At 73.0% G+C, this 55421-nt stretch carries 50 protein-coding genes, 1 tRNA gene and 2 pseudogenes (1 of these 53 running past the window's edge); 29 read left to right on the forward strand and 24 right to left on the reverse strand.

Annotated elements, in window-relative coordinates:
• A pseudogene (locus BLW78_RS24615) lies at nt 1-373 on the reverse strand (porin family protein); the annotation flags it as partial.
• A gap of 503 nt (nt 374-876) precedes the next feature.
• On the opposite strand from BLW78_RS24615, the gene BLW78_RS24620 reads away from it, so the two are divergent.
• Nucleotides 877-2397, forward strand: coding sequence for a glucosamine inositolphosphorylceramide transferase family protein (locus BLW78_RS24620; RefSeq protein ID WP_020096540.1), 1521 nt, complete (start codon nt 877-879; stop codon nt 2395-2397).
• Nucleotides 2398-2481: 84 nt separating this feature from the next.
• Entirely contained in the window at nt 2482-2643 is a 162-nt protein-coding gene (locus BLW78_RS24625) for a YqaE/Pmp3 family membrane protein (RefSeq protein ID WP_020096541.1), read from the forward strand.
• 705 nt (nt 2644-3348) lie between these two features.
• Here the strand turns inward: BLW78_RS24625 and BLW78_RS24630 are convergent.
• Nucleotides 3349-3957 (reverse strand): glutathione S-transferase family protein, encoded by a 609-nt coding sequence (locus BLW78_RS24630; protein ID WP_091682660.1) that lies wholly within the window; start codon nt 3955-3957, stop codon nt 3349-3351.
• A gap of 96 nt (nt 3958-4053) precedes the next feature.
• Here BLW78_RS24630 and BLW78_RS24635 point away from each other — a divergent pair, with 96 nt between their 5' ends.
• Nucleotides 4054-4773, forward strand: a complete 720-nt coding sequence (locus tag BLW78_RS24635) for a helix-turn-helix transcriptional regulator (RefSeq protein ID WP_091682662.1) — start codon at nt 4054-4056, stop codon at nt 4771-4773.
• 30 nt (nt 4774-4803) lie between these two features.
• Here BLW78_RS24635 and BLW78_RS24640 read toward each other — a convergent pair.
• Nucleotides 4804-4880 (reverse strand) — tRNA-Arg (locus BLW78_RS24640).
• 235 nt (nt 4881-5115) lie between these two features.
• On the opposite strand from BLW78_RS24640, the gene BLW78_RS24645 reads away from it, so the two are divergent.
• On the forward strand, nt 5116-7305 hold the full coding sequence (locus BLW78_RS24645; protein WP_170855231.1) for an FUSC family protein: 2190 nt from the start codon (nt 5116-5118) through the stop codon (nt 7303-7305).
• Between the two features lie 14 nt (nt 7306-7319).
• Here BLW78_RS24645 and BLW78_RS24650 read toward each other — a convergent pair whose 3' ends face one another.
• Complete coding sequence (locus BLW78_RS24650; protein WP_020094261.1) at nt 7320-7550, reverse strand: hypothetical protein; 231 nt, start codon at nt 7548-7550, stop codon at nt 7320-7322.
• Nucleotides 7551-7845: 295 nt separating this feature from the next.
• Here BLW78_RS24650 and pth point away from each other — a divergent pair, with 295 nt between their 5' ends.
• The 3 genes from pth to BLW78_RS24665 all read left to right on the forward strand — a co-directional run bounded on the left by pth (nt 7846) and on the right by BLW78_RS24665 (nt 10922).
• A complete protein-coding gene (gene pth / locus BLW78_RS24655) occupies nt 7846-8454 on the forward strand; it encodes an aminoacyl-tRNA hydrolase (RefSeq protein WP_091682753.1) in 609 nt (202 codons plus the stop codon).
• A gap of 230 nt (nt 8455-8684) precedes the next feature.
• Nucleotides 8685-9782, forward strand: coding sequence for a redox-regulated ATPase YchF (gene ychF, locus BLW78_RS24660; RefSeq protein ID WP_020094263.1), 1098 nt, complete (start codon nt 8685-8687; stop codon nt 9780-9782).
• A gap of 150 nt (nt 9783-9932) precedes the next feature.
• Nucleotides 9933-10922 carry a MaoC/PaaZ C-terminal domain-containing protein gene (locus tag BLW78_RS24665; protein ID WP_091682666.1) on the forward strand — a complete coding sequence of 330 codons (990 nt, stop codon included), beginning with the start codon at nt 9933-9935 and terminating at the stop codon, nt 10920-10922.
• 7 nt (nt 10923-10929) lie between these two features.
• Here the strand turns inward: BLW78_RS24665 and BLW78_RS24670 are convergent, their stop codons facing one another.
• Nucleotides 10930-11625: a class I SAM-dependent methyltransferase gene (locus BLW78_RS24670; RefSeq protein ID WP_091682754.1), complete on the reverse strand. Its 696-nt coding sequence runs from the start codon at nt 11623-11625 to the stop codon at nt 10930-10932.
• 234 nt (nt 11626-11859) lie between these two features.
• Complete coding sequence (mtnA, locus tag BLW78_RS24675) at nt 11860-12963, reverse strand: S-methyl-5-thioribose-1-phosphate isomerase (RefSeq protein WP_091682668.1); 1104 nt, start codon at nt 12961-12963, stop codon at nt 11860-11862.
• Between the two features lie 167 nt (nt 12964-13130).
• Here mtnA and BLW78_RS24680 point away from each other — a divergent pair, with 167 nt between their 5' ends.
• The 6 genes from BLW78_RS24680 to BLW78_RS24705 all read left to right on the forward strand — a co-directional run bounded on the left by BLW78_RS24680 (nt 13131) and on the right by BLW78_RS24705 (nt 18746).
• The gene (locus tag BLW78_RS24680) at nt 13131-15782 is read left to right on the forward strand and encodes a DNA translocase FtsK (RefSeq protein ID WP_091682670.1); all 2652 of its coding nucleotides are present in this window, start codon (nt 13131-13133) and stop codon (nt 15780-15782) included.
• Between the two features lie 481 nt (nt 15783-16263).
• Complete coding sequence (locus BLW78_RS24685) at nt 16264-16746, forward strand: Hsp20 family protein (RefSeq protein WP_091682671.1); 483 nt, start codon at nt 16264-16266, stop codon at nt 16744-16746.
• Nucleotides 16747-16925: 179 nt separating this feature from the next.
• The gene (locus BLW78_RS24690; RefSeq protein ID WP_091682673.1) at nt 16926-17444 is read left to right on the forward strand and encodes an Hsp20/alpha crystallin family protein; all 519 of its coding nucleotides are present in this window, start codon (nt 16926-16928) and stop codon (nt 17442-17444) included.
• 131 nt (nt 17445-17575) lie between these two features.
• Nucleotides 17576-18004, forward strand: a complete 429-nt coding sequence (locus tag BLW78_RS24695; RefSeq protein WP_091682675.1) for a hypothetical protein — start codon at nt 17576-17578, stop codon at nt 18002-18004.
• Between the two features lie 16 nt (nt 18005-18020).
• Entirely contained in the window at nt 18021-18365 is a 345-nt protein-coding gene (locus tag BLW78_RS24700; RefSeq protein ID WP_091682676.1) for a hypothetical protein, read from the forward strand.
• A 24-nt stretch (nt 18366-18389) separates the two neighbouring features.
• Nucleotides 18390-18746, forward strand: a complete 357-nt coding sequence (locus BLW78_RS24705) for a hypothetical protein (RefSeq protein WP_244527044.1) — start codon at nt 18390-18392, stop codon at nt 18744-18746.
• A gap of 25 nt (nt 18747-18771) precedes the next feature.
• Here the strand turns inward: BLW78_RS24705 and BLW78_RS24710 are convergent, their stop codons facing one another.
• The 3 genes from BLW78_RS24710 to BLW78_RS24720 form a co-directional block, all read right to left on the reverse strand.
• A complete protein-coding gene (locus tag BLW78_RS24710; protein ID WP_091682679.1) occupies nt 18772-19812 on the reverse strand; it encodes an aldose epimerase family protein in 1041 nt (346 codons plus the stop codon).
• 4 nt (nt 19813-19816) lie between these two features.
• A complete protein-coding gene (locus BLW78_RS24715; RefSeq protein WP_091682680.1) occupies nt 19817-21073 on the reverse strand; it encodes a thermonuclease family protein in 1257 nt (418 codons plus the stop codon).
• Nucleotides 21074-21319: 246 nt separating this feature from the next.
• Nucleotides 21320-22165 carry a hypothetical protein gene (locus BLW78_RS24720; protein ID WP_026605104.1) on the reverse strand — a complete coding sequence of 282 codons (846 nt, stop codon included), beginning with the start codon at nt 22163-22165 and terminating at the stop codon, nt 21320-21322.
• A 302-nt stretch (nt 22166-22467) separates the two neighbouring features.
• Between BLW78_RS24720 and BLW78_RS24725 the strand changes: the two genes are divergently transcribed.
• Genes BLW78_RS24725 through BLW78_RS24735 form a run of 3 tightly spaced genes read left to right on the forward strand, consistent with a single transcriptional unit; the run spans nt 22468 to nt 24986 of the window.
• A complete protein-coding gene (locus tag BLW78_RS24725; protein WP_091682682.1) occupies nt 22468-23421 on the forward strand; it encodes a lipid kinase in 954 nt (317 codons plus the stop codon).
• Nucleotides 23418-24188, forward strand: coding sequence for a TerC family protein (locus tag BLW78_RS24730; RefSeq protein WP_020094277.1), 771 nt, complete (start codon nt 23418-23420; stop codon nt 24186-24188). The genes BLW78_RS24725 and BLW78_RS24730 overlap by 4 nt, the downstream gene beginning before the upstream one ends.
• A gap of 15 nt (nt 24189-24203) precedes the next feature.
• Complete coding sequence (locus BLW78_RS24735; RefSeq protein WP_091682684.1) at nt 24204-24986, forward strand: ABC transporter substrate-binding protein; 783 nt, start codon at nt 24204-24206, stop codon at nt 24984-24986.
• 372 nt (nt 24987-25358) lie between these two features.
• Here the strand turns inward: BLW78_RS24735 and leuS are convergent, their stop codons facing one another.
• A complete protein-coding gene (leuS, locus tag BLW78_RS24740; protein WP_091682685.1) occupies nt 25359-27944 on the reverse strand; it encodes a leucine--tRNA ligase in 2586 nt (861 codons plus the stop codon).
• A 268-nt stretch (nt 27945-28212) separates the two neighbouring features.
• On the opposite strand from leuS, the gene BLW78_RS24745 reads away from it, so the two are divergent.
• Complete coding sequence (locus BLW78_RS24745; RefSeq protein WP_170855234.1) at nt 28213-28920, forward strand: YggS family pyridoxal phosphate-dependent enzyme; 708 nt, start codon at nt 28213-28215, stop codon at nt 28918-28920.
• Nucleotides 28921-28953: 33 nt separating this feature from the next.
• Here the strand turns inward: BLW78_RS24745 and BLW78_RS24750 are convergent, their stop codons facing one another.
• A complete protein-coding gene (locus BLW78_RS24750; protein ID WP_091682689.1) occupies nt 28954-29511 on the reverse strand; it encodes a L,D-transpeptidase family protein in 558 nt (185 codons plus the stop codon).
• A 377-nt stretch (nt 29512-29888) separates the two neighbouring features.
• Here BLW78_RS24750 and BLW78_RS24755 point away from each other — a divergent pair, with 377 nt between their 5' ends.
• The 9 genes and pseudogenes from BLW78_RS24755 to holA all read left to right on the forward strand — a co-directional run bounded on the left by BLW78_RS24755 (nt 29889) and on the right by holA (nt 39158).
• On the forward strand, nt 29889-30575 hold the full coding sequence (locus BLW78_RS24755) for a response regulator transcription factor (RefSeq protein WP_020094282.1): 687 nt from the start codon (nt 29889-29891) through the stop codon (nt 30573-30575).
• Nucleotides 30576-30640: 65 nt separating this feature from the next.
• Nucleotides 30641-31132: a cyclic nucleotide-binding domain-containing protein gene (locus BLW78_RS24760; protein ID WP_091682691.1), complete on the forward strand. Its 492-nt coding sequence runs from the start codon at nt 30641-30643 to the stop codon at nt 31130-31132.
• Nucleotides 31133-31168: 36 nt separating this feature from the next.
• Nucleotides 31169-32044, forward strand: coding sequence for a 2,3,4,5-tetrahydropyridine-2,6-dicarboxylate N-succinyltransferase (gene dapD / locus BLW78_RS24765; RefSeq protein WP_091682692.1), 876 nt, complete (start codon nt 31169-31171; stop codon nt 32042-32044).
• Nucleotides 32045-32070: 26 nt separating this feature from the next.
• Nucleotides 32071-32925, forward strand: a complete 855-nt coding sequence (locus BLW78_RS24770) for an alpha/beta fold hydrolase (protein WP_091682694.1) — start codon at nt 32071-32073, stop codon at nt 32923-32925.
• A 161-nt stretch (nt 32926-33086) separates the two neighbouring features.
• Nucleotides 33087-33974, forward strand: a complete 888-nt coding sequence (locus tag BLW78_RS24775; RefSeq protein ID WP_091682695.1) for an acid phosphatase — start codon at nt 33087-33089, stop codon at nt 33972-33974.
• A gap of 130 nt (nt 33975-34104) precedes the next feature.
• Nucleotides 34105-36333 (forward strand): annotated as a pseudogene (locus tag BLW78_RS24780) (TonB-dependent siderophore receptor).
• Between the two features lie 107 nt (nt 36334-36440).
• Nucleotides 36441-37400 (forward strand): AEC family transporter, encoded by a 960-nt coding sequence (locus BLW78_RS24785; protein ID WP_020094289.1) that lies wholly within the window; start codon nt 36441-36443, stop codon nt 37398-37400.
• A 168-nt stretch (nt 37401-37568) separates the two neighbouring features.
• A complete protein-coding gene (lptE, locus tag BLW78_RS24790) occupies nt 37569-38114 on the forward strand; it encodes an LPS assembly lipoprotein LptE (RefSeq protein ID WP_056533523.1) in 546 nt (181 codons plus the stop codon).
• Nucleotides 38115-38120: 6 nt separating this feature from the next.
• The gene (gene holA / locus BLW78_RS24795; RefSeq protein ID WP_091682697.1) at nt 38121-39158 is read left to right on the forward strand and encodes a DNA polymerase III subunit delta; all 1038 of its coding nucleotides are present in this window, start codon (nt 38121-38123) and stop codon (nt 39156-39158) included.
• Between the two features lie 555 nt (nt 39159-39713).
• Here the strand turns inward: holA and BLW78_RS24800 are convergent.
• The 4 genes from BLW78_RS24800 to mnmG form a co-directional block, all read right to left on the reverse strand.
• Entirely contained in the window at nt 39714-40607 is an 894-nt protein-coding gene (locus BLW78_RS24800; protein ID WP_091682756.1) for a ParB/RepB/Spo0J family partition protein, read from the reverse strand.
• A gap of 61 nt (nt 40608-40668) precedes the next feature.
• Nucleotides 40669-41526, reverse strand: a complete 858-nt coding sequence (locus BLW78_RS24805; RefSeq protein WP_020094293.1) for a ParA family protein — start codon at nt 41524-41526, stop codon at nt 40669-40671.
• Nucleotides 41523-42158 (reverse strand): 16S rRNA (guanine(527)-N(7))-methyltransferase RsmG, encoded by a 636-nt coding sequence (gene rsmG, locus BLW78_RS24810; RefSeq protein ID WP_091682698.1) that lies wholly within the window; start codon nt 42156-42158, stop codon nt 41523-41525. The genes BLW78_RS24805 and rsmG overlap by 4 nt, the downstream gene beginning before the upstream one ends.
• Nucleotides 42155-44056, reverse strand: coding sequence for a tRNA uridine-5-carboxymethylaminomethyl(34) synthesis enzyme MnmG (mnmG, locus tag BLW78_RS24815; protein WP_091682700.1), 1902 nt, complete (start codon nt 44054-44056; stop codon nt 42155-42157). The genes rsmG and mnmG overlap by 4 nt, the downstream gene beginning before the upstream one ends.
• A 406-nt stretch (nt 44057-44462) precedes the next feature.
• On the opposite strand from mnmG, the gene BLW78_RS31515 reads away from it, so the two are divergent.
• Nucleotides 44463-44612, forward strand: coding sequence for a hypothetical protein (locus tag BLW78_RS31515; protein ID WP_020094296.1), 150 nt, complete (start codon nt 44463-44465; stop codon nt 44610-44612).
• Between the two features lie 134 nt (nt 44613-44746).
• On the opposite strand, the gene BLW78_RS24820 is transcribed toward BLW78_RS31515, so the two are convergent.
• Both BLW78_RS24820 and BLW78_RS24825 read right to left on the reverse strand, forming a co-directional pair.
• On the reverse strand, nt 44747-44968 hold the full coding sequence (locus tag BLW78_RS24820; RefSeq protein ID WP_026605107.1) for a heavy-metal-associated domain-containing protein: 222 nt from the start codon (nt 44966-44968) through the stop codon (nt 44747-44749).
• Between the two features lie 68 nt (nt 44969-45036).
• Nucleotides 45037-45909, reverse strand: a complete 873-nt coding sequence (locus BLW78_RS24825) for a MipA/OmpV family protein (protein WP_244527045.1) — start codon at nt 45907-45909, stop codon at nt 45037-45039.
• Between the two features lie 240 nt (nt 45910-46149).
• On the opposite strand from BLW78_RS24825, the gene BLW78_RS24830 reads away from it, so the two are divergent.
• Nucleotides 46150-47697 (forward strand): EAL domain-containing protein, encoded by a 1548-nt coding sequence (locus BLW78_RS24830; RefSeq protein ID WP_091682704.1) that lies wholly within the window; start codon nt 46150-46152, stop codon nt 47695-47697.
• A gap of 52 nt (nt 47698-47749) precedes the next feature.
• Here BLW78_RS24830 and BLW78_RS24835 read toward each other — a convergent pair whose 3' ends face one another.
• The 5 genes from BLW78_RS24835 to bla all read right to left on the reverse strand — a co-directional run bounded on the left by BLW78_RS24835 (nt 47750) and on the right by bla (nt 51957).
• Nucleotides 47750-49036, reverse strand: coding sequence for an OprO/OprP family phosphate-selective porin (locus tag BLW78_RS24835; RefSeq protein WP_091682706.1), 1287 nt, complete (start codon nt 49034-49036; stop codon nt 47750-47752).
• Between the two features lie 117 nt (nt 49037-49153).
• Nucleotides 49154-50002, reverse strand: coding sequence for a pantoate--beta-alanine ligase (gene panC / locus BLW78_RS24840; RefSeq protein ID WP_056533511.1), 849 nt, complete (start codon nt 50000-50002; stop codon nt 49154-49156).
• A gap of 96 nt (nt 50003-50098) precedes the next feature.
• Complete coding sequence (locus BLW78_RS24845; RefSeq protein ID WP_091682708.1) at nt 50099-50455, reverse strand: hypothetical protein; 357 nt, start codon at nt 50453-50455, stop codon at nt 50099-50101.
• A 78-nt stretch (nt 50456-50533) separates the two neighbouring features.
• Nucleotides 50534-51043: an aminoacyl-tRNA deacylase gene (locus BLW78_RS24850; protein WP_091682710.1), complete on the reverse strand. Its 510-nt coding sequence runs from the start codon at nt 51041-51043 to the stop codon at nt 50534-50536.
• A gap of 11 nt (nt 51044-51054) precedes the next feature.
• On the reverse strand, nt 51055-51957 hold the full coding sequence (gene bla, locus BLW78_RS24855) for a class A beta-lactamase (RefSeq protein WP_091682711.1): 903 nt from the start codon (nt 51955-51957) through the stop codon (nt 51055-51057).
• A 122-nt stretch (nt 51958-52079) separates the two neighbouring features.
• On the opposite strand from bla, the gene mnmE reads away from it, so the two are divergent.
• A complete protein-coding gene (gene mnmE, locus BLW78_RS24860) occupies nt 52080-53405 on the forward strand; it encodes a tRNA uridine-5-carboxymethylaminomethyl(34) synthesis GTPase MnmE (RefSeq protein ID WP_091682713.1) in 1326 nt (441 codons plus the stop codon).
• A 50-nt stretch (nt 53406-53455) separates the two neighbouring features.
• Here mnmE and BLW78_RS24865 read toward each other — a convergent pair whose 3' ends face one another.
• Both BLW78_RS24865 and BLW78_RS24870 read right to left on the reverse strand, forming a co-directional pair.
• Entirely contained in the window at nt 53456-53935 is a 480-nt protein-coding gene (locus BLW78_RS24865; protein ID WP_091682714.1) for a hypothetical protein, read from the reverse strand.
• Between the two features lie 118 nt (nt 53936-54053).
• Nucleotides 54054-55421: the 3' portion of an ABC-F family ATP-binding cassette domain-containing protein gene (locus tag BLW78_RS24870; protein ID WP_091682716.1), read on the reverse strand. Its footprint extends 255 nt past the window's final position; only the last 1368 of its 1623 coding nucleotides appear in the window; the start codon falls outside the window, past its right edge; the stop codon is at nt 54054-54056.

The raw sequence follows: 55421 nt of genomic DNA on the forward strand, positions 1-55421 counted from the left end.
TGTTCCGGTTACGGCCGAAGTCGAGGTACTGGGCGTCGGCCTCGACACCGATCACGAGGCCGGAGCCGGGGGTGATCTGCCAGTTGTAGCCGATCTGGCCACCGCCGGAGAAGCCGTCCTGGCTGCGGTTGCGGAAGGAGGCGACGGTGCCGGGGGCGGCGTAGGGGAAGGGGACGGCGAAGGTGTTGCCGGTGTTGCGGTCGCTGGCGTCGAAGGCGTAGCCGGCGTTGATACCGAAGTAGGCGCCGGTCCAGGTGAAGACCGGGACGGGGGTGAACACCGGCGGCGGGGCGGCGCGGCGCGGCAGGTCGGCGGCCGAGGCGGCGGCGGTGAGGGACGTGAAGGCGGCCAGCGAGGCCAGGAGCTTGGTCATGTCGGTTCCCCGAATGTGTGATCTGGCGGTGTGGCTACCGATCACCGGGGGAAATGGCTGTAGTTTTGAGGTCACACCGCCTGTCGAAGGCCCGAAATGCCAGAGTAGAGCATCCTTCAAGACGCGACGAAGCGCGGAAATACAGCGCGCATTACGCGGGTGAGCGCGACAATAACGCGGCAGCGTTTTGGTTGCATCGACATGTCGGGTTGGCACCGGGTGTGACGGGCACGCCACACCCGGTGCCGGTCGGCCGCCGGCCGGCGCGGCGGCGATCCCGATCGCTCCCGCGGGATCCCGACACCGGCCTGGGCGACCCGGCAAGGTGCCGGAACGCCCCCGCCGCCGCGAGACAGGTTTTCATCCCGCGGATCCCGATCGAGGGTCCGATCACCCGCGCGTCCCGGGCCTCGATCCGAAGTTATGACTCCTGTTACCAACGGGAAAATAGATGGACTCGACAGTCGTCGTCGCGACGACCGCGCGATGGGAACCGGGGCGCCATGCATGTGAGAGTTCGCCTCGACGGCGCGAACCCGCGGCGCTGGCACGTCGCGCTGCTGGACCGGCTGTCCGGCCTGCCGGGTATCGCGGCGGTGAGCGTCGACGCCGCGCCCGGTCCGGACGGGTGGCCGGCACAGGCCGACCTGCTGTTCCGCCTGGAAGCCCTGATCTTCCGGCTGGCGCCGAACGGGTCGCGGCCCGTGCCGCCCGCCGATCTCGCGGCCTGGACCCGTCCCGGGACCCCGGACCTCGTGCTCGACCTGTGCGGCGACGCGGCCGCCTCCTGCCCGGTCTGGCGCGTGGCCTACGACGGCGGCCTCGGCGAGACCGGCCTGCTCGCGAGCCTGCTCGCCGGCCGGGTCCCGCATCTCGACCTCCTCGAAGGCGGCACCGTCGTCGCCGCGGGTCGCCTCGGCTCGGACTACCGAGGTTCCATCGCCGTCTCGTTCGAGGATGCCCTGTCGCGCACGGCGACACTCGTCGCCGCCGCCCTGCGGGCCCGGTCGGACGGCCGCGCCTTCGCGGCGACGCCCGCCGCGGCCGCGGCCGCGCCCGCCCGTCCGGCGCGGATCCTGGCGTCCCGGCCGGCGCGGCTCGTCGCCCGGAGCCTCGTCGGCCGCCTGTACAGGCTGTGCTACCACGCCCCACACTGGCGCACCGGGTGGCGGACCCTCCGCGGGCCGGACCTCGTCGCGCTGGGCCGCCATCCCGCGGAGGGCTGGCAGGTGCTGCCCGACGACGGGCGGCGCTTCTACGCCGACCCGTTCCCCCTCGCGGTCGACGGGACGACCCACGTCTTCGTGGAGGAGTTTCCGCACGCGACCGGCAAGGCGATCATCTCGGCGGTCCGCTTCGGGCCGGACGGGCCCGAGGGGCCGCCCGTCCCGGTGCTGGAGGAGCCGCACCACCTCTCCTACCCGTTCGTGTTCGCGCGCGCGGGCTCCGTCTGGATGGTGCCGGAGAGTTCCGCGGCCGGCACGGTCGATCTCTACCGGGCGACCCGCTATCCGGGCGGCTGGGTGAAAGAGGCGACGCTCCTCTCCGGCGTGGTCGCGAGCGACGCAACGCTCCTCGAGCACGGCGGCCGCTGGTGGATGTTCGCCACCGTCCGGGACGCGCCCGTCGGCGCCCCGCCCGGATCGGGCTGCCACCACGACGCGCTGTATCTCTGGTCCGCGCCCGACTTCCGGGGGCCGTACGCGCCGCATCCGGCCAATCCCGTGCTGGTCGACCCGTCCTTCGCCCGGCCCGCGGGCCGGATCGTCGCGCGCGACGGGGTCCTGATCCGGCCGGTCCAGGATTGCGCCCACGGTTACGGACGCGCCCTGTCGCTGGCGCGCATCGACCGGCTCGACCCGGAGGGGTTCGCCCAGACCATCCTCGACCGGATCGAGCCCGGCCCGGCCTGGCCCGGCAGCTGCCTCCACACGCTCAACACGGGCGGCGGGATCGAGTGCATCGACGGCTCCAGTCGGGCCTCGCGTCTCAGGGCGTATCTGAGCGCGCGGTCCGACGCCTAGGCCGGGCCGCGGCGGAAGCTCGGCCGTCCGGAACCAGCCGCCGCGATCCGTGTTCGCTCACGAACGCGGAGACCCGTTGCCCCCATGATCATGATCCTCATCTGCTTTCTCGCGCCGTGGCTCGCCATGTTCCTGCGCGGAAAGGTGTTTCAGGGCATCCTCTGCATCATCCTCCACCTGACGATCATCGGATGGATCCCGGCGACGATCTGGGCGCTCGTCGTCACCCGCAAGGAAACGGCCTGACCAGGGCGGCCTGACCGGGGCGGAGCGGCCGGGATCGGCGGCTCCGCCGCGCGGTCCGAACCCCGCATACGGGAACGGCGGGGCTCTCGCCCCGCCGCTCACACCGTCCGTTCGGGCAGTCCGTCGCCCGGGCGGCCCCGAGGGCCGCCGCGGCTCAGAAGCCCATCAGCACCCCGGCCGAGCCGGTCACCGTCATCGCGAGGCCGCCCAGGAAGGCGCCGATCATCGCGTAGGAGAAGCCCTTCAGGACCATGTCGTGCACTCCTTTCATCAAGCGGCGGGTCCTCAGCCGGACCCGGTCGGTTCGTCTGCAACGATGATGCCGGATCGGCCGAGCGCGTGCGGTGCGAAGAGTCACGCTGCACCGCGGAACCGTTCGGCGCGCGTTCAGGCGGCGACGGTGGGCGAGACGGCCGCCGGGGCCGTCTCGCTCACGCGAAATGGGCCGGCAGGCTGAGGGCCTGCGCGTAGGTCACGAGGGCGACCGCGCCGGCGATCAGGGTTGCGGCCAGGGCGATGCGGTTGGTCCAGGTCATCGTCGTCTCCATCGGGTTCGCGACTGTGTTCGCGGTGTGATTCCGATGTACGCCCAAGCTTTCGGGCCCGGCGTGTCCCGGAACACCTGCGGTCGCCGGAGCCGCTCGGAATCGCCGCGCGCGGGCCGCTTCCGGCCACCCGGGAATCGCGAGCGGCGCCCCGTCGGCGCTAGGCAGATTGCGGCCCCGACGCGCCGTCCTTCGCCGCGGCGCGCAGGGCGGCCGGGCGCGCCCGGCAGCGGTCCAGATAGGCATCGAGGGCCGCGCTCGCCGGGAAGGCCGCGCGGCCGAAGCCCAGGGCGCTGCCGATCAGGATGTCGGCGCCGGAGAACCGCGCGCCCATCACGTAGGGGCCGCGCGCCAGGGCGGCTTCCAGGCGGTCGACCACCGCCGCGTGGTTCCGGCGCTTCTGCGGCGATCCCGCGAGCTCACCCGTCAGGCCGGCGAACAGCGCGGGCTCGAACTCGGCGACGTACCAGGCCATCCACGTCAGGTACGCGCCGCGCTCGGGGGCGCCCACCGCCGGCGCCAGCCCGGCTTCGGGGAACGTCTCCGCCAGGTAGAGTACGATGGCCTGGGACTCGGTGACCAGACCGCCCGCGTGCAGGACGGCCGGGACGTGCTTGTCGGGATGCGGGTTGGCGGCGTCCGGCACGCCCTCGCCCGTCATCGGCCGGAAGATCGAGACCGGCGCGATGGTGTAGGGAACCCTCATCTCCTCCAAGAGCCAGACGATGCGCGAGGAGCGCGATTGCGGGGCGTGGTACAGGGTGATCATGGCGCGGTTCCTGTCAGCACGGCGCGCGGGATGGCCGTGGCGGGAGGACTTGTAGGGACGCCCTGCTGACAGCATTCTGTCAGCAGGAGTCGGTGGATGCGGCGCGCGGACAGGCTGTTTCAGATCATCCAGATCCTGCGCCGCTCGCCGCGCCCGGTGACGGCCGCCGAGATCGCCCGGGAGCTGGAGGTCTCGGTCCGCACGGTCTATCGCGACGTCGCCGACCTCGTCGGCCAGCGCGTGCCGATCCAGGGCGAGGCCGGGCTCGGCTACGTGCTCGGCGAGGCGTTCGACATGCCGCCGCTGATGCTGACGCCCGACGAGATCGAGGCGGCCGTCCTCGGCGCGCAGTGGGTCGCGGGACGGGGCGAGCCGGTCCTCGCCAAGGCGGCGCGCGATCTCATCGCCAAGATCACCGCCGTGGTCCCCGAGCGCCTGCGCCCGCTCATCGCCGATCCGTCGATCGGCACGCCGACGGCGTTCGCGCAGGCCGCGGACGGGATCGACGTCGCCCGCGCGCGGACCTGGATCCGCGAGGGCCGCAAGATCCGCATCCAGTACCGCGACGTCCGCGGCGATCCGAGCCGGCGCGTGATCTGGCCGGTGATCGTCGGGTTCTTCGATCAGGCCCGGATGGTGGCCGGCTGGTGCGAGCTGCGCGGGGCGTTCCGGCACTTCCGCACGGACCGGATCACGGACGCCGAGTTCCTGGAGGAGCGGCACGGCCTCCGGCCCGCCGTCCTGCGGGCGCGCTGGAAGCGGAGCCTGCCGGACCGGCAGGAGGCGGCGAACCCCGCCGCGCCGGCCGCGCCGTAGGGCCTGATGACAGGGCCACGCGGAATGACCTGGCGACCCCGGTAGGGCTCGAACCTACGACCTGCCGCTTAGAAGGCGGCTGCTCTATCCAGCTGAGCTACGGAGTCGGGGCCAGGCGGCCCCAGAAGCCACGGGCTCGCCCGAGGGTCAAGCGCGCGGGGCGAGGACCGGCGCGGCGTCCCGGATCGGGCCGAGGATGGAGAGACTGCCCCGCGGCGATGCGCCGGACGCGCCTTAGCGATCCGGCGCCGGGAGCGGGCCGGGGTTGCGCGTCGCCGCGGATCCGGTCAGGCCGGAGCGCGGTTCATGCCGGGGCGCCGCGCCCCCGTCGGGAGACCGAGCTTGACCGCGCCGAGTCCCACAGCCTCGCCCCCCGGACATGTCCGGCGCCGCCGCCTCGCCGCCGGCCGGGGCAGCCTGAGCCGGCCGGGCGGCGATCTGCGGCGCCTGCCCACAGGCCTCGACCTCCGGAACGTGCGGCTCGTGGAGGGCGTGCGCGCCGCCTTCGCGTTCGGCGTCGTCATCCTCCTCAACATCTGGATCCAGTGGTCGCCGCTGCTGACCATGGCGCTCGCCGCCAACCTCGCCTGCTTCTGCGACAACGGCGGCCCGATGCGGGCGCGCCTGCGCGTCCTCACCGCCTTCTCGTTCCTCGGCGGCCTGCTCTGGGCCGGCCTCGGCCTGATCCAGCCCCTCGGCCTGCCGGTGGTCGTCCCGGTCGCCTGCGCGCTGATCTTCGCCTGCTCGTACGCGCGCGTCTGGAGCGTGCAGGCCCAGTCGGCCGGCAACGTGCTCGTGGTGGTGCTGTGCATCGCCCTCGACCGGCCGCTCGACGTCGCGCAGGCGGCCGTCACCGCGGCGATGTTCGCGGCCGGCGGTCTCTGGGCGACCTTCCTGGCCCTGGTCATCTGGCGGCTGCACCCGTACCGACCGGCCCACCGGGCGGTGGCGGAGGTCTGGCACAACCTCGCCCGGCTCTGCGGCGACCTCGAGCGGCTCGTCGCCCTGCCGGAGCCCGACACGGCCGCCTTCGACGGCCACGCGCGGGGCCACCGCCGCGGCGTGCGGGCGAGCATCGAGACCGCGCGGACCATGATCCTCGATCTCGCCCGCTCCCGCGAGCGGGTCTCGGACCGCACCGCCCAGGCCCTGCTGCGCCTGGAGAGCGCCGAGCAGATCTTCGCCGCGCTGATCGCCGTGGGCGAGTTGATCGACAGCCGGCCCGACGCGCGCCGCCGGGCGCTCGCCAAGGTCTTCCTGCGGCGCCTGCGCCCCCTGCTGGTGACCATCGCCCGGGCGATCCGCGACGACGTCAACCTCGACCTCGGCCGCCTGGAGCACTCCATCGCCCGGGTGGCCGACGGCCTGTCGGAGGACCCGACCCTGGCCCGCCTCGCCGACCGGATCGCCGGGCGCGTGCGGCTCGGCGCCAAGCTGTCGACGCCGGAGGGCTACCGGCCCGGCGGCACGATCACGGAGGGCGGCAGCCTCGACCGCTGGACCCGCTACGTCGGGCCGCTGGCGCAGAACTTCACCCTGGCCTCGCCCAACCTGCGGCACGCCCTGCGGGCGAGCGCGGTCGCGGCGCCGGCGCTCGCCGCCACCCTGACCTACGCGGGCGCCTTCACGCACTGGCTGGTGATGACCGTGGTGCTCACCATGCAGCCCTTCTACGCGGCGACGTGGCAGCGGGCCCTGGAGCGGATCGGCGGCACGGTGCTGGGCGGCCTCGTGGGGGCCGTGCTCGCCTACTACGCCACGAGCCCGCTGGCGGAGGCCGGGCTCATCCTCGTGCTCAGCATCGTCGGCTTCGCGGCGCGCCAGATCTCGTACGGGTTCTTCGTCACCTGCCTGACGCCCCTCGTGGTGCTGCTCGTCGAGTTGCTGGAGCCTGGCCACAGCTCCTGGGAGATCGTCGCCATGCGGGGCGGCTTCACGGTGCTGGGCGGCGTGATCGCGGTGGCGAGCTGCCTCGTGCTCTGGCCGATCTGGGAGCCCGATCAGGTCCGGCAGGAGCTGCGCCGGGCGCTGAAGGCCCAGGCCGGGCTCGCCGAGGCGGTGCTCCGCGCGCCGCCCGGCGAGGGTCGCGAGGCCGCGATCGCGGCGCAGAGCCGCGAGGCCGGCCTCGCCCTCAACGATCTGGAGGCGGTGCTCTCCCGCGCCCTGCAGCAGCCCCGGGCCGGCAGCCACCCGGAGGTGGAATCCGCCCTGGTGGCCGACGCGACCCTGCGCCGGATCAGCGCCCGGCTGATCGTCCTGCGGCACGCCCCGGAGGCGGCCGCCCCGGAGGCGGAGCCGTGGCGGGCCTGGATCACCGCGACGCTGGCGGCCCTGGGCGCCGACAGGCCCGTGCCCGAGCGGCCGGCGCTGGATCGCGGACAGTCGCTCGTGCGCCTCGTCAGTCAGGTCGATCTTCTGGTCGGGACCCTGCGGCCCGGGGAGATCCGGGCCGCGACGGGGGTCGATGGCGGGGCCCCGGCTTCGAGCGACGGGACCGCGGCGCGGGCCGGTCAGCCCGTCCTGCCGTCCTGACGGACGGCCCCCCGTCAGAACCGCGGCAGGGCGTTGGCCGGGCCGCCGGCATGCGGGCCGCTGTAGCGGTAGGCGGCCGGCCGGGCCGGGCCGGCGGCGTCCCGGTACAGGACGGGAGCGTTGCCGACCCAGCCCGAATAGGCCGAGGCCGGGTAGGGCGAGTGCTTCGAGTCCAGGCCCTGCGCGAGGGCGGGCGTGGCGACCGCGGCGACCAGGGCGGCGGCGGCGAGCATGCGAACGGTCATGATGATCTCCGAGTGTCTTCGTATGACTTCAGCGGGAAGTCATCCGGTCAACCGTGTCGAGTGAGGAAGATCGTCGTCGCGATGCGCTGGGCGGCGGTCTTGATCGCTCCGGCTTTGCTTGGCCGAATGTGACCTCTCAACGGAGATACTCTGCCCCGGGTTCGACCGCCGCCGTGCGCTGGCGCACGGGGAGACGCGGCGCGGGCCGGAAGGCGCGCGACGGGTCCAGGCACGGCCGGGGATGCGTCCCGCGCCGAAGCGTGGCACAGACCGCGGCCTGAGAGGGATGCAGACCATGCGGCTGATCGTCGGCCTCGGAAACCCGGGCGCGCGCTACGCGGGCAACCGCCACAATATCGGCTTCCTCGCCGTCGACGCGATCGCCCGACAGCACCGGGCGAGCCCGTTCCGCCACCGGTTCCAGGGCGAGGCCGCCGAGGTGGTGCTGGGCACCGAGCGGGCGATCCTGCTGAAGCCCTCGACCTTCATGAACGAGTCCGGCCGCGCGGTCTCGGAGGCGCAGCGCTTCTACAAGATCCCGCTGGCCGACGTGATCGTGCTGCACGACGAGCTCGACCTCGCGCCCGCCAAGCTCCGGGTGAAGCTCGGCGGCGGCAATGCCGGCCATAACGGCCTGCGCTCGATCACCGCGCAGTGCGGCAACGATTACCGCCGGGTGCGGCTCGGCATCGGCCATCCCGGCGACAAGGCGCTGGTCCATGCCTACGTGCTCAACGATTTCGGCAAGGCCGAGCTGCCCTGGGTCGAGGATCTCTGCCGGGCGGTGGCCGACCACGCCGCCCTGCTCGCCGCCGGCGAGGACGCGAGCTTCCAGAACAAGGTCCACCTCGCCATGGCCGGCCGCGGCTGGGACGACGTGAAGACGCTGGGCGCCAGAAATTGACACGCCCACACGGGGACGGGATATCGGGGCGGGCGAGAGGGTCCGATGAAGGCGGTGCGCGTCGCGCCCGGCTGTCGGCGGTTCGATTGCCTCCCGGCCGCCGCGGCCCGGCGCGTCGGTGTCGCGCGCGCTCGACCGAGGACGGGGCGCGCGGCGTCGTGTTCGCGGGCCCGATTCTCATCAACCCATTCCGCGCGTCGCCCGACGACGCGCTGCGACGGAACTGACCCATGGGCTTCAAATGCGGCATCGTCGGCCTGCCGAACGTCGGCAAGTCGACCCTCTTCAACGCGCTGACGCAGACGGCGGCCGCCCAGGCGGCGAACTACCCGTTCTGCACCATCGAGCCGAATGTCGGCGAGGTGGCGGTGCCGGATCCGCGGCTGAATGACCTCGCCCGGATCGCCTCCTCGAAGGAGATCATCCCGACGCGGCTGACCTTCGTGGACATCGCCGGCCTCGTGCGCGGCGCCTCCAAGGGCGAGGGCCTGGGCAACCAGTTCCTGGCCAATATCCGCGAGGTCGACGCCATCGCCCACGTGGTCCGCTGCTTCACGGACGGCGACGTCACCCACGTGGAGGGCAAGGTCGATCCGGCCGCCGACATCGAGACCATCGAGACCGAGCTGATGCTCGCCGACCTCGACAGCCTGGAGCGCCGCGCCCAGGCGCTGGAGAAGAAGGCCAAGGGCGCCGACAAGGAGGCCAAGGAGACCCTCGACCTCGTCAACCGCGCCCTGCCGCTGCTGCGCGACGGCAAGCCCGCCCGCCTCGTGGAGCGCAAGCCCGACGAGGAGAAGCTGTTCCAGTCGCTCGGCCTGATGACGGCCAAGCCCGTCCTCTACGTCTGCAACGTCGACGAGGGCGACGCCGACAAGGGCAACGCCTACTCGGACGCGGTCTTCGCCCGCGCCAAGGCGGAGGGCGCCGTGGCGGTGGTGGTCTCGGCCAAGATCGAGAGCGAGATCGCCGTGATGCCGGAGGCCGACCAGGCCGAGTTCCTGGAGGCGGTGGGCCTCGCCGAGCCGGGCCTGAACCGGGTGATCCGCGCCGGCTACGACCTGCTCGGCCTCGTCACCTACTTCACGGTCGGCCCCAAGGAGGCCCGCGCCTGGACGATCACCAAGGGCACCCGAGCGCCGGGCGCGGCCGGGGTGATCCACTCGGATTTCGAGAAGGGCTTCATCCGGGCCGAGACCATCGCGTTCAAGGACTACACGGCGCTCAACGGCGAGGCCGGGGCCCGGGACGCCGGCAAGCTCCGGCTGGAGGGCAAGGATTACGTGGTGCAGGACGGCGACGTGCTGCACTTCCGCTTCGCCAACTGAGGTCGGCCTCACCCCGTCATCGCGCGCGCAGCGACGCGACCCGGGGCAGCGCGACCCCGGTGAGCGCGGCGCCGCCTGGATCGCTTCGCTCCGCTCGCAAAGACGGCGATCCCGATCGCCTGCCCCACTGATCAACGTGACGAGCCCGCCATGCCCGATCCCGCCCTGGAAGACTTCTCCGTCGGCGACGTGATCGTCGGGGAGCCGCTGACGGTGACCCGCGACGCCATCGTGGGCTTCGCGAAGGATTTCGACTTTCAGCCCTTTCACCTCGACGAGGCGGCGGCGGAGACGACCTTCGCGGGCCGGCTGATCGGCTCGGGCTGGCACACGGCGGCCCTGGGCATGCGCGTGCTCCAGCAGGGGCCGTTCCGGGGCGGCTCGTCGCTGGGCGCGCCCGGCATCGACGAGCTGCGGTGGCTCGCGCCGGTCCTGCCGGGGGACGCGCTGACGCTGACCTTCCGGGTCGCGGGCCTGCGCGACTCGGCCTCGAAGCCGGGCCTCGGCTTCCTGACCGCCGAGGTCGCCCTCGCCAACCAGCGCGGCGAGACGGTCCTGACCCAGCGCTTCACCTTCATGCTGGCCCGCCGCGGCACCGATCCCCTGCCCCCGCGTCCCGTGGAGACCGGCGTGCCGGGGCCGGTCACCGAGCCGGAGGATGCCGAGATCCTGCCGTTCCTGCGGGACGCCGAGATCGGCGCCGTGCGGGAGCTCGGCGCCTACCCGTTCAGCGCCGAGGCGATCGTGGCCTTCGCGCGGGCCTACGACCCGCAGGCCTTCCACCTCGACCACGACGCGGCCAAGCGCAGCCATTTCGGCGGCCTCTGCGCCTCCGGCTGGCACACGACCGCCGCCTACATGAACCGGATGCTCACGACCCGCGCCCGGGACGCCGCCTACACGGCCACCCGCGGGCCGGTCCCGGAGGCGGGCCCCTCCCCCGGGTTCAAGAACCTGCGCTGGCTGAAGCCGGTCTACGCGGGCGACACGGTCCGGTTCAGCGCCAAGCTCACCGACAAGCGTGCCTCGGCGTCGCGGCCGGGCTGGGGCTTGGCCTTCGCGCGCAACACCGGGGTGAACCAGCGCGGCGAGGCGGTCTTCGCCTTCGACAGCGCGGTCTTCCACCAGTGGGAGCCGTGAGCGGGCCTCAGGCCGGCGCCTTGCCGAGCACCGCGAGGGACTGACCCAGATACACGCCCGACGGCCACGGCGCCGCCGTGCCGTCGAGGAACGTCACGCTGTCGAAGCCGATATGGTCAGCCCAGGTCTGCCAGACGCTGCGCTCGATGAACGTGTTGAGGTGCGGCACCGTGCTGGTGCGCTGCTCGCCGACCGTCTTGGTGAAGACGCCCCAGTGCGAGGCCATGCTGAACTCGAGGAACGAGGCCACGACGCGGCCCCCGGGCCTGAGGGCGCGGTGCATCTCCTCCAGGTAGATGTAGCACTCCGTGTGCAGGAGATGCGTGAACACGCTGAAGGCCGAGACGAGGTCGACGCTGCCGTCGGCGACCGGCAGCGACAGCGCCGTGTTCCGGGCGAAGCGGTAGTCCCTGGGACAGCGGCGCTTCGCGTAGTCCAGCAGGTCCTGGACGACGTCGAGGCCCAGATACGCGACGCTCGCGGTGCGGGCGAGATGCACCGCCAGGCGCCCGGAGCCGCACCCGAAATCGACCACCGACTGGCCGTCCCGGAGCCCGAAATGCTGGAGGATCTCGCACTCGATCGCGCCGATGCGGTCGTAGTCGCCGCCCACCGCCACGCTCATCGCCTCGTCCAGGGGCAAGTCGCGCATCAGTTGGCGGACGTACGCCTCGTAATCCTCGACGAAATGAAATTTCGCCATCGCGGCCACCTCGAAGGTGTCGAGATCGGACTGGGATGATCAGTCCATCCGCTGTCGAGATTTGTTCTTCCCCACGACGCTCCGGCATCCGTTCTGCCGAACACCGTCGAGCCGCGAAAGCGGCCGCGCGGATACGGGGCGCGAATTGCTCCCGAGGCTGCCTTTTCGGTCACACCGCGTTCGGGAAGACCCGGATACTGCGCCGGGCGGCCGCGGCTGCGGGAGAATCCGGCCTCACGCCGCCCGGCGGCGCTCCGGGTAGAGCCCGTACAGGCCCTCGCGGCTCGCCGCGCAGATGCCGCGCTCGGTGATGATCCCGGTCACGAGGCGCGACGGCGTTACGTCGAAGGCGGGGTTGGCCACCGGGCTGCCGGGGGAGACGACCTCGATCGTGGCGAAGCCGCCGTCGGGCAGCCGGCCGGTCATGTGGGTGACCTCGCGCCCGTCGCGCTCCTCGATCGGGATCTCCTTCACCCCGTCGTCGAGGGTCCAGTCGATGGTCGAGAACGGCAGGGCGGCGTAGAAAGGCACGCCGTTGTCGTGGGCCGCCAGCGCCTTCAGGTAGGTGCCGATCTTGTTGCAGACGTCGCCGCTCGCCGTGGTCCGGTCCGAGCCGACGATGCAGAGATCGACGCCGCCGTGCTGCATGAGGTGGCCGCCGGCATTGTCGGCGATGACCGTGTGCGGCACGCCGTGGCCGTTCAGCTCGAAGGCCGTGAGCGCGGCGCCCTGGCTGCGCGGCCGGGTCTCGTCGACCAGGACGTGGACCGGCACGCCCCGCTCGTGGGCGGCGTAGATCGGCGCGAGAGCCGTGCCCCAGTCCACCGTCGCCAGCCAGCCGGCATTGCAGTGGGTCAGGACCGTGACCGGCCGGTCGCCGCCCCTTGCCGCGTGGAGGTCGGCGATGATCTGGCCGCCGTGGGCGCCGATCGAGCGGCAGCTCGCCACGTCCTCCTCGGCGATGCGGCCGGCCTCCGCGAAGGCGCGGGCGAAGCGCTCGTCCGGCGCGACCTGGCGCAGGTTGGTGGAGACCCGGTCCAGTGCCCAGCGCAGGTTGATCGCTGTCGGCCGCGTCGCCGCGAGGGTCGCCACCGCCCGGTCGATCCCGTCGTGGGACGCGTCGGCGCGCATGGCGAGCGCCAGCCCGTAGGCGGCCGTGACGCCGATCAGCGGCGCGCCCCGCACGATCATCGTGCGGATCGCCACCGCGGCGTCCTCCAGCGTGGCGAGGCGCTTCACCTCGAACGCGAAGGGCAGGCGGGTCTGGTCGATCACCTGGACGCTGAGGCCGTCCGGGTCCGGGAAGATCGTGCGGTAGGGCTGGCCGTCGATGTTCATGGCCGCTCCTGTGCCACAGCGGGGCGGATTTTGCACCCGTGGGCGCGGACGGCGACAGCCTGGGGATGCGCGGCCGGGCGCCGGTGAGCCTTCCTCAACCTTAGCAGGTCGTTAAGGGGGTCGTGCCTAGCCTCGGGGGTAAGTCCCCGTCCTGCGTCCGGTCCCGCATGCGCTCGCTTCGCCGTCCCGCATCGCCCTACGAGACTTTCGTCGACAGCGTTCGCCCCTTCCTGGGCAAGCGCCTGACGGAGCTCGGCGGCTTCGTGCTGTTCACCGGCGCGGTCGCGCTGACCGTGGCTCTGGCCACGTGGTCGATCGACGACCCGAGCCTCAACCACGCCACCGACCACGCCGCCCACAACGTCCTCGGCCAGCCGGGCGCCGTCGTGGCCGACCTCGCCATGCAGATCCTCGGCCTGGGTTCCCTGGCCTTCGTGCTGCCGCCGGTGCTCTGGGGCATCCGGCTGATGCGGGAGCGCAACCTGCCCGAGGGCGGGCTGCGCATCGCCCTCTGGATCATCGGCTTCTGCGCCGCGAGCGCGGTGGCGAGCGCGCTCCCGCCGACGACCCGCTGGCCCCTGCCCACCGGCCTCGGCGGCGTGGCCGGCGACGGCCTGCTGTCGATGGCGCGGGTGATCGTCGGCGCGGTCTCGTCGGCGGCGGCCCACCTCGTCGGCTTCGGCTACGCCGCCGTGGCGATCCTAAGCCTGACCGGCGCCTGCCGGTTCGGCGCCGTCGAGGAGGACAGCCTGCACGACGATCCCTACCCCGTCCGGCGCGCGCCGGCGCGGGGCCGGGATTCGGGCCGCGACGAGCGCGAGGATTCCGACGAGCCGAGCCTCGGCCTCGTGGGTGTCGGCGCCCTGGCGCAGGGGCTGATGGGCCTGCGCGGCGCCGCGGCCGACCGGATCGCCGCGTGGCGTGCCGGCCGGGCCGAGCCGATCGACGGCGCGTCGCCCGCCCTCGCGGCCCGCCGCGCCTTCACGGACGCCGATCTCCCCTGGGCCGAGCACCTGCCCGAAGGCCGGCAGGCCGGCGCGAGCCGGCGCGAGCCCGTCTTCGACGCGTCCGAGGACGCCCCCGCGGCGCCGGGCCGCCGCGCCGCGCCGCCGGCCGACGCGGAGGACGATCCGGAGGCTTTCGAGGCGCCGCAGCGCCCGGTCCCGCCGCGGGCGGAGCCGACCGCGTCCCGCGTCGCACCTCCGCCCGCAGCGCCCGTGCCGGCACGGCGCGCGCCCGCGCCGCCCGTCCGTCCCGAGGATTACGCCCTGCCCGCCCTCGACCTGCTGGCGGCACCCCGCGGCCCGTCCCAGGCGAGCCTGATCTCGGCGGACGCGCTGGAGCAGAACGCCACGCTGCTGGAGGCGACCCTCGGCGATTTCGGCGTGCGCGGCGACATCCTGGCGGTGCGGCCGGGCCCGGTCGTCACCCTCTACGAGCTCGAGCCCGCGCCCGGCACCAAGTCCAGCCGCGTGATCGCGCTCGCCGACGACATCGCCCGGTCGATGTCGGCGGTCTCGGCCCGCGTCGCCGTCGTGCCCGGGCGGAACGCCATCGGCATCGAGCTGCCGAACGCCAAGCGCGAGACGGTCTACCTGCGCGAGCTCCTGGCCTCGACGGACTTCGCCGAGAGCAAGCACAAGCTGGCGCTGTGCCTGGGCAAGAACATCGGCGGCGAGCCGATCATCGCCGACCTCGCGCGCATGCCGCACCTCCTGGTCGCCGGCACGACCGGCTCGGGCAAGTCGGTGGCGATCAACACCATGATCCTGTCGCTCCTCTACCGGCTGAACCCCGAGGAGTGCCGCCTGATCATGGTCGATCCGAAGATGCTGGAGCTGTCGGTCTACGACGGCATCCCGCACCTGCTCTCCCCGGTCGTCACCGACCCCAAGAAGGCGGTCATCGCCCTCAAGTGGGCCGTGCGCGAGATGGAAGAGCGCTACAAGAAGATGGCCAAGATCGCGGTGCGCAACATCGACGGCTACAACGCCCGGGTCGCCGAGGCGGCGGCGCGCGGCGAGGTGCTGACCCGGACCGTGCAGACCGGCTTCGACCGCCACACCGGCGAGGCGGTGTACGAGGACGAGGCGATGGACCTGGCGCCGCTGCCGTACATCGTGATCGTGGTCGACGAGATGGCCGACCTGATGATGGTGGCCGGCAAGGACATCGAGGGAGCGATCCAGCGCCTGGCGCAGATGGCGCGGGCGGCGGGCATCCACCTGATCATGGCGACGCAGCGCCCGTCGGTGGACGTGATCACCGGGACGATCAAGGCGAACTTCCCGACCCGGATCAGCTTCCAGGTGACGAGCAAGATCGACAGCCGCACGATCCTGGGCGAGATGGGCGCCGAGCAGCTTCTGGGCCAGGGCGACATGCTGTTCATGGCCGGGGGCGGGCGCACGACGCGGGTGCACGGGCCGTTCTGCTCGGACAGCGAGGTCGAGAGCGTGGTCGCCCACCTCAAGCGCCAGGGCCGCCCCAGCTACCTCGACGCCGTCACTGCCGACGACGAGGAGGGCGCGACCGAGAAGGGCGGCGGCAAGGGCAAGGCCGGCGCCGCGGAACTCGAACTCGACGGCGCCGTGTTCGACCAGGGCTCCTTCGGCGAGGCCGGCGGCGACCTCTACGATCAGGCCGTGCAGGTGGTGCTGCGCGATCAGAAGGCGTCGACGAGCTACATCCAGCGCCGCCTGCAGATCGGCTACAACCGCGCCGCCTCGCTCATGGAGCGGATGGAGATCGAGGGCATCGTCGGCCCGGCCAACCACGCCGGCAAGCGCGAGATCCTCGTGGAGGAGGCGGTCGGCTGAGAGCGAGGCCTGCCGCGTCCGCGGCACCCCCTCCCTCGTGCGGCCGACGCGTGTTCGCGGTGCGCCCTGCGACGGAGCACGACGCGCCCCCTCTCCCGAGCGGGAGAGTGTTGGGGTGAGGCATGGGAAGTCTCCGGACAGGGCACGCGTTTGACGCGCGGACGGGGCGCGCCGTCTTCTGAAGCTTCGCGTCCCTCACCCCCACCCTCTCCCGCACGGGAGAGGGGACCCGCGCTCTCGATCTCAGGGACGGAGAGACCGCGAGCGCGTGCAGCCGGCAGCTCAGCGGGAGAGGCCGCGCGGATCGGATCACCGTATTCGGCCAGCCCCCGCCCAACCCGAAAAATTTCGCGCGACGCGGAACCGGCCCTTCGCCCGCACGTTACGCGCGTGCGAGGCCTGGAAACGGGCTCGCTCTGAGGGCGCCGGGCACGGTGTCCGGTGCTGCTTGTAGTCACGTTGCTCGTCGGAGGATGTGGTTATGAGGACGTACGACGTTTCGCCCCTGTTCCGGTCGTCCATCGGGTTCGACCGCCTGTTCGAACTGATCAACCAGGCCGACCGCGTCGAGCCGTCGGCCGCCTGGCCGCCCTACAACATCGAGAAGGTGGCCGAGGACCAGTACCGCATCACCATGGCGGTCGCGGGCTTCACGCCGGACGAGATCGAGCTGACCCAGCAGGACACCACGCTCCTCGTCTCGGGTCAGAAGGCCGCCCAGGAAGGCGAGAAGCACTATCTCTACCGCGGCATCGCGGCCCGCACGTTCCGCCAGACGTTCAATCTGGCCGAGCATGTGAAGGTCGTGGGCGCGTCGCTGGAGAACGGCCTGCTCACCGTCGCGCTGAGGCGCGAGGTGCCGGAAGCGCTGAAGCCCCGCCGCATCGCCATCGGCGGCACGACGGCCGCGTCCGGCCAGGACAACGCCCCGGCGCAGATCGCCCGCGATGCCAAGGCAGCCTGAATGGCAGCCTGAATGGCAGCCTGAATGGCAGCCTGAATGGCGGCCTGATCGCACGGCCTGATCCGGTGCCCCGGGCGGCGCGCCCGGGCACCCCTGTCGACACGGATGACATCCCTCACGGGTCCGCGGACCCGCGGGCCCTTTCCCACGACTGCACCGCATTCGATGGAGCGAGGACCATGAGCGTGAGAGATCTGATTCCCTGGAACCGCACCCCCGCCCCGACGCCGGCCGCCCTGTCGCAGGAGCCGGCCAGCCCCTTCCTGACGCTGCACCGGGAGATGAACCGCCTGTTCGACGACGTGTTCGGCGGGTTCGGCGGGATGCCGAGCCTCGCGGGCCGCGGCTTCGGCTGGCCCCATGTCGAGCTGGCGGAGGCGGACGGCGCGCTCCGCGTCTCCGCCGAGCTTCCCGGCCTCGACGAGAAGGACGTCGAGCTGCTCATCGCGGACGGCGTCCTGACCCTGAAGGGCGAGAAGCGCGCGGAGACCACCGACACGGGCCGCGGCTATTCCGAGCGCAGCTACGGCCGCTTCGAGCGGTCGATCGCCCTGCCCGTGCCGGTGGAGGAGGACAAGGCCGAGGCGACGTTCCGCAACGGCGTCCTCACGGTGACGCTGCCGCGCGCGGCCGAGGCGCCGGAGCGCCGCCGGCGCATCGCCATCAACGACACCGGCGCGCCGGCCGCCAAGCACTGAGCCGGGCCCTGGGCCGACCCTGGGGGTGACCGCCTGCGCGGTCGCGGACCCGAACGCATGACGCGACGGCCGGCGCGGCCCGATCGGGCGTGCCGGCCGTCCCAGCCTTTGCTCACGATGAGGAGGGTCGCATGCAGCCGATCGATACCAACCCCGTCCATCCCGCGTTCCGTCCCGAGATCGGGCGCCTCGGTCCGATGGCGGCCGCCAACCTGAGGCCGCAGGCGGTCGAGCCGTTCGAGGCCTTCGTGGCGCCGGGCGACGTCTTCCGGCACCCGCGGGAGGTGCTGCGCTATCCCGGCCTGTCGCGGGCCGAGAAGCGGGCGATCCTGGCCTCCTGGGCCTCCGACGCCCGCGCGGTCGAGTCCTGCCCGACGCTGCGCTGCCTGCCGGGCTGCCGGGCCGAACCCGTGCCGCTGAGCGCGATCCTGGAGGCGCTCCAGGCGCTCGACGAGGGTTCGGCACCGCCCGCAGCCCCGCCGCCCGAGCCCCCCGTCCCCGCGGCGCTCTTCCGGCGCTGGGAGCCCGGTCCGGCCGGACCGGAGCCCCTGCTGAACTGAGCCGGGGAGGCGCGCGATGGCAACCTTCGACCTGCGGGGTGGGCACGGGCTCCTGCCCCGGACACGGCGCGGCCGGCGCGGAGGGCCGGCGCGGACCACCGACGGCACGGTGCTCAGCCGCTGGCTCCTGTCCGTGGCCCTGTGCCTCGCCCTGGCGGCGCCCTGCCCGGTGCCCGCCCTGCCCTGGGTGCTGGCGGCCCTGCTGAGCCTGTCGGGCTTCGCGTGGCTCGGCCGGGCGATCACGCGGGCCGGACCGCCGGCCAACGCCCGGCACCTGACCGCCTGGGACGCGGCCCTGCTGTCCTTCGCGGCGAGCTTCGCCGTCCAATCGGCGGCGCGCCTCGGCCTCTTCGGCGGCTGAGCGCGCTCCTCCAGGGAGGCAACCATGCAAGATGGGACGATCGGAATCCGAAACGCCATCCCGCCCGGCCCGGCGGCCGCGCGCCTGCCCGACCTGGAGCGCGCCCTGGTCAACCCGGCCGCGGTGTTCGACACCCCGGCCGCGTTGCGCGATCATCCCCGGCTGCTCCCGAGCTGCAAGCGGGAGATCCTGCGGCGCTGGGCCTGGGACGAGTACCTGAAGGAGGTCGCCGCCGCCGAGGGGATGGCCGAGGGCGAGCCGTCGCGACTCGACGCCGTGAAGGCCGCCCTCCTGGCGCTCGGCGAGGCGCGGCGTCCCGATCCCGCCGCGCCGGCCGCCGCGATCCCGGCGCCCCGGGCGCTCGATCGCGCGGCGGCCTGAGCGCGCCGCGGCCGTCACACGACCATCACACGACCGAGAACCGGAACTCCGTGGCGGCCGCGAAGGTCTCGCCCGGCCGCAGGACCGCGGAGGGGAAGCCGGGCTGGTTCGGCGCGTCCGGAAAGCCCTGCGTCTCGAAGCAGACGCCGTCGCCCGACCGGTAGATCCGCCCGGACGGGCCGATCAGGCGCCCGTCGAGATTGTTGCCGCTGTAGAGCTGCAGCGCCGGCTGCGTGGTCCAGACGTCGAGCCGCCGCCCGCTGCCGGGATCGACGCAGGTGGCGGCCGGCCGCAGCGTCCCGGCGGCCCCGCGCAGCGCGAAGGTGTGGTCGTAGCCCTTGGCGTAGGTGAGCTGCGTGTCCCCGGCGCGGATCCGCGCCTCCAGGGCCCGCGGCGCGCGGAAATCGAACGGCGTCCCGGCGACCGGCAGCAGCGCGCCGGTGGGGATCTGAGTCGCGTCGGTCGGCGCGAAGGCGTCCGCCTCGACCTGCACGACGTGGCCGAGGACGCCGCCCGCACCCTCGCCGGCGAGGTTGAAGTAGCTGTGGTTCGTGAGGTTCAGGACCGTGGGCCGGTCGGTCACCGCGGCGTAGTCCACGCGCAGCACGCCCTCCGCGGGCAGGCTGTAGGTGACGCGGACGTCGAGAGTGCCCGGAAACCCCTCCTCCCCGTCCGGCGAGCGGCGGCTCAGGACGAGGCGCGTCGCGTCGCTGAGTTCCGCCCGCCACAGGCGCCGGCCGAAATTCTCCGGGCCACCGTGGAGGGTGTTGGGAGGCTCGTTCACCGGCAGCCGGTAGTCGTGCCCGTCGAGGCTGAAGCGCCCGCCCGCGATGCGGTTCGCGTAGCGCCCGACGATCGCGCCGAAGCTCGGGCTCACGGTCTCGTAGCCCGCCAGGGTGTCGAGGCCGAGCACGACGTTGGCCGGACGGCCGGCGCGGTCGGGCACCTCGATCGCCGTGATGGCCGCGCCGTACTCGATGACGGCGACGCGCAGGCTGCCCCGGCTCAGGGTGTGGCGGCCGACCGGTCGGCCGTCCGCCGTCGTGCCAAACGGTTCGGCCGGCATCCGGCTAGCGCTTCCAGACCCCGAGCCGCTCGCTCCGGGCGTGGTCCTCGGCCGCGACCAGTTCGGGGCTCGCCTCCGGGGCGGCGCGGCCGCCGCCGTTGAACAGCACCACCTCGGAGAGGTCGCGCCCGTCCACGAGGCAGTTCATGTTCGCGCTGCCGGGGGCGGGCTGGCAGGTCACCGACCGGTTGCCGATGTACCGGGCCAGCTCCTCCGCCTGGCCGCCCCGCACCCACTCGACGCCGAACAGGTGCACGACCTTGCCGCCGACCTTGAGGGTCGCGGTATCGATCACCTGGGCCTGTCCGGTCACGGCGTTCGGCGGCAGCGGCGCGTCAGGCTCGGGATCGCCGCCTGTTTCGGGGGGCGGCGTCACCGTGTCGGGGGCCGAGGCCGGGGGGGGCGCGGCGCCGCTCGGGGCTTCCGCGCGGGAATCCGTGCGGGAAGCGGTCGGGGCGGCGGGGCGCCCGGATTCCGGCGCGGAGCGGTCCAGCACGAGCCCCGCGGCGAGCACCGCCACCAGGGTGCCGGCGACGGCGCCGAGGAGCAGCCGGCGCTGCCGGCGCCCGCCGTCATCGATCCCGCCCCCGCCGGGGCTGAGGCGGTCGCGCACGTGGCCGAGGCCGTCGCGCAGCGTCTCGCCGAACCGTCCGGGACCGCTGTTCCAGGCCGCTGCCGGATCTGCGCCCGCGGCCGGCCCGGCCTCTGCGTCGACGGGCGGGCGGGCGAAGCGTCCGCGCAGGTTCGTCCGCAGGCTTGCGAACCGGCCGGCGGCGGTCTGCGCCAGCACGCGGCCCTGCTCGGAGGAGCGCTCCGCCAGGGAGCGCGCCCGCTCGGACTGGGTCCCGACGAAGCGGGCGGTCGCGGCCTTCATCTCGTAGGCGCCGCTCAGCAGGGACGAGTCCCGGGCCTCCTCGGCGGTCGCCGGGGCCGGTTCGGGCTCGGGCTCCGGCGGCAGGAACAGGGCGGGATGGCGCGCGCGCAGCTCCGCGACGAGGTCCGCGAGGGTCATCGGCTCGGAGGTGCCCTCCCGCCGCCGCGCGGCCCCGTGGCGGTCGAGGACGCGGAGGCCGGTCCCGGACTCGTCCGGGGCGCAGGCGGCCTCGGCCAGGAGCTCCAGGGTCCGGACCGCGACGGGGCGCGGACGCGCGCGCGCGATCTCGGCCCGGATCGTCTCGCGCAGGGCGAGGCGGCCGGGACTGTCGAGAACCGGCCGGGCCGGCTCCGTCTCCTGTTGCTCCACCACCGTTGAAGACGTCATTCATCCGATCCCGGCATCACCGACGCGCGGCGTGAAGGAGGCTCGATCGCGCCTCCCGACGAAGGGCGCCCGCGGGCGCCCCACGGAACGCCCGACCCGCAGGACCGATCCCGCGACGCGCCCCGCCGCACGCTTCCCTCGCTGGCGCCCTTCCTAGCCGCCCTTGCAGGCGTTCTTGTAGGAGCCGCCGCACACCCCGCGCGAGCCCGTGCTCGCCGCGGGGTGGCGGACCGCGACGCGCGGCTCTTACGCCTTGCCGGGCGAGGCGGCCAGGGTTCCGGCCTGGATGCTCCGCCGCAGGACGCGACCGGTCTCGCCGAGGATGTAGGGCCGCGTCCCGGCGAAACCCACCTCCAGGACCAGCTCGGCCTCGCCGCTGGACACGGCGCCCCGGCCCGGATTGGCGGTGCGGAAATCGACGATCGTGCGGATCGTGCAGGTCTCGGTGTCGCAGGCGGCGCGCATCGCCCGCGGCTCGTAGCGCCGCTCGGGCCAGCGCTGGACGAAGCTGCGCTTCTCGGCGACCAGGGCCGCCGTGGTGATCGGCCGCCCGTAGAAGCGCACGCGGGTCGCGTAGTACTGGGTCGCGGCCCCGACCATGGTGTCGCTCGGACCCGAGACGGTGGCGAGGTAGCTCGTCGTCAGCGCCCGGGCGGCGGCCACGCGCTCCGCCGACGCGCCCGGCGCCGGGGCGGTCGCGGCCGGCGTCTCGGCGAGCCGGTGCGGGTGGCGCGCGGGGTGGTGCAGGTGTTCCCGGACCGGCGGACGCTCCAGGGCGGCCGCCCGCTTCGGTCCCGGCGCCCGCGTGGCCGCCGCCTTCGGCAGGGCGTCCTCGCCCGGCTCGGGTCTGGCGGCCTGCCGGACCGGCTCGGCGGCGCGCACCGGCGCTTTCGCCGCGTCCTTCGTCGATTCCTTCGCCGCCTCCTGCGCCGATTCCTTTCCCGGACCCTGAGCGGAACCCTGCGCCTGCGCGGCGGCCCGGGGCGGCGGGTCGACCCAGGCGCTCTGGGCGGCGGCACCGCCCGCGAGGGCGAACGGCAGGAGCATGCCGAGGGCGAGGGCCTGGGGACGGACGGGACGTGTGGCGGACATCGGTGCCTTCCTGGCGGCCGGGGCGGGCATCATGGAGAACGCGCCCGCGTGGGTCGGGGGTTCCACGAAGGGCTCGGGCGCGCCCACATCCTGCCGAACTCCGCGACGGCGACCAGCCCGGAATTGCGGGGATGATGGGGTTGCGTTCGTGCGTTTGGGTACCAAGTCGGGGACAGACTTGGCCTTTGGCCGGTCCCGGGTTCCCTACCGCGTTCCAGACTGCCCGCTCCCCCGTGCACCGAGGCTCCCTTGGCCCGACCTGAGACCGAGTCGCCCTCCGGCCCGCTTCCCGGGAGCGCGCGATGAGCACGCAGCCGCGCCGGGCCCTGCTGCTCTGCAACGCCAAGGCGCGCAACGGCGCCCTGGATCTCGACGAGGTGCGGGAGGTCCTGCGGGCGGGCGGCATCGAGCCGGAGGAGCCGCCGCCGGAAGCCGATTGCCGCGACGTGATCCGCGACCGGGCCGGCGCGGTCGATCTCGTGATCCTGGGCGGCGGCGACGGTACCATGAACTACGCCGCGCCCGCCCTGGTGGCGAGCGGCCTGCCCTTCGCGATCCTGCCGCTCGGCACGGCGAACGACCTCGCCCGCTCCCTCAACCTGCCGCTCGACCCCCTGGCGGCGGCCCGCTTCATCCCGACCGCCCAGGCGCGGCCGGTGGATCTCGGTTGGGTCAACGGCCACTACTACTTCAACGTGGCGAGCATCGGCTTCTCGGCGGAGCTCGCGGGCGAGCTGACGTCCGAATCGAAGAAGACCTGGGGCGTCCTCGGCTACGCGGTGGCGGCCGTCCGGGTCTTGCGCCGGGTCCGGCCCTTCACGGTGACGATCGAGCACGACGGCGTGGTGGAGAAGGTCACCACGATCCAAGTTTCGGTCGGCAACGGGCGCCACTACGGCGGCGGCATGACCGTGGAGGAGAGTGCCGCGGTCGACGACGGCAAGCTCGATTTCTACAGCCTGGAGATCAAGCACTGGTGGCGGCTCCTCGCGCTGCTGCCCGCCCTGCGGCGGGGCACGCATGGACGGGCCGCCGACGTGCGGGCGTTCCACACCCAGGAGATCCGGCTCTCGACCCGCAGGCCCCGTCCGGTGAACACCGACGGCGAGCTGACCACGCGCACGCCCGCCCATTTCAAGGTCTTTCCGAAGATTCTGCAGGTCCTGGCGCCCGAACCGGTGCGCGGACCGGCCCCCTTCGACCTGACGGCCCTCGGGAGCCGCCTGTTCCCGACCAGCGAGGCACCGCGCCCGTGACTGATCTGCTCCAGCTCGCCAGTCAGCCCGCCGTCTGGGCTGCCCTCGCCACGCTCGTGGTGATGGAGGTGGTGCTCGGCATCGACAACCTGATCTTCATCTCGATCCTGACCAACAAGCTGCCGCCCGAGCATCAGACGCGGGCGCGGCGCATCGGGATCGGGCTGGCGCTGATCCTGCGGCTGGGGCTGCTCGGCACGGTGGCGTTCATCGTGCACCTGACCGAGCCGGTCTTCTCGGTGCTGGGCCAGGACTTCTCCTGGCGCGACATGATCCTGATCGGCGGCGGCCTGTTCCTGCTCTGGAAGGCGACCAAGGAGATTCATCACACGGTGGATCCGGAGCCCGAGACCCCGGGCGTGACCGGCGGCACGATCGGCTTCGGCGCGGCGATCGGCCAGATCCTGCTCCTCGACCTCGTCTTCTCCATCGACTCGATCATCACGGCGGTCGGCATGACCGAGCACGTGCCGGTGATGATGGTGGCGGTGGTGGTCGCCGTGGTGGTGATGCTGGTCGCCGCCGAGCCGCTCTCGGCCTTCATCGCCCGGAACCCCACCGTGGTGATGCTGGCCCTCGGCTTCCTGATCATGATCGGCATGACGCTGATCGCCGAGGGGTTCGGCGCGCACGTGCCGAAGGGCTACATCTACACCGCGATGGCCTTCTCGGCCGGCGTCGAGGGCCTCAACATGCTGGCCCGCCGGCGCCGCCGTCCCGCCCGGGACGGCGCCCCCGCGTCGACCGGTCCGGCGCGGCGCGCCTGAGAGGGAGCGACCGTCATGCGGATCCGCGCGGCCCTCCTCCTGCTCCTCCCCGCTGCCGTCCACGCGGAGACGAAACCGATGGCGCCCGATCCGACGGTCCTGCACGACCTCGCCCCCACCGGCACGCTGCGGGCGGCGATCAACCTCGGCAACCCGGTCCTGGCCCAGGACGGCGCCGACGGACCCGCGGGGGTCTCGGTCGACCTCGCGCGGGCGCTGGCGGCCCGGCTCGGCGTGCCGGTGGCGTTCGTGACCTTCCCGGGGGCCGGCGCGGTCTCGGGCTCGGCGGGCTCCGGGACCTGGGACATCTGCTTCCTGGCGATCGACCCGAAGCGGGCGGAGGGGATCGCCTTCACGGAGCCCTACGTGCTGATCGCCGGCAGCTACCTCGTGCCGGCCGCCTCGCCGATCCGCTCCCCGGAGGCGGTGGACCGCGACGGCGTGCGCGTGTCGGTCGGGCGCGGGAGCGCCTACGACCTGTATCTGACCCGCGCCCTCCAGCACGCGACCCTGGTGCGGGCCCCGACCTCGGCCGAGGCGATCACGGCCTTCACCCGGGACGCTCTCGACGTCGCGGCCGGCGTCCACCAGCCCCTCGCCGCCTACGCGGCGGCCCACCCGGAGGTGCGGCTGCTGCCGGGGCACTTCATGGAGATCCCGCAGGCGATGGGAACGCCGGTCGGGCACCCGGCGGGCGCCGCGTATCTCGCGGATTTCGTCGCGCGGGCGAAGCGGGACGGGCTGGTGCGGCGCGGCCTGGAGGCCAGCGGACAGGATCCGGAGCTGGCGGCGCCATGAGTTATCGGCGGCCATCGAACCCGCACACCTCGTCCTGAGGTGCGAGCGGAAGGCGCCTCGAAGGAGCTTCGAAGGAGCTTCGAAGGAGCCCTTTCAGGGCTCGTGCGGCCGACTGGATCCCTCCTTCGAGGCCTGCTGGGGCAGGCACCTCACGATCGGATCTACGGACGGACAGAGGATCGAGCGGAACCTCACGATCCGGGGTTCTCTCCATGTCCCGAGGAGTCTCTCGGCCGGCGTCACGCGCTCCGTCATCACGAGCGAAGCGAAGTGACCCAGAGGGTAGCGCGACCTCGGTGGACGTCGTGCCGCTGGGTTGCTTCGCTCCGCTCGCAAAGACGGTCAGATCGATGCCATCAACCGGACGCCGGATCACACCACGAGGTTCACGATCCGCCCCGGCACCACGATCACCTTCCGCGGCGCCTTGCCCTCCAGCACCTTCTGGACGGCCTCCAGCGCCAGAGTCGCGGCCTCCACGGCCTTCGCGTCGGCGTCCCGCGGCACGGTCACGTCCGCGCGCTTCTTGCCGTTGATCTGGACCGGCAGGGTGATCTCGTCCTCGACCAGGAGCCCCGCCTCGGTCTCGGGCCAGGGCGCCTGGGCGACGAGGCCGCCGCGGCCGAGGACGGACCAGCACTCCTCGGCGAGGTGCGGCATCATCGGGGCGATGAGCTGCACCAGGATGCCGGCCGCCTCCTGGGCGGCACCGGCCGAGACCGGCCCGCGCAGGCCGTCCTCCAGGGCGTTGGCCAGGGTGTAGATGTGGGCGACGCAGCGGTTGAAGCGCAGGCGCTCGATATCGTCCTGCACGGAGGCGAGCGCCCGGTGGGCGGCCTTGCGCAGGGTCAGGTCCGCGGCGCCGTCGCCCGCCGCCTGCCCGGCCGCGTTCACCAGCCGCCAGACCTTCTGGACGAACCGGGCAGCGCCCTGCACGCCCTCCTCGGTCCAGATCACGTCGCGCTCGGGCGGCGAGTCGGACAGCATGAACCAGCGCGCCGTGTCGGCCCCGTAGCTGGCGATGATGTCGTCGGGGTCGACCACGTTCTTCTTCGACTTCGACATCTTCTCGATCGGGCCGATCGCGACCGGCGCCTGAGTTTTCACGTGAAACGCGCGGCGCTCGCCCTCCTCGGTGGCGAAGCGGATCTCGGCCGGGGGCACCCAAGCGCCGGACGCGTCCTTGTAGGTCTCGTGGACGACCATGCCCTGCGTGAACAGGCCGGCGAACGGCTCGGCGACGCCGGCCCAACCGGTCTCGCGCATCGCCCGCATGAAGAACCGGGCGTAGAGCAGGTGCAGGATCGCGTGCTCGATACCGCCGATATACTGGTCCACCGCCAGCCAGCGGTCGACCACGGCCCGGTCGGTGGGCGCGTCCGCTAGCCAGGGCGCGGTGAAGCGCGCGTAGTACCAGGACGAGTCGACGAACGTGTCCATCGTGTCGGTCTCGCGCCGGGCCGGCGCGCCGCAATGCGGGCAGGGCACGTTGCGCCACGCCGCGTCGCGCTCCAGCGGGTTGCCGGGCTGATCGAACGACACCTCCTCGGGGAGCTTCACCGGCAGGTCGGCCACCGGCACCGGGACCGGGCCGCAGCTGTCGCAGTGGATGATCGGGATCGGGCAGCCCCAGTAGCGCTGCCGGGAGACGCCCCAGTCGCGCAGGCGGAACTGGACCTTGCGCCGGGCGACCCCCTCCCCTTCGAGGCGCCGGGCCACGGCCTCGAAGGCCTCGTCCGTGCGCATCCCGTCGAGGAAGCGCGAGTTGATCATCCGCCCGTCCTCGACATAGGCGGTGTCGGTGATCACGAAGCTCGCCGGATCCTGCCCTTCCGGGCAGACCACGGGCGTATTGCCGAGCCCGTACTTGTTGGCGAAATCGAGGTCGCGCTGGTCGTGCGCCGGGCAGCCGAACACCGCGCCGGTGCCGTACTCCATGAGCACGAAGTTCGCCACGTAGACCGGCAGCTCCCAGGACGGGTCCAGGGGATGGCGGACGGTCAGGCCGGTGTCGAAGCCGTGCTTCTCGGCGGTGTCGATCGCGGCCTGGGCGGTGCCGGTGCGACGGCACTCCTCGATGAAGGTCTGCAGCTCCGGCCGTCCCTCGGCCAGCGCGGCGGCCAGGGGATGGTCGGCGGCGATCGCCAGGAACTTGGCGCCGAACAGGGTGTCGGGCCGGGTCGTGTAGACGGTCACGGATTCGGGCGCGCCGGCCACCGGTCGGGCCAGTGCGAAAAGAACCTCCAGGCCCTCTGAGCGGCCGATCCAGTTCTTCTGCATCAGCCGGACCTTCTCGGGCCAGCGGTCCAGACCGTCCAGCGCGGTCAGCAGGTCCTCAGCGAAGTCGGTGATCTTGAAGAACCACTGGGTCAGCTCGCGCTGCTCCACCAGGGCGCCGGAGCGCCAGCCGCGGCCGTCGATCACCTGCTCGTTGGCCAGCACCGTGTGGTCCACCGGGTCCCAGTTCACCTTCGCGGTGCGGCGGGTGACGAGGCCCTTGGCCAGGAAGTCCAGGAACATGCGCTGCTGGTGCTTGTAGTAGTCGGGATCGCAGGTCGCGATCTCCCGGCTCCAGTCGAGCGACAGGCCCATGGCCTTCAGCTGGTCGCGCATCGACGCGATGTTGGCGTAGGTCCAGTCCCGCGGGTTGACCTTGCGCTCCATGGCGGCGTTCTCGGCCGGCAGGCCGAAGGCGTCCCAGCCCATCGGGTGCAGCACGTTGAAGCCGCGGGCGCGCTTGTAGCGGGCGACCACGTCGCCCATCGCGTAGTTGCGGACGTGGCCCATGTGGATGCGCCCCGACGGGTAGGGGAACATCTCGAGCACGTAGTATTTCGGGCGGCCGTCGGCATTGTCGGTCTCGAACAGCCGCTTCTCGGCCCAGGCCTCCTGCCAGCGCGGCTCGGCATCCTTGGCGTTGTAGCGCTCGACGGGCTGGGGGGCGGTGCTGGCGGTCATGGATCCGGCTGCGTCAGGGGCTCGTCGGTCATTCCGAAGGATGACCACGGCACGGTCGCGCCGCGATAGCATATCTGCGCCGCAGCCGGTCAACGCGGCGCGCGATTCGGGCTTGCGCGGGGCGCGCGAACGCATAGGTCGGCGGGGATCAGGCGCGACGACGACGCGCGCCGAGGCTCATACCACGCAGACCGACGCCCGGCAGCGACAGGACAGGCACGCCATGGACGACGCGACGACCGGCACGAACGCCCCTCCGACCGACGGGATGGGACAGAGGACCGACAAGCTTCCCGTCGGTCAGGCCGATGTCGCGGCCGGGCTCGCCGAGGTGCGCGCCGCCATCGCCCGCGCGGCCGAGGATTCGGAGCGCGACCCGGCCGAAGTGCAACTCGTGGCGGTCTCCAAGACCGTCCCGGCCGAGGGCATCCTGCCAGCGCTGAAGGCCGGCCATCGCGTCTTCGGCGAGAACTACGTCCAGGAATCCACCGCGAAGTGGCCGGCCCTCCGCCACCGCTTCCCGGACGTGGAGCTGCACCTCGTCGGGCCGCTGCAATCCAACAAGGCCCGGGAGGCGGTGGCGCTGTTCGACGTGATCCACTCCCTCGACCGGCTGTCGCTCGCGGCGGCCCTGGCCAAGGAGATCGAGCGGTCCGGCCGGACCCCGAAGCTGCTCATCCAGGTCAACACCGGCGCGGAACCGCAGAAGGGCGGCGTGCTCCCGGACCAGCTCGCCACCCTCCTGTCGGAGTGCCGGGAGACCCACGGGCTGGCGATCCAGGGCCTGATGTGCATCCCGCCCGCGGACGACCCGCCCTCCGCCCATTTCGCCCTGCTGGCCCGGCTCGCACACGAGCACAACCTGCCGATCCTCTCCATGGGCATGAGCGCGGACTTCCCGGCGGCGATCCAGCTCGGCGCCACCCATGTCCGGGTCGGGACCGCGATCTTCGGGGCCCGGACCCGGAAGGCCTGACGCTGGGCCCGGGCCTCAACCTGGGCCCGGGCCTCAGCCGATCCGCAGGTGCGTCCGCGGCCCGAGGCGCCCGAGCAGGCGCAGGAGATCGGCCCGGGCCAGGGCGACGCAGCCCTCCGTGGGGCGGTACCCGTCCCGGGCGATGTGCAGGAAGATCGCCGAGCCCCGCCCCTTCCGGATCGGGGCGCGGTTGTAGTCGAGGTCGATCACCACGTCGTAGAGCCCGTCGCCCCGCCACATCGATTCGGCGCTGACCCCCGGGGCCGGCAGGCGGATCGGCCGGTTGTAGCGGCGGTCCCGGCTCTCGTCGCACCAGCCGTCCTCGGGGCGGGTCGCCCGCAGGGGCAGCAGCGTGCGCGGCCGGACCGCGAGGTGGTCGGGCCGGTACGCGCCGCCGCGCAGGCGGAAGCGCCCGCGCGGCGAGCCGCCGTCGCCCTCGCGCTTGTCGCCGACGATCCCGCCCGCCCCGAGGGCGCAGGGAATCACCGCCGGGCCGACGAGGAGCTGCCCGCGCCGCCGGTCCCCGACGAGGGCGCGGACGCGGATCTCCCCCAGGGTCAGGCGGATGGGTCCCCTGCTCGGCCGCCGCATCTCCGTCCTCCCGAATCCGCCCGGTCCCGGGGCCTTATGCCCGGGATCGGTACTTCGAACCGGTGAAAAATTGCGCACAAGGCAACTTCCGGCCACAAAGGATGCTCTATCTCTCGGTTGAACCCGGGCCGCCGAGCCGGGATTCGGGAGCGCGCCAGCCCCCCGCCGCGCCGCGGGGACCGCCGCCGTGATCCCGGAGCGGCGCGCCCCCGATCCCGCAGCCCGTTCGCCGGGGCGCTTGTCACGGCGGCGAAAGGATGCGGAAACACAAGCCTGGGTAGGGTCGTCGCGCGATCCTGCCGAGATCTGACATCATCGCATGCTGCACCCGGCAGGCGGCCCTCGCCCCTCCCGCAGCACGCATTGGGGCCCGGACGATGCCGAATGTCTACCGCCTGCTGATCTGCGACGACGACGCGGTCCTGCGCGATACCCTGACCGAGCAGCTCGATCTCTGCGACGAGTTCACGGTCTTCACCGAGGCCAACGCCACCGACGCGATCCGGCGGGTCGCCGCGGAGCGGATCGACCTCGCCGTCATGGATGTCGGCCTGCCCGACCTCGACGGGCGCGAGGCCGTGCGCCGGATGCGCGCCGCCGGCTTCCGCGGCCCGGTGATCATGCTGACCGCCCAGGATTCCGAGGCGGACCACGTCGAGGGGCTGGAGGCCGGCGCCAACGACTACGTCACCAAGCCGTTCAAGTTCGGCATCCTGCTGGCCCGGATCCGCGCCCACCTGCGCAGCCACGAGGCCTCCGAGGACGCGGTCTTCCAGATCGGCCCGTACACGTTCCGCCCGGGCGCCAAGCTCCTCGTCGGCGAGCGCGGCTCCAAGCTGAAGCTCACCGAGAAGGAGACCGCGATCCTGCGCTTCCTCTACCGGGCGGGCCGGGCCGTGGTGAACCGCGACACCCTGCTGGCCGAGGTCTGGGGCTACAACGCCCAGGTGACCACGCACACGCTGGAGACGCATATCTACCGGCTGCGCCAGAAGATCGAGCCGAACCCCGCCACCGCCGCGATCCTCGTGACCGAGGGCGGCGGATACAAGTTGCTGCCCTGACGAATTGAAGCTTTACGTGTAGGCGATCCGGCGGGTTCGCGTATGCGCAGGGTGGTGAGGCGTTCTTGGGGCTCGACGACGATATCGCGATCCTCGCGGCCGCGCCGCTGTTCGGCTTCCTCGACCGGGACGCCCTGCGCCTGCTGACCTTCGCGGCCGAGCGGCGCGACCTCGCGGACGGCGACCTGCTCTTCGCCCGCGGCGATCCGGCCGATGGCGGCTTCGTGGTGATGGCGGGCACAATCCGCCTGGAGCCCCGGGTTCCGGCGGCCGAGCCGGTGCGGGCCGGGCGCTCGGCCCTGATCGGCCAGCTCGCCCTGTTCGTGCGCGGGACGCGCCCGACCGAGGCCCGGGCCGAGGGGAGCGCCGCGGTGATGCGGATCACTCCGATGCTGATGCGCCGCGTGCTGGAGGAGTTCCCCGCCGCCGCGCGGGCCGTCCACGACACCCTGGCGGACGACCTCGCCGGCCTGGTGACCGATCTCGATCAGGTGCGCGAACTGCTCGAGGTCATCGACGGCATCTCCTCAGGTGACAGCTCCGGTGGCCGCTTGTAAGCACGGGCTCCCGCCGCAAGAGTTCTGACCCGTCCCATGTCCCAGGCCGGCAAGCCCCATTCCGATCTCGCCCATTCCGATCTCGCCCAGACCATCGAAGCCGCCTGGGACGACCGCGCCAACGTGTCGACCGCCACCAAGGGCGCGGTGCGCGAGGCGGTCGATGCGGCCCTGGAGCTGCTCGATTCGGGCAAGGCCCGCGTCGCCGAGAAGTCGGGCAACCACGACTGGGTGGTGAACCAGTGGCTGAAGAAGGCGGTGCTGCTCTCCTTCCGCCTCAACGACATGGCGACGATCGAGGGCGGCCCCGGCGGCGCGCCCTGGTGGGACAAGGTCGCGTCGAAATTCGCCGGCTGGGGCGAGGCCGAGTTCCGCGCCGCGGGCCTGCGCGCCGTGCCGGGCTGCTTCGTCCGCCGGGGCTCCTACATCGCCCCCGGCGCCGTGCTGATGCCGAGCTTCGTCAATCTCGGCGCCCATGTCGGCGAGGGCACGATGGTCGACACCTGGGTGACGATCGGCTCCTGCGCGCAGGTCGGGAAGAACTGCCACATCTCGGGCGGCGCCGGTATCGCGGGCGTCCTGGAGCCGCTCCAGGCCAACCCGGTGATCATCGAGGACGACTGCTTCATCGGCGCCCGCGCCGAGGTGGCGGAGGGCGTCATCGTCGGCCAGGGCAGCGTCCTGTCCATGGGCGTCTATATCGGCGCCTCCACCAAGATCGTCGACCGGACCACCGGCGAGGTCATGTACGGCCGGGTGCCGCCCTACTCGGTGGTCGTCTCGGGCACGATGCCCGGCAAGGCGCTGCCGGACGGCACGCCGGGCCCGGGCCTCTACTGCGCGGTGATCGTCAAGCGCGTCGACGCCGGCACGCGGTCCAAGACCGCCATCAACGAGCTGCTGCGCACCTGATTCACCCGGGACCTGGCGGGAGCGCGATGGAGACGTCCGAGCTGACTCTGACGGTGGCGGGCCGGACGGTGCCGACCCCCTGCGACCGGATCGGGACGGGGCCGGACGCGCTCCTGCTCCCGGCCCTGTCGACCATCTCGGCGCGGGCCGAGATGCGCGGCCTCGCCGGGCGGCTCGGGACGGAGTACCGCTGCCTCGTCCCCGACTGGCCGGGCTTCGGCGCCCGGCCGCGGGCGCGGGTCCCCCTCGCCCCGGCGACCTTCCACGCCTTCCTGGACGCCCTGCTGGCGGCCGCGCCCGGACCCTACGCCCTCGGCGTCGCGGCCGGCCACGCCGCCGGCTACCTCGTGGCGGCGGCGCGGCGCCACCCGGGGGCCTTCGGGCGGCTGGTCCTGGTGGCCCCGACCTGGCGGGGACCGCTGCCCACCGCGATGCCGGGGCGGGCGCACTGGTTCCCGCGCATCCGACGGGCCGTGGAGGCCCCGCTCCTCGGCGAGGCGCTCTACCGGATCAACATCAGCCCGCCGATCATCGGCCGGATGATGCGCGCCCACGTCTACGCCGACGCGGCGCGCGTCACCCCGGCGGTGATCCGCGACAAGCACGCCATCACCCGCCAGCGCAACGGCCGCTTCGGCACCGCCGCCTTCGTCACCGGCGGCCTCGACCCGGTGGGCAGCCGCGACGCCTTCCTGGCGCTGTTTGGCGACGGCCTGCCGCCGACCCTGGTGCTGCGCCCCGCGGGCGCCCCGCGGCGCTCGGGCGCCGAGATGGACGCCCTCGTCGCCGGCGGCCGCGTGACCGGCGCCGCGATCCCCGGCGCCCTGAGCCCGCACGAGGAGCATCCGGACGCCGTGGCCGCCGCGATCCGGGCGGCGTGAGCGCGGCGCGCGGGCCGGCGCGTGTGACAAGCGGCCCGGATCGCCGCCGCCCCGCCCTGGACAGGCGTGTGTGCCTGTGCAGGGACTGAACGGGCCGGCTGAGCCGTTCCTCCGGCAGCGGGCGCGCCCCGCAGATTCCATCCGAGAGAGTCCCGGATCCGATGCTGCGCACGCCGTCCCTGCCCCTCCTCGCCCTGGCCGCCCTCGCCCTCCTCCTGGCCGTCGCGGCCCGCGCCGAGGATTCCCCCCGCCCGGCCCCCTCGGCCCCCCCGGCAACGCCCGCGGCCCCGTCCCTCGGCGCCGACACGCTGAAGCCCGGCAAGCCCGCCGTGAAGCCCTATCTGGCCGACGGGGCGGTGCCGGACGCCGTCCAGTTCCTGCCCTCCCCGCCGGCCCACGACGCGCCCCTCGACAAGGCCGACCGGGCGGCCTTCAACAGCACCCGCGCCCTCAAAGGGTCGCCGCGCTGGGAGCTGGCCGCCAACGACGTGTCCGAGGGCGCCGCCGCCGTCCTGGAGAACTTCGCCTGCGTGCTCGGCACCCGGATCGATCAGGCGCGGGTGCCGGCGGTGATCAACCTCCTGGAGCGCGCCCGCCTGGATCTCGCCCGGGCGACGCGGGGACCCAAGGTCCATTACCGGCGCCTCCGCCCGTTCGTCGGCAACGAGGCGCCGATCTGCGTGCAGCGCAGCCAGGCCCTTGCCGACAGCTTCAGCTACCCGTCGGGCCACGCCACGCAGGGCTGGGCCTACGCGCTGATCCTCGCGTCCCTGGTGCCCGAGAAGGCGACCCCGATCCTGGCCCGCGGCCGGGCCTACGGCGAGAGCCGGATCGTGTGCGGCGTGCACTGGCTCAGCGACGTGGCCGCGGGACGCCTGACCGGCACCGCGGTCTTCGCCACCCTGATGGGCGACGCGGCCTTCCGCGCCGATCTCGACAAGGCCCGCGCCGAGCTTCGCGGCGCCCTCGCCAGCCCCGGGACGGTTCCCGATCAGGCCGCCTGCACCCGGGAGGCGACCGCCCTGCGGGAGCCCCCACTCGAGTTCTAGGCGCGAACGATTGTAGATTTGAACGCTTCCAAGTGTGTGATTTACAACACGTTTTCGGCTTGATCGAGCGGCCGTGATCGATGGTACGGGAGCCCCGGGCGCCGTGTAGAGGCGCGTTCGTGGGTTCCCGATGTCGTTTCGTTCCGCTCCGTCCGGTCTGCTCCTCGCCACCACCGCACTGACCACCGTCGCCCTGGTCCCGGCGGCCGCCGCGCAGGGCGCCGCCGTCCAGCTCGACGAGATCTCCGTGGAGGCCGCCCGCCCGGCCGCCGCGGCCCCGACGGGCGTCGGCGGCGGCGGCAATGTCAGCCGCGGCGACGGCGGCGGCGCGGCCACCAGCGGCGGCGGCGGCGGCCCCTCCGGCGTCACCGGCTACGTGGCGCGCGTGAGCCCCGCGGCGACCAAGACCAACACGCCCCTGCTCGAGACCCCGCAATCGGTCTCGGTGGTCACCCGGGAGCAGCTCAACGACCGCAACGTGCAGGATCTGGCCCAAGCGATCGCCTACACGCCGGGCGTGTCGAGCAGCGTGTTCGGCTTCGATCCCCGCTACGATGCCTTCTACATCCGCGGCTTCAGCGCGACCTACAACGGCATCTTCCGCGACGGCCTGCGCCTCAATGCCGTCGGCCTGACGATCCCGCGCAGCGAGCCCTACGGGCTGGACGCGGTCACCATCCTGAGGGGGCCGGCCTCGGGCCTCTACGGTCTCGGCTCGCCCGGCGGCATCGTCGACTCGACCTCGAAGCGCCCGGTCTTCGTACCCTTCGGAGAGGTGCAGTTTCAGGCCGGCAACTACGACCGCTTCCAAGGCAATTTCGACATCGGCGGCCCGGTGGCGGGCACCGACGGGACGATGGCCTACCGCGTGACCGGCGTGAAGCGCCAGTCCAACACCTACCTGCCCGGCGGAGACGACGACCGCACCTTCATCGCCCCGTCCTTCACGTGGCGCCCGGATTCCGACACCAGCTTCACCTTCCTCAGCGAGTATTTCGAGTCGCGCCTGCCGGGAACGTCCTTCTTCTACAACCATCCGGGCTTCCGGGTGACCAATTTCTACTCCGGCGATCCGGCGCTCAACCAGTACAAGCAGCAGCAGTATCGCGTCGGCTACGCCTTCGAGCACAAATTCTCGCCGGATCTGATCTTCCGTCAGAACTTTCGCTACTACGACGTTCGCGCGGATTACGATTACACGTCGATCACGGGGCTGAACCCGGCCCGGACTCTGGGCGCGCGGACGGCCGGCGCCTACGTGGACACGCTGAGCCAGATCTCCCTCGACAACCAACTCGAAGGCCACTTCACCACCGGTCCGATCCAGCACACCCTGATCGGCGGGGTCGATTACGCCCATTACGACTACACGCGCGCCTTCGGTTTCGGGGCCGCGCCGGACCTCAACCTCCTGACCCTGAACTACGGGCAGCAGGTGATCGCCCGGCCGCGCTACACGAACTTCCAGAGTCAGGCGCAGGATCAGATCGGCGCCTATTTGCAGGATCAGGCCAAGCTCGGGCGCTTCGTGCTGACCCTCACCGGCCGGCACGACTGGGTCTTCCAGAACACGAGCGACCGGACGGCCGGCACGGTCGCCGACCAGACCGATCGGGCCTTCTCGGGCCGCATCGGCCTGAATTACCTGCTCACCGACTTCCTGGTGCCCTACGCCAGCTACGCCACGACCTTCACGCCGCAGGTCGGCGTCGACGTGAACGGGAACCCGTTCAAGGCCGCGACCGGCGACCAGATCGAGGCCGGCGTGAAGGCGGCCATCCCGAACACCAACATCACGACGTCGTTCTCAGGGTTCGACATCGTGCAATCGTCGCTCCTGCGGCAGGATCCCAACAACATCGCCAATCAGGTCGCGACCGGGTCGGTCGAGTCGAAAGGGTTCGAGGCCGAGCTGACGGCGAACTTCGCGCCGGGAACCAACCTGACGCTGTCCTACACCCACCTCAACCTTCGCTATCTGCGCCAGACCTCCCTGGTCACCGGGCGGCCGATCGACGGCAACGCCCTCTCGGGGATCCCGGGCGACAGCTTCACCGCCTTCGGGACCTATCAGTTCGCGCCCGGCTCGCCGCTGGCCGGCCTGCAACTGGGCGGCGGCATCCGCTACGCCGGGACGAGCTTCGCCGACGACGAGAACACCGTCCGCAACCCGACCGTGACCCTGTTCGACGCGCTGGTCGCCTACGATTTCGCGGCCCTCGACCCGAAGTACAGGGGCTTCCGCGCGCAGATCAACGCGTCCAACATCTTCGACCGCAGCTAAACGACCTGCCAGGCCGGGTTCTGCTACCGCGGCGCGCCCGCGACGGTCATCGGCAGCCTGATCTACCGCTGGTAATGTCCGGGAGCGGGGGCCGCGGCATGGCAGGTCCCCGTCCCCGGCACTGGAGCCGGGATCGGAAACCGTCCTAAGGCCGGAGCATCGTCCTCCGACCCGGACCCGCCATGCTCTCGACCCTGCTGGTCGTGCTGCCGATCTTCGCGCTGATCTTCGCCGGCTGGCTGGCCCGGCGCGTCGGCGTGCTCGGGGCCGCCGCCACCACCGAACTCAACCGGTTCGTGGTCTTCCTGGCCCTGCCGGCGCTGCTGTTCGACGTGACCGCGCACGCCCACTGGAGCACCATCTGGAAGCCCGGCTTCATCGGCGCCTTCGGACTCAGCAGCCTCGCGATCTTCGCCCTCGCCGTGCTGATCCGCGGCGGGGCGGGGCGGCCGCTGGCGGACGCCGCGGTCGACGGGCTCAACGCCGGCTACGCCAATACCGGCTTCATGGGCTTCCCGCTGGCGCTCGTCGCCTTCGGGCCGGAGGCGCTCGCGCCCACCACGGTGGCGGCGATCCTCACGGTCTGCGGCGTCTTCGCGGTGGCGATCGTGCTCATCGAGACCGGGCTGCGGCGCGAGGCGGCCGCGTCGGGGAGGGGCGGCGGGGCGCGCCGGCCCGTCTGGTGGACGGTCAGCCGCTCGCTGGTGCGCAACCCGCTGCTGGTGGCACCGGCGCTGGGCGCGCTGGTGCCGAGCGCCGGCCTCGCCGTGCCGGACGCGGTGGCCACGTTCCTGAAGCTCCTCGGCGGCGCGGCGGCGCCCTGCGCCCTGGTGGCGCTCGGCCTGTTCCTGGCCCAGCCCCGCCAGACCGGGGGCGGGCAGGGGCGCACCGCCGCGCTGCTCGTCGGCCTGAAGCTGGTGCTCCACCCGCTCCTGGCCTACGGCCTCGGCCGCTACCTGTTCGACCTGCCCCCGCTCCTGCTGCACACCGCGGTGCTCATGGCCGCCCTCCCCACCGGCACCGGGCCGTTCATGCTGGCGGAGTTCTACCGGCGCGAGGCCGACCTAACCGCCACCGTGGTGCTGGTCTCGACCGTGCTGGCCGTCGTGACGGTCTCGGCCTACCTCGCGGCGATCGCCTAGGCGGCCCGGTGATCCCGGGCTCTCCGGACGGCCGCGGCCTCACATTCGGAAACCGGGCGACCACGCTCTTGCCGCAGAGGAATCGTAACGTTTGCCCCGTAGCGTCGTGGCGCGGAACGCCGTGTCCGCGCTAGAACGATCCGACAGGCAGGGGCGGAACGACGGCGGATGGTGGGTTCGGGAGTTTCCATCGCGGGGCGGATCGCCCGCCTCGCCTGCGCGACCGGCCTGGCGCTGAGCCTCTCGGCCTGCTTCCGGCCGCTCTACGGGCCGACCGCCTCGGGGGAATCCGTCCAGGCCCTGCTCGCCTCGGTCCAGGTCGACGACGTCGCGATGGCCCAGGGCCAGGAGCGCCTCGGCCACTACCTGCGCAGCGAGCTGGTCTTCGACCTCGACGGGTCCGGCCACCCGGCGACCAAGCGCTACCGGCTGAAGCTCTCGGGCTCCGAGATCGTGCAGACCCCGATCGTCTCCTCCACCACCGGCCGCGCCGAGGCCGGCACCCTGGTGGCCAACATCAAGTACAGCCTCGAGGATATGGGCGGCACCAAGGTCTACACCGAGGGCGTCGCCACCTCGACCGCGACCTACGACCGCTCGGTGCAGCGCTTCGCCAGCCAGCGGGCGGCGCGGGACGCTGAGATCCGTCTGGCCAGCGTGCTGTCCGACCAGATCAAGAGCCGCCTCGCCGCCGTCCTCTCGACGAAGCCGTAATCCGACGTGACGGCGGTCAAGGCCGGCGAGATCGAGGGGCTGATCCGGCGCGGGCCCGATCCGCGCATCCCCGTCATCCTGGTCTTCGGGCCGGATACCGGTCTGGTGACCGAGCGGGCCCGGAAGCTCGCGGAGGATTTCGTCGACGACCCGGCCGACCCGTTCGCGCTGGTGCGGATCGACGGCGACGCCCTCGCCTCCGATCCGGGCCGGCTGTGCGACGAGGCCGGGACCCTGGGGCTGTTCGGCGGCAGGCGGTCGATCTGGGTCCGGCCCGGCACCCGCAACTACGCGCCGGCCGTCGAGGCCGTGCTGGGCGCGGCGGTCGCCGACACCCGCATCGTGGTGGAGGCCGGTGACCTCGCCAAGAACAACCCGCTCCGCACCCTCTGCGAGCGCTCGCCGAAGGCGCTCGCGATTCCCTGCTACGCCGACGACGAGCGGACCCTCTCGGACCTGATCGAGCGCACCCTCCAGGAGCGCGGCCTGCGCATCGACCGCGCCGCCCGGGAGGTCCTGGCCCGCAGCCTCGGCGGCGACCGCCGGGCGAGCCTGATGGAGATCGAGAAGCTCGCCCTCTACGCCGCGGGGGAGGGGGACAGGACCGTGACCCTCGAGCACGTGGAGGCCGTCACCAGCGACGTCGCGGCGAGCGTGCTCAACACCCTGATCGACGCCGCCTTCGACGGCCGCCGCGACGCGGTGGAGCGCGACTACCGCCGCTTCCGGCACGAGGGTCTCGACCCGGGGGTGGTGCTGAGCTCGGCGCTGCGGCATGCCCTGACGCTGCTCACCACCCGCCTCGACAATCCCGACAAGACGCCCGCCATGATGGTCGCGACGTGGCGGGGCCTGCATTTCAAGCGCAGGGCCAGCATCGAGGGCCAACTCGGCGCGTGGCCGGCCGGAACGCTCCGTCAGGCCGTGGCGGCCCTGCAGGAGGCGATCCTGGCCTGCCGGCGGGCGCAGCCCGACCTGGCCCACGCGCTGGCCTCGGCGGCCCTCCTGCGGGTCGCGGAGGCGGGTGCGCGGCGGCGGCGCTAGGGCGCCTCGTCGGGGGAGGGCGGTCGCACCGTACCCGCAGAGGAGGCGGGAAACGTTGCCACGACCGGCCGGACCGTCCTGCGCGGCAGCCGGACGACCGGCCCGGAGGGCTGGGTCCGGTTCGAGGCGATCTGTCACGGCTGGCAGGCGGTTCGCGCCGCGCGTGTCTCCGTCGAGGTGTTCCTGGACGGGCGCACATGCTCCCCGGGCGGATCGACTTCCCCGACGCGCCAAGAGGGTTCCTCTGCACGCAGGTGCCGGCCTGTCGCGGTCGCGGCGGCGAACGCCTCGTGATCGACGCCGGCGCCCCCCTCGCGGCCGCGGATCCCGACCGGCGGGCTTCCTGCGCCGCGCAGGAGGTGCGCGACCGGTCTCGCGCCACGCTGATGCTCGAAGTCGATCCCGGCCGAGTCGACCCCGGCCGAGGCGCTGCGGGGCGGGGTCCCAGCGGCGCGCCGCCGGGACCGTCCGGACCGGCCGGCCTCCCGGCTCGCCGCACTCGTGCCGGGCCTGCGACGGACCCGCCGAGGCGGCGCCTTCGTACGGAGGCGGCCTTCAGGCGTCCGAGACCTTGAACCGGTTGAGCAGCGCCTGCAGCTCGTCCTGGGTCTCGTAGCGGATGCGGATCTCGCCCGAATCGGCGTCCTTGGGCTTGTAGGAGACCGGGACGCCGAGGGCCTGGTGGATCCGCAGTTCCAGGTCGCGCACCGTCGCGGGACGCTCGGCCGAGAGGCGCGGGCGCCCGGGGCGGGGCGTCTCGGCCGGGGCTGCCTCCGCGGAGGCGATCGCCTCCACGTCCCGGACCGATAGGCTCTCGGCCACGACGCGCCGCGCCGTCGCCTCCGGATCGCGCACAGCCAGCAGCGCGCGCGCGTGGCCGGCGGTCAGCTCGCCCGCGGCGACCCGCTCCTGCACGGACAGCGGCAGGTTGAGCAGCCGGAGCGTGTTGGCGAGATGGCTGCGGCTCTTGCCAAGGATCTCGGCCAGCTCCTTCTGGGTGTACGAGAAATCCTTCATCAGGCGCTCGTAGCCGGACGCCTCCTCGATCGCGTTGAGGTCGGTGCGCTGGACGTTCTCCAGGATGGCGAATTCCAGGGAGCCGCGGTCGTCGATCTCGACCACCACCACCGGCACCTCGTCGAGGCCGGCGCGCTGGGCGGCCCGCCAGCGCCGCTCGCCGGCCACGATCTCGAAGGTCCCGGGCACGTCGCCGATCGGGCGGACCACGATCGGCTGGATGATGCCCCGCTGGCCGATCGAGGCCGCCAGCTCGGACAGCTCCGTCTCGGCGAAGCTCCGGCGCGGGTTGCGCGGGTTGGCGCGCAGGAACTCGATCGGAACCCGGCGCTGCTCCTCGGCCTTGGCCGAGGCCTTGCCGGCCTCGTTGAAGTCACCGATCAGCGCCGCGAGCCCGCGCCCCAGTCGAGGCTTCGCCCCCTCCTCCGCCATGATCGCCACCCGTGTCACGCTCCACACTCGCCCCTCGAACCGGGAGGGGGACTCAAACCCGTCAGGCCGCGGCCGGAACCCGGCCCTCGCGCTGGATCACCTCCGAGGCGAGGCGCAGGTAGGCCTGACTGCCGGCGCATTTCAGGTCGTACAGCAGCGCCGGCTTCCCGTGCGAGGGCGCCTCGGAGATCCGGACGTTGCGGGGGATCACGGTCTCGTAGACCTTGTCGCCCATGAAGCCGCGCACGTCCGCCACGACCTGGGCGGAGAGGTTGTTGCGCGGGTCGAACATCGTCAGCACGATGCCCTGGATCGTCAGCTTCGGGTTCAGGGCGCCGCGGACCTGCTCGACGGTGCGCAGCAGCTGGCTGAGGCCCTCCAGGGCGAAGAACTCGCACTGCAGCGGCACCAGCACCGCGTCGGCGGCCGCCAGCGCGTTGATGGTCAGCAGGTTGAGCGAGGGCGGGCAGTCGATCAGCACGTAGCTGATCCGGCTGAGGCTCGGCGCCTGGGTCAGGCTCTTCAGCACGCCGCGCAGCCGGTGCGCCCGGTCGGGGAGGGTGGCCAGCTCAAGCTCCAGGCCGAGGAGGTCCATGGTCGAGGGCGCCAGCGACAGCCGCGGCACGGCGGTGGGGACCACGGCCTGCGCCAGCGAGGCCTCGCCGGCCATGACCTCGTAGGTCGAGACCCGGCGCTTGGCGCGGTCGATCCCGAGACCCGTGGAGGCGTTGCCCTGCGGGTCAAGATCGACGACCAGCACGTCCTCGCCGATCGCCGCCAGGGCGGTGCCGAGGTTGATCGCCGTCGTGGTCTTGCCGACGCCGCCCTTCTGGTTGGCGAGCGCCAGAACGCGCAGAGGGCGTCGCATGGATGAATCCATGGACCTGTCGGCGGGGTCGCCGAGGATCGCTTCGCTCATCGGTGGCTCGGGGCGGCGAGGGCAGTGACGCGCACGATCCGGGCTTCGGAATCGGTCCGGCTCGGCACAAGGTCGTTAACGACTCTCCACTGCGCGCCGGCCTGGGTCAATTCGGCTTGTACGTCCCGCCCCTTCGGAAACAGGCCGGTGGTGCCCGTTTTCAACAGAGGCTCCGTCCAGGCGAGGAGCTGCGCCATCGGGGCGAGGGCGCGGGCGCAGACGACGTCGGTCCCGACGTACTCGCCGATCACCGCCTCGATCCGGGCGTTGCGCACCCGGGCCGGCGCCCCGGTGAGCCGGGCGGTCTCGGTGAGGAAGGCGCACTTGCGCGCGTTGCTCTCCACGAGATCGACCCGGACGCCGCGCTCCCGGCCGGCGATGGCCAGGATCAGGCCCGGGATGCCCGCGCCGGAGCCGAGATCGAGCCACGTGCGGGCCTCCGGCGCGAGGTCGAGGAGCTGCAGCGCGTCGTCGATGTGGCGGCTCCAGACCTCGGCCAGCGTCGCGGGACCGACGAGGTTCTTGATCGGTTGCCAGCGCCGCAGCTGCGCCACGTAGAGGTCGAGCCGCTCCGCTGTTTCACGTGAAACACCGGCCGCAGCCAGGATACGGGCGCGATCCGGATCGCTCATGCCGGGAGCCGGTCCGCGGGGGCCGACGCAGCGCGGGCCCCGCGCCGCGCGTGGGCGGCCAGCAGGGTGAGGGCGGCCGGCGTCACGCCCTCGATCCGCGCCGCCTGTCCGAGGGTCCCGGGGCGCACCGTCTCGAGCTTCACCCGCATCTCGTTCGAGAGGCCGCTGATCGCCGCGTAGTCCAGCCCCGCCGGCAGGCGCACGGCCTCGTCCCGGCGGAAGGCCGCGATGTCGGCGTCCTGCCGGTCGAGATAGACTGCGTAGGTCGCGTCGGTCTTCATCCGGTCGGCGATCCGCGGGGCGACCTCGGCGAGGTCCGGCCACACCGCCGCCAGGTCGGACCAGCCGATCTCCGGGTAGGCGAGGAGCTGGAAGCCGGTGCGGCGGATGCCGTCGCGGTTCAGGACGATCCCGTGGGCCGTGGCCTGGCTCGGCGTCAGGCTCACCGCGTCGAGGCGGGCGCGCGCCGCGTCGAGCGCCGCCTGCCCGGCCGCGAAATGGGCCGCCCTGTGTCCTCCGACGCAGCCCAGCGCGATCCCGCGCGGCGTCAGCCGGGCGTCGGCGTTGTCGACCCGCAGGGACAGCCGGTACTCCGAGCGCGAGGTGAACATCCGGTACGGCTCGCTGACTCCCTGGGTCACGAGGTCGTCGATCATCACGCCGAGATACGACTCGGCCCGGTCGAAGCCCGCGATGCCGAGGCCGCCCGCGTGCCGGGCGGCGTTGAGGCCGGCCACCAGCCCCTGGCCGGCGGCCTCCTCGTAGCCCGTCGTGCCGTTGATCTGGCCGGCCAGGAACAGGCCCGGCAGGCTCTTCACCTGGAGGCCGACGTCGAGTTCCCGGGGGTCCACGTAATCGTACTCGATGGCGTAGCCCGGCCTCAGGATCGCGGCCGGCTCCAGCCCGGGGATCAGGCGGACGAGATCGCGCTGCACCTCTTCCGGCAGCGCCGTGGAGATGCCGTTCGGGTAGATCGTCGGGTCGTCGAGACCTTCGGGCTCCAGGAAGATCTGGTGGCCCTCCCGGTCGCCGAAGCGCACGACCTTGTCCTCGATCGACGGGCAGTAGCGCGGGCCCCGGCTGGCGATGCCGCCGGAATACATCGGCGAGCGGTGCAGGTTGGCGCGGATCAGGTCGTGGACGGCCCGGCTCGTCCGGGTGATGCCGCAGCGGATCTGCGGCGTCGTGATCCGCTCGGTCAGCGTCGAGAACGGCACCGGCTCGGCGTCGGCCTCCTGCATCTCCAGGCCGGACCAGTCGATGGTCCGCCCGTCGAGGCGCGGGGGCGTGCCGGTCTTCAGGCGCCCGAGGCGCAGGCCGATCCGGTCGAGGGTCCGCGCCAGCCCGACCGCCGGCGCCTCGCCGACGCGGCCCGCCGGGATCTGCCGCTCGCCGATATGGATCAGGCCGCGCAGGAAGGTGCCGGTGGTCAGCACAACCGCGCCGCAGGCGAGGGTCCGGCCGTCGGCCAGGACGAGGCCACGGAGGCGCCCCTCGGCGTCGAAGGCCAGGTCCTCGCAGGCGCCGGCGATGACCGTCAGCCCCTCGGTCCCGGCCACGGCCGCCTGCATGGCGGCCGCGTAGAGCTTGCGGTCGGCCTGGGTCCGGGGGCCGCGCACCGCGGGTCCCTTGCGGCGGTTGAGCAGGCGGAACTGGATGCCGGCCGCGTCGGCGACCCGGCCCATCAGCCCGTCCAGGGCATCGACCTCGCGGACGAGGTGGCCCTTGCCGAGGCCGCCGATCGCCGGGTTGCAGGACATCGCCCCGATCGTCGCCGGATCGTGGGTGACCAGCGCGGTGCGCGCGCCGCAGCGCGCCGCGGCGGCGGCGGCCTCGACGCCGGCATGGCCGCCGCCGACGACCGCGACGTCGAACCGGGCGGAGGAGGGGGTGAGCATCGGGTACCGAGCAGCCTTTCGCGGACATCCCGCCGCGGGTGCGAGGAGCGCCCCGGGCCGTGCACGGCGGGTGGGCGCGGGACCGGCGGATCTGCCGGGAGGTCTAAGCGCGCGAAGGCGGGCGGGTCAACGCGTCCCGCCCGCCGCAACGACGCCCCCTTCGCCGGCGCCAGCGGCTCCTCTGAATGCGGTATTCAGAACGCCCGCCGCGCGAAGATCTGTCGTTCCCGCGCCCATTGCTGTCGCGGATCCCGCGAGGACTTGGGCGTCGCGCCTTGTCAGCCGCTGCGGACCGTGCAAATCTTGCGCCGTGACGCGATCCTGTGCGGACAACGCCGTCCGGCAGGCCCACGAGAGGGACCGTTTTCGCCGCGCCGCGGAGCGACGCGCGAGGAGGAGACTCGAGATGTCGTCGCTGACAATCGGCCTGGGCGCCGCCTGTTGCGCGGCCGGCGCCGCCGCCCATTTCCTCGACCGCACCCGGCGCAAGGAAGGCCTGTTCGGCCTCGCGGGCTTCGCCCTGCTCCTGACCGGCATGTTCCTGAGCCGCTCCTGAGGGGGGCCCGGAAGCGCATCGTCTCGGGCCAGGCTTCCCTGCCGAGCGTCGCGCCGGCCGGGAGGACCGCACCGTGCGCGCGGACGGCCGCACGGTGCCTCCCGCGGCCCGCGAACGCGGGACGCCGAGCCGGCTCAGCCGGTCATGGCCGTCGCGGTGTAGCCGGCCTTGGTCAGGGCCTCGGCGATGGTCAGCGCCTGCGCGTCGGTGCGGATCGCCACGCGCGCGGCGTCCCGGTCGACCTGCACGTCGGCCGCGGGATCGATTCGTTTCACCGTGCGGGTCACCGCGGCGGCGCAGCCGTCGCAGGTCATGCCCTCGACCCGCATCAGCAGGTCGGCGCGCGTCTCGTCCATCGGGGCCTCCATAACCGCTTCCCCGGGATGTCGGGGCCCGGCGGGGCCGGCGCAAGCCAGGTGTCGGCTCAGAACAGCGCCGGCATGCGGAAGGCGTAATCGATGCGCAGGCCGAACTGATACTGGTTGGGGTTGCCGAACGGGCGCCGCACCAGCGGGCTGTCGCCGGAGGCGCCCAGGATCCGGGTGTAGCCGGCATAGGCCGTGTAGGCCCAGGTCTCGCTCTGCGTGTAGGTCACGCCGCCGAGCACGCCGGCCGAGTAGAAGCTGCGCGGATCGTAGGGGGTGACGCGCCCGTTCAGCGCCGCCTCGATCGGCGAGACACCGAAGTACTTCCGGGCGTAGCTGGCATCGCCGACATTGAGGCGCGGCCCGATGGAGAACAGGAACTTCTCCGCCGGGATCAGGTAGTCGGCCGCCACCGAGCCGACCGTTCCGTGGTGCCCGTAGACGCCCTGGCGCAGCTCGACGCGGGTCCGGATGAACGAGACCGGGTAGAACTCCGCGAACACGCCGGGCTCCACGGCGAAGCGGGCGTCGCGGAAACCGTACAGGTGGCGCCGGTCGTCGCCGTAGTAGCGCCCCGGCACGAAGCGCGCGGTCGGGCCAACGCGGAACGACTCGGTGTCGAAGAGCGAGAAGCTGAACCCGTCATCCGGCGTCGAGAAGCGGCGCGGCTCGCCGACCCGGCGGATGTCGATCGACGGGTAACCGACGGCCGTGTAGTCGCTCGCGCCCGGATAGCGCGGGACGGCCTGGATCGAGCCGCTCAGCGTGACGATCCAAGTGTTGGGATCGACCATCGCGAAGGTCGGCGTGGTGCGCGGAAGATCCGCGCCGAGATCCGCGGCCCGCGGCGCCGTCGTGCCGAGGGTCGCGAGGAGCGCGCCGGCGCCGAGAACGGCGCGAAATCGGGGAGTACGCGGGGGGGCGAGCGTCATGGCCACGCTTTATGATCCTTTTTCATCCCGTCCGCATTCGCAAGCCGCGCAACCCTCCCCGGATCGCCCCGCAATCGGGTCCGCCGTGATGAATCCGCAACGTTCCAGCGGGCGCGGGCGTCACACCGCCCGGAATTAACAGGTGGCGACGCGCCATCGCGGTCCCTGAGCCTTGCCGGGCGGGGTGCGGGCGGCCAATGATCCTGCGATTCGGTTCGCGCCCGGTGGGGATCGCTCGGGATGTCCCCCGGCGACCGGCGCGCGTTCCTGGCAGGTGTTCAGACGATGGTCCCGGTCCTCGGCCGGTACGCGGGGCTGCTGACGGTCGGCCTTCTCGGGCTCGTCGTTCTCGGGCCGCTCGCGGTGTTCCTGCCGCTCTGGAGTGCTCTGACGCTCGGCGCCGCGGCCTCCCTGGCGGGCGGTCTCGCCCTGACCCGTATCGCCACCCTCAAGGCGCGCTGCGAGAAGCTGTCCGGCGAGGTCGATCTGCTGTCCCGGCGCCTGCTCAAGGTCGAGACGGCGGCCGCGACCGCGGCGGCCCAGCCGCGGCCCGAGACCGCCGAGGCCGCCCTGCGCGCCCAGATCGAGGAACTGACCGTCGAGTTCGGGCTCCTCAGCGGGATCGTCCGCGACCTCACCACGGTCGTGAGCGCCCAAGATGCCGAGATCGCGGGCCTCAAAGCGAGGCCGGAAATCGCGCCCGAGATCAGGCCCGCGATCGAGCCCGCGATCGCACCCGCCGAGGCGCCCCGGCCCCTGCCCGCGGTGCCCGGCGCAGCCCTTCCGGATGCCGCAGCGGCCCCGTCGCCGCAGCCCGTGCCGGTACCGCCTCCGCAGATTCAGGCCGCCCCGCTCGAGCAAGTCCCGCCCCGGTCTCAGCTCGCCCCGGCCTCGGCCCTGTCCGTCCCGGCGCGGCCGATTCCGCCGCGGCCGATCCCGCCCCGGCCCGCAATCCCCCCCGCGGACGAGGGCGCGATCGTCGCGGCCTTCGAGGGGGACGGTCTGGAGATCCACCTGCAGCCGGTGGTCACCCTGCCGCAGCGCAAGGTGGTGGCCTACGAGGCGCTTGCCCGGCTGCGGATCGGCGGCCCCGGCGCGCCGCCGGCCGAGCCCGAGGTTTTCCTGCCGGTGCTGGAGCGCTACGGGCGCACCACCGAGCTCGACCGCCGCATGCTGCAGCGGGCCACGATCGTGGCGCGCCACCTCGCCCGGCGCGGCAGCGAGACCCTCCTGACCTACGGGCTGTCGCCGCTGTCGCTGTTCGAGCCCGGCCTCCTGCGCGAGCTGGCCCGCACGGCCGCCGACGATCCGGCCCTGGCCGGCCTGACCATCGCGCTGCCGCAGGAGAGCTGGCGCCGTCTCGATGCCGGCCAGCGGGGCCTGCTCGCGCCCCTGCAGGGCCGGATCGGGTTCAGCCTCGACCGCCCGGACGACCTCCGCTTCGACGCCGCCGAACTCGCGGCGCTCGGCATCGGGCAGGTCAAGGTGCCGGCGGAGATGCTGCTCCGGCCCGGCGCGGGCCGCAGCAGCCTGTCGGACATCGCCCTGGAGGACACCGCGCCGGCCCTGGCCCGGGCCGGGATCCGCGTCGTCGCCACGGGCGTCGCCGACGAGGCCGACGTCCCGGACCTGATCGACCTCGACGTACCGTTCGCGCAGGGGACGGCCTTCGCGGCCCCGCGCCCGGTGCGCGCGGAGGTCCTGGCGACCCCGCCGGCCGAGGATCCGACGCCTCCGCCGGAGCCGGAGCGGCGCCCGTTCCGGTCGGTCCTGCGCAGGGCCGTGTGAGAGCCCGTGTGAGGGGCCGTGCCCGGGCACGCTGCCGGGCCGGCGGTCCCCGTCACCAGTAGATCTGCAGGCGCGCGATCACCGTGTCGACCGTGAACGGGCGGGTACCCAGCGTCTCGGCCTGGGCCACCCCCGGCTGCACGCGCCCGTGCACGACGTTCCCGATCAACCGGAGGTTGGGTTCGGGATACCAGCTCAGACCGAGGGTCACGTCCTGCTCCATGCCCCCGCGGAAGCCCCGCGCGTCCAGGTCGACGGCGCTGTAGCGCACCGCCAGCTCGAACACCCCGATCCCGCCCCGGGAGAGTCGTTGCGCCTCCGGAACAGCCACGCCCCGGAAGGTCGCGTAGGTGGTGCCGCTCTGCGGCGTCAGCGCGTAGGCGCGGCCCTCGCCGTTGAGCACCAGGGCCGCCTCGACGTAGCCGCCCTGGAAATCGAGCGCGGTGCCGGGTTGGCCGGGACCGCGGAACGGCTGCAACGCGGCCCGGATGTACTCGGCCTGCAGCAGGAACGGGCCGCGGCGATAGGCCAGCTCGGCGCCGAGGCGCGACACGCTGGCGGCGTCGGGGAGGTCGCCCGTATCCACCAGGGGGCGCTCGAACAGGAAGGCGCCGGCGGGGCTGGAGAAGCTGAAGGCCCCGTCCGACCGGGACCGGCTGCGGAAGACCCCGGCGAGACCGAGATGCAGGGTCTCGTCCCCTTCCATGATCGGCGCGACGGTGGCGCGGGCCGCCACCGCGACACCGTCCCCGTCGATGCCGCTGCTGGCGGCGTTGCCGAAGACGCCGACCACCGCGGTCCAGGCCGCCCCGTGGTGCCCGGCGGCGAAGCCGAACCGGCGCTCCGGCACGAGGGCGTTGGCCACCGAGCGCTCGGCGAACAGCGTGTCGTTGTTGCTCTGCAGCCATTCCAGGCTGAAGGGCTCCTTCATGTTGCCGAGCGTCAGGATCGTGTCCGGCAGCCCCTTCCAGGCGACCAGCGCGTCGTTGATCGGCAGCATCGGGTCGGCGAAATCGTACTGGAAGGCGATCACCCAGTCGCGGCCGATCGTGAGCGTCGGCTCGATCCAGGCCCGGCGCACGGCGACGTTGTCGGGGAAGGCCTCGGGCAGGTCCGGCCGGCCGAAACCCGCCGCGCCGCCGTCGATGTGCAGCCGCCCGCCGATCCGGAGCTTCACGTCGGGCTCGGGGAAGGTGAGCGTCAACCCCTTCGCGTCGTAGCGCAGGCGCTCGCCGTAGGGGCCGGCCATCCCCTCGAACGCGTCCTCGCCGGCGCCGGCGGGGCCCGCCAGGGCGAGGGACACGGCCAGGATGGCCGGTGCGGTGCGCGTTCCGATCACGCGACCAGCAGAGAGCAGGTCGGCCGGGCGGCGCCAATCACCTGGCGCAGTTGAAGCCGGAAATCCGCGCGTCGTGGCCCGGCGGCCACGACCGTCGGCGGTCGGACCGGCACCGGCCTAGACAGCGCGATTGTCGATCAGCCGGGTCCGGCCCAGGAAGGCCGCGGCGATGACGCGGGCCGGGCCGTCGACCCGCTCCACCGGCACCAGGGTCCGGGCGTCGCAGACCGCGAGGTACTGGACGCGGAACCCCGCCGCCTCCAGCGCCGCCCGCCCGGCGGCGATCCGGCCGGCCACCGGGGTGCCGTTGCGGGAGGCGGAGGCGATCTCGGCCAGGACGGCCTGGAGCTTCGGGGCGACGGCGCGCTCCTCGGCCGAGAGGTAGCGGTTGCGCGACGACAGCGCGAGGCCGTCGGGCTCGCGCACGGTCGGCACGCCGCGGATCTCCACCGCGAGGTCGAGATCCGCCGCTACCTGCTGGAGCACGCGGAGCTGCTGGAAGTCCTTCTCGCCGAACAGGGCGACGTCCGGCCGGACCTGGTTGAGGAGCTTGGTCACCACCGTGGCGACGCCGGCGAAATGGCCGGGCCGGAACGGCCCGCACAGCCCCTCGGTCAGGCCCGCGACCTCGATCCGGGTGGCGAAGCCCGGCGGGTACATGGTCTCGGCGCCGGGCGTCCAGGCGGCGTCCGCGCCGGCCCCCGCCAGCAGGGCCAGATCCGCGTCGAGGTCGCGGGGGTAGCGGGCGAAATCCTCGTTCGGGCCGAACTGGGTCGGATTGACGAAGATGCTGGCCACGGTCCGGCGGCCGATCCGCCGCGCCTCGGCCACGAGGGCGAGGTGCCCGTCGTGCAGGGCGCCCATGGTCGGGATCAGGACGACGCGCTCGCCCGCCGCGCGCCACGCGGCCACGCATCCGCGCAGGGCTGCGAGGTCGCGGAAGGACTGGAAGGTCGACTCGGACACGGCACGGGCTCCGGGGGAGGGCAGGGCCGGTCTAGAGCATGATGCCGGGCGGTGGAATCCGGCAGTCGACGCCGGACCGAGTCGTCGCGATCGGCGTCAGGGGCAGTAGGGCAGGAGGGAGCGCCCGAAGGGGTCGTCCACGCCCAGCGGCGGCGTGAAGCCGTAATAGCTCGGATGCCCCAGGCCGTACTCGGAGCCGACGTAGCTCGGATCGTCCGGGGCGTTGGTCGGCACGGGCACCCGCCGGGGCGTGCAGCCCACCGGCACGCGACGGGACCGGACCGCGTAGACCGGCCGACGGTCGAGGCCGTCGTTGCGCGGGAAGAAGCGGGGGCTGCCGCCCACGCCCGCCTCGGCGCCGTAGCGGAGGTCGAGATCGGCCGCCCGGCCCGGTGCCGCGAGCAGCAGGACGAGTCCGAGCGCCGTCACCGCCCTGCGCGCCGTCTCCCGCATGCCGCCCCTGCGCCGCCTTCGTCTCTGTCGGAAGGCGACACCGTGCGACGGCAGGGTAAACGAGTGATTACCGCGGGATCACGTCAGCGGCACGACGAGGGCGTCCAGGACGGCGGCGAGATCGCCCTCGGTCAGCCGGATCTGCAAGCCGCGGCCGCCGCCGTTGACGTGGATCTCGGCCGCCGGCTCGGTCAGGGATCCGGCGTCGATCGCGGTCGGGAAGGACCGCTTCTGTCCGAGCGGGCTGATCCCGCCGACATGGTAGCCGGTCAGCCGCTCGGCATCGGCCGGCTTGAGCATGGACGCGGCCTTGCCCGAGAAGGCGGCGGCGACCCGCTTCATCGACACCTCCCTGTCGGAGGCCACGAGCAGGCAGACTGTCCGTCCGTCCACCGACGCCATCAGGGTCTTCAGCACGCGTCCCGGGTCCACCCCGAGCGCCTCCGCGGCCTGCAGGCCGATGCGCGGCGCGTCCGGATCGTACGCGTAGACGTGGAGGCTGTACCGGATGCCGGCCTTGTCGAGGGCGAGCGTCGCGCGGGTCGTCTTGGAAGGTGTCTTGTTGGGTGTCTTGGCGGCTGTCTTCATGGTTCGTCCGGTCAGGTCGAATGGGCGCGCGCGGCGATGAGGCGGCCTATCTCCGCGTAGGCCGCCGCGCAGGTGTCGGGGGAGGCGGTCGATTCCGTGACGTAGACCGCCGCGAGGATCGGCGCGCGCCCCGGCGGCCGGAGGATCGCCACGTCGTTGACGGTGCCGTTGTCGCCGCTCCCGGTCTTGTCGCCCGCGATCCAGTCGGGCGGCAGGCCGGCTCGCAGGCGCTTCCGGCCGGTCTCGCAGGCGACCATCCAGGCCTCCAGCCGGGCGCGCGAGGCCGCCGACAGGACGGTTCCGAGGAGGACACGGCCCAGGGTCGCCAGCATGGCGTCCGGCGTGGTCGTGTCGCGCGGGTCGCCGGGCAGCGCGGTGTTGAGGGTCGGCTCGGTCCGGTCGAGGCGGGTGACGGGATCGCCGGTGGTCCGCAGCCACGCGGTCAGCGCCTCGGGGCCGCCGAGATCCGCCAGGAGCAGGTTGGCGGCCGTGTTGTCGCTCCAGATCAGCGTGGCCGCGCACAGGTCCGCGACGCTCATCCGCCCGGTCCCGGCGCCGGCCTCCAGCGCCTTCCGGGTCACGGGCGCGTAGCTCAGCAGGTCCCCGGCCCCGTAGCTGACGACCCGGTCGACGGTCTCGCGGCCGGCATCGACCCGCGCCAGGACCGCCGCCACCGCCAGCGCCTTGAAGGTGCTGCACATCGGGAAGCGCGCGTCGGCGCGGTAGGCGGCGAGGACGCGGTCCGCCGAGGCGGCCGCGATCCCGAGGCGGCCGCCGAGCCGGCGCTCGATGGCGGCCCAGTCCGGCTCGGCCTCCGCGGCGCGCGCGGACAGGACCGGGGACGCGGGGAGGGCGGCGGCGAGGGGCGCGGCGAGCAGGCCGAGGCCGACGGCGCGGCGGGTCCAGACGATCATGGCGCATCCCCGTTCGAGTTCGCGACGGCGCAAGCGGGTGCGGCGCGTCGGCGCCGGGATGGTATAGGGCGGCCGCGATTGTTTCACGTGAAACTCAGCCCCTCGCGCGGCCCTGTGGGACCATGACCGACACCGAAACGCTCTTCGCGCCGGCCAGCGGCTTCGGCCGGGCCGCCGTCGCGGTGATCCGCATCAGCGGCCCGGCCGCGCGCGACGCGCTCGTCGCCCTGGGCGGACGCCTGCCGCCGCCCCGCCGGCTGTCGCTGCGGAGCCTTCGGGATCCCCACGACGGTACCGAGCTCGACCGGGCGCTGGTGGCGTGGTTTCCCGGGCCCGACACCTACAGCGGCGAGGATATGGGCGAGCTGCACCTGCACGGCGGCACGGCCGTGCGGATGCGCGTCCTCGCCACCCTCGCCCGCCTCCCGGGCTGTCGGGCCGCCGAGCCTGGGGCTTTCACCCGGCGGGCCGTCCTCAACGGGCGGATGGATCTCGCCGAGGCGGAGGCCGTCGCCGACCTGATCGACGCGGAGACCGAGGGCCAGCGCCGGCAGGCCCTGCGCCAGCTCGACGGCGCGCTCAGCCGGCAGGTGGCCGCGTGGCGCGCGGAGGCGATCGACTGCCTCGCCGCCGCGGAGGCCGCGCTGGACTTCGCCGACGAGGGGGACGTGGATGATGCCGGGCTCGACGCGGCGCTGCTCGACCGCGCCGCCCGCCTGCGCGACGCGATCGCCGCGGCACTGCGCGACGGCCAGCGCGGCGAGCGTCTGCGTGACGGGTTCACGGTGGTGCTGGCGGGGGCTCCCAACAGCGGGAAATCGACCCTGCTGAACGCGCTGAGCCGACGGGACGTGGCCATCGTGTCGGAGAGCCCGGGGACGACCCGCGACGCCATCGAAGTGCGGCTCGACCTCGGCGGCCTGCCGGTCCTGCTGGTCGACACGGCCGGGCTCCGCGAGACCGCGGAGCCGATCGAGGCAGCGGGGATCGTGCGGACGCGGGCGCGGATCGACACGGCCGATCTGGTGGTCGCCCTTGTGCCCCCTGGCGGCGCGGTCCCGGATCTCGGGCCGGCGCGGGGCCCGGTCCTGACCGTGCGTACCAAAGCCGATCTTTTTGCCGGCTCAGAACAGGAGGGTGATCCGGTGGACGTGACGGTCTCGGCCCATACCGGCGCCGGCATGGGCGCCCTGCTCGATGCCATCCAGGCCGCGGCCGAGGACGGTCTCGGCACCGGCGACGCGCTGATCACCCGCGCCCGGCACAGGGCCGCGCTGGAGGCCTGCCTAGGCCATCTCGACCGCGTCTCGGGGAGTGCCGGCGGTCTCCCGGAGCTGGCCGCGGAGGATCTGCGGCTCGCGGTGCGGGCGCTCGGCGCGGTCGCGGGCCATGTCGGCGTCGAGGACGTCCTCGACCGGCTGTTCAGCGGGTTCTGCATCGGGAAATAGATTTAAAGCCGGCAACCAATCGGGCTGGAATCGAGCCCGACGCGGCTTCGCTACTGGGGGATCCGCAGGATCCGCGGCCGCCAGATCCCGAGCGCCACGTTCGCGGTCGCGACCGCCAGCAGGACCCAGAGGGTGCCGCGCTCGCCGGTCAGCGAGACGGCCAGCACCGCGGGGTCGACGAGGCCCGCCACCGCGCGGGCACTCTGCTCCGCCTCCTGCTTCATCGGGCCCTGGACGTAGACCAGCCCGCCCTCGAACATCAGGACGCCGGTGGCGAGCTTCACCCACGCCCATCCGGCGTTGAGGAAGGCGCGGTTCAGCGCCATCGCCAGCAGGCCCGACATCAGCGTCACCGCCAGGGCGGGCAGGAAGATCCAGGTGGCGACGGCGCCCATCGCGCCCCGCATCGCCGCGTAGCCCGTCAGGGCGGACGGCGCGGGCGCCAAGCTCAGCATGACGACCAGGGACGCCATGGCCCCCAGCAGCCCCGCGGACCCCATCGTATGGAGGAATTTCAGCAGGCGTCGCACGGCGTCTCACCCGGGCCGTTTCCGCGCAGCCTAGCGCGGGGCGCCGGGGGGCGATAGCGGCGCGCCGGTCGCAGGGCTCTCGGCCGGAACGCTGCGCCCGCGAGGACGGAGCGGACCGTCAGCTCCGGAGGCCGGGCGCCTCCTGGCCGGTGCGGGCCACATACTCGGTGTAGCCGCCGCCGTACTGGTGGATGCCCTCCGGCGTGACCTCGAGCACCCGGTTCGAGAGGGCGGCCAGGAAGTGCCGGTCGTGCGACACGAACAGCATCGTCCCCTCGTAGTTGGCCAGCGCCTCGATCAGCATCTCCTTGGTGCCCATGTCGAGGTGGTTGGTCGGCTCGTCGAGCACCAGGAAATTCGGCGGGTCGTAGAGCATCAGCGCCATGACCAGCCGGGCCTTCTCGCCGCCCGAGAGCACTCGGCAGCGCTTCTCGACGTCGTCGCCCGAGAAGCCGAAGCAGCCGGCCAGCGCCCGCAGCGACCCCTGGCCGGCCTGCGGGAAGGAATCCTCCAGGGTCTGGAACACCGTGCGGTCGCCGTCGAGCAGGTCCATGGCGTGCTGGGCGAAGTAGCCGAGCTTGACGCTGCCGCCGACCGTGACCGAGCCGTCGTCGGGCGCGGTGGTGCCGGTGACGAGCTTGAGCAGCGTCGACTTGCCGGCGCCGTTGATGCCCATCACGCACCAGCGCTCCTTGCGCCGCACCGAGAAGTCGAGTCCCTCGTAGATCGTGCGGCTGCCGTAGCGCTTGTTCACGCCCTTGAGCATCACGACGTCGTCGCCCGAGCGCGGTGCCGGCTGGAACTCGAAGGCCACCGATTGCCGCCGCCGGGGCGGCTCGACGCGCTCGATCTTGTCGAGCTTCTTCACCCGGCTCTGCACCTGGGCGGCGTGGGAGGCCCGCGCCTTGAACCGCTCGATGAAGGCGATCTCCTTCGCCAGCATCGCCTGCTGGCGCTCGAACTGCGCCTGCTGCTGCGCTTCGTTGAGCTTCCGCTGGCCCTCGTAGAAGGCGTAGTCGCCCGAGTAGGTGGTCAGCGCGCCGCCGTCGATCTCGATGACCTTGGTGACGATGCGGTTCATGAACTCGCGGTCGTGCGAGGTCATAAGCAGGGCGCCGTCGTAGGCCTTCAGGAACGATTCGAGCCAGATCAGGCTCTCGATGTCGAGGTGGTTGGACGGCTCGTCGAGGAGCATCACGTCCGGGCGCATCAGCAGGATCCGCGCGAGCGCGACGCGCATCTTCCAGCCGCCCGAGAGGGCGCCGACGTCGCCGTCCATCATCTCCTGGCTGAAGCTCAGCCCGTCGAGGACCTCGCGGGCCCGGCCCTCCAGGGCGTAGCCGTCGAGCTCCTCGAACCGGGCCTGGACCTCGCCGTAGCGCTCGACCAGGGCGTCCATCTCGTCGGCGCGGTCCGGGTCGGCGAGCGCCGCGCCGAGCTCGGCGAGCTCGGCCGCGACCGCGCTCACCGGGCCGGCGCCGTCCAT

Origin of the sequence: Methylobacterium sp. 275MFSha3.1, from assembly GCF_900108435.1 — a bacterium.
In the GTDB taxonomy this organism is placed as follows: domain Bacteria; phylum Pseudomonadota; class Alphaproteobacteria; order Rhizobiales; family Beijerinckiaceae; genus Methylobacterium.

Coding starts and splice junctions, on each gene's coding strand:
- BLW78_RS24620 (WP_020096540.1), top strand. CDS start 877: ATGCATGTGAGAGTTCGCCTCGACGGCGCGAACCCGCGGCGCTGGCAC.
- BLW78_RS24625 (WP_020096541.1), top strand. CDS start 2,482: ATGATCATGATCCTCATCTGCTTTCTCGCGCCGTGGCTCGCCATGTTC.
- BLW78_RS24630 (WP_091682660.1), bottom strand. CDS start 3,957: ATGATCACCCTGTACCACGCCCCGCAATCGCGCTCCTCGCGCATCGTC.
- BLW78_RS24635 (WP_091682662.1), top strand. CDS start 4,054: ATGCGGCGCGCGGACAGGCTGTTTCAGATCATCCAGATCCTGCGCCGC.
- BLW78_RS24650 (WP_020094261.1), bottom strand. CDS start 7,550: ATGACCGTTCGCATGCTCGCCGCCGCCGCCCTGGTCGCCGCGGTCGCC.
- pth (WP_091682753.1), top strand. CDS start 7,846: ATGCGGCTGATCGTCGGCCTCGGAAACCCGGGCGCGCGCTACGCGGGC.
- ychF (WP_020094263.1), top strand. CDS start 8,685: ATGGGCTTCAAATGCGGCATCGTCGGCCTGCCGAACGTCGGCAAGTCG.
- BLW78_RS24665 (WP_091682666.1), top strand. CDS start 9,933: ATGCCCGATCCCGCCCTGGAAGACTTCTCCGTCGGCGACGTGATCGTC.
- BLW78_RS24670 (WP_091682754.1), bottom strand. CDS start 11,625: ATGGCGAAATTTCATTTCGTCGAGGATTACGAGGCGTACGTCCGCCAA.
- mtnA (WP_091682668.1), bottom strand. CDS start 12,963: ATGAACATCGACGGCCAGCCCTACCGCACGATCTTCCCGGACCCGGAC.
- BLW78_RS24680 (WP_091682670.1), top strand. CDS start 13,131: ATGCGCTCGCTTCGCCGTCCCGCATCGCCCTACGAGACTTTCGTCGAC.
- BLW78_RS24685 (WP_091682671.1), top strand. CDS start 16,264: ATGAGGACGTACGACGTTTCGCCCCTGTTCCGGTCGTCCATCGGGTTC.
- BLW78_RS24690 (WP_091682673.1), top strand. CDS start 16,926: ATGAGCGTGAGAGATCTGATTCCCTGGAACCGCACCCCCGCCCCGACG.
- BLW78_RS24695 (WP_091682675.1), top strand. CDS start 17,576: ATGCAGCCGATCGATACCAACCCCGTCCATCCCGCGTTCCGTCCCGAG.
- BLW78_RS24700 (WP_091682676.1), top strand. CDS start 18,021: ATGGCAACCTTCGACCTGCGGGGTGGGCACGGGCTCCTGCCCCGGACA.
- BLW78_RS24705 (WP_244527044.1), top strand. CDS start 18,390: ATGCAAGATGGGACGATCGGAATCCGAAACGCCATCCCGCCCGGCCCG.
- BLW78_RS24710 (WP_091682679.1), bottom strand. CDS start 19,812: ATGCCGGCCGAACCGTTTGGCACGACGGCGGACGGCCGACCGGTCGGC.
- BLW78_RS24715 (WP_091682680.1), bottom strand. CDS start 21,073: ATGACGTCTTCAACGGTGGTGGAGCAACAGGAGACGGAGCCGGCCCGG.
- BLW78_RS24720 (WP_026605104.1), bottom strand. CDS start 22,165: ATGTCCGCCACACGTCCCGTCCGTCCCCAGGCCCTCGCCCTCGGCATG.
- BLW78_RS24725 (WP_091682682.1), top strand. CDS start 22,468: ATGAGCACGCAGCCGCGCCGGGCCCTGCTGCTCTGCAACGCCAAGGCG.
- BLW78_RS24735 (WP_091682684.1), top strand. CDS start 24,204: ATGCGGATCCGCGCGGCCCTCCTCCTGCTCCTCCCCGCTGCCGTCCAC.
- leuS (WP_091682685.1), bottom strand. CDS start 27,944: ATGACCGCCAGCACCGCCCCCCAGCCCGTCGAGCGCTACAACGCCAAG.
- BLW78_RS24745 (WP_170855234.1), top strand. CDS start 28,213: ATGGGACAGAGGACCGACAAGCTTCCCGTCGGTCAGGCCGATGTCGCG.
- BLW78_RS24750 (WP_091682689.1), bottom strand. CDS start 29,511: ATGCGGCGGCCGAGCAGGGGACCCATCCGCCTGACCCTGGGGGAGATC.
- BLW78_RS24755 (WP_020094282.1), top strand. CDS start 29,889: ATGCCGAATGTCTACCGCCTGCTGATCTGCGACGACGACGCGGTCCTG.
- dapD (WP_091682692.1), top strand. CDS start 31,169: ATGTCCCAGGCCGGCAAGCCCCATTCCGATCTCGCCCATTCCGATCTC.
- BLW78_RS24770 (WP_091682694.1), top strand. CDS start 32,071: ATGGAGACGTCCGAGCTGACTCTGACGGTGGCGGGCCGGACGGTGCCG.
- BLW78_RS24775 (WP_091682695.1), top strand. CDS start 33,087: ATGCTGCGCACGCCGTCCCTGCCCCTCCTCGCCCTGGCCGCCCTCGCC.
- BLW78_RS24785 (WP_020094289.1), top strand. CDS start 36,441: ATGCTCTCGACCCTGCTGGTCGTGCTGCCGATCTTCGCGCTGATCTTC.
- lptE (WP_056533523.1), top strand. CDS start 37,569: ATGGTGGGTTCGGGAGTTTCCATCGCGGGGCGGATCGCCCGCCTCGCC.
- BLW78_RS24800 (WP_091682756.1), bottom strand. CDS start 40,607: ATGGCGGAGGAGGGGGCGAAGCCTCGACTGGGGCGCGGGCTCGCGGCG.
- BLW78_RS24805 (WP_020094293.1), bottom strand. CDS start 41,526: ATGAGCGAAGCGATCCTCGGCGACCCCGCCGACAGGTCCATGGATTCA.
- rsmG (WP_091682698.1), bottom strand. CDS start 42,158: ATGAGCGATCCGGATCGCGCCCGTATCCTGGCTGCGGCCGGTGTTTCA.
- mnmG (WP_091682700.1), bottom strand. CDS start 44,056: ATGCTCACCCCCTCCTCCGCCCGGTTCGACGTCGCGGTCGTCGGCGGC.
- BLW78_RS31515 (WP_020094296.1), top strand. CDS start 44,463: ATGTCGTCGCTGACAATCGGCCTGGGCGCCGCCTGTTGCGCGGCCGGC.
- BLW78_RS24820 (WP_026605107.1), bottom strand. CDS start 44,968: ATGGACGAGACGCGCGCCGACCTGCTGATGCGGGTCGAGGGCATGACC.
- BLW78_RS24825 (WP_244527045.1), bottom strand. CDS start 45,909: ATGACGCTCGCCCCCCCGCGTACTCCCCGATTTCGCGCCGTTCTCGGC.
- BLW78_RS24830 (WP_091682704.1), top strand. CDS start 46,150: ATGTCCCCCGGCGACCGGCGCGCGTTCCTGGCAGGTGTTCAGACGATG.
- BLW78_RS24845 (WP_091682708.1), bottom strand. CDS start 50,455: ATGCGGGAGACGGCGCGCAGGGCGGTGACGGCGCTCGGACTCGTCCTG.
- BLW78_RS24850 (WP_091682710.1), bottom strand. CDS start 51,043: ATGAAGACAGCCGCCAAGACACCCAACAAGACACCTTCCAAGACGACC.
- bla (WP_091682711.1), bottom strand. CDS start 51,957: ATGATCGTCTGGACCCGCCGCGCCGTCGGCCTCGGCCTGCTCGCCGCG.
- mnmE (WP_091682713.1), top strand. CDS start 52,080: ATGACCGACACCGAAACGCTCTTCGCGCCGGCCAGCGGCTTCGGCCGG.